The 56,986-nt window shown below is 70.6% G+C and carries 57 protein-coding genes, 2 tRNA genes and 1 riboswitch (2 of these 60 cut by a window edge); of the genes, 6 read left to right on the forward strand and 53 right to left on the reverse strand.

The window, feature by feature from the left end; all coding sequences use genetic code 11:
• The 3 genes in view from VNE60_07610 to pyrR are tightly spaced (each overlapping or abutting the next) and all read right to left on the reverse strand, a layout consistent with a single transcriptional unit that may run on beyond the window.
• A protein-coding gene (locus VNE60_07610) for a dihydroorotase (protein HVB31369.1) crosses the window boundary here: on the reverse strand, nt 1-506 show its start. 790 nt of this gene lie to the left of the window's left edge; the window shows 506 of its 1,296 coding nt (coding positions 1-506); its start codon is at nt 504-506; its stop codon lies beyond the left edge, outside the window.
• Nucleotides 503-1,465 (reverse strand): aspartate carbamoyltransferase catalytic subunit, encoded by a 963-nt coding sequence (locus VNE60_07615; protein HVB31370.1) that lies wholly within the window; start codon nt 1,463-1,465, stop codon nt 503-505. The genes VNE60_07610 and VNE60_07615 overlap by 4 nt, the downstream gene beginning before the upstream one ends.
• On the reverse strand, nt 1,462-2,034 hold the full coding sequence (gene pyrR / locus VNE60_07620; protein ID HVB31371.1) for a bifunctional pyr operon transcriptional regulator/uracil phosphoribosyltransferase PyrR: 573 nt from the start codon (nt 2,032-2,034) through the stop codon (nt 1,462-1,464). The genes VNE60_07615 and pyrR overlap by 4 nt, the downstream gene beginning before the upstream one ends.
• Before the next feature lie 69 nt (nt 2,035-2,103).
• Here pyrR and VNE60_07625 point away from each other — a divergent pair, with 69 nt between their 5' ends.
• Nucleotides 2,104-2,913: a DUF3108 domain-containing protein gene (locus tag VNE60_07625; GenBank protein HVB31372.1), complete on the forward strand. Its 810-nt coding sequence runs from the start codon at nt 2,104-2,106 to the stop codon at nt 2,911-2,913.
• Here VNE60_07625 and VNE60_07630 read toward each other — a convergent pair.
• The 3 genes from VNE60_07630 to VNE60_07640 form a co-directional block, all read right to left on the reverse strand.
• The gene (locus tag VNE60_07630; GenBank protein ID HVB31373.1) at nt 2,910-3,554 is read right to left on the reverse strand and encodes a hypothetical protein; all 645 of its coding nucleotides are present in this window, start codon (nt 3,552-3,554) and stop codon (nt 2,910-2,912) included. The genes VNE60_07625 and VNE60_07630 overlap by 4 nt on opposite strands.
• Nucleotides 3,555-3,661: 107 nt before the next feature.
• Nucleotides 3,662-3,749: transfer RNA gene (locus tag VNE60_07635), tRNA-Ser, on the reverse strand.
• Nucleotides 3,750-3,807: 58 nt separating this feature from the next.
• Nucleotides 3,808-3,894: transfer RNA gene (locus VNE60_07640), tRNA-Ser, on the reverse strand.
• Nucleotides 3,895-4,203: 309 nt separating this feature from the next.
• Here VNE60_07640 and VNE60_07645 point away from each other — a divergent pair.
• A complete protein-coding gene (locus VNE60_07645) occupies nt 4,204-5,136 on the forward strand; it encodes a hypothetical protein (GenBank protein HVB31374.1) in 933 nt (310 codons plus the stop codon).
• On the opposite strand, the gene VNE60_07650 is transcribed toward VNE60_07645, so the two are convergent.
• The 35 genes from VNE60_07650 to VNE60_07820 form a co-directional block, all read right to left on the reverse strand.
• Nucleotides 5,096-6,028: a methyltransferase domain-containing protein gene (locus tag VNE60_07650; GenBank protein HVB31375.1), complete on the reverse strand. Its 933-nt coding sequence runs from the start codon at nt 6,026-6,028 to the stop codon at nt 5,096-5,098. The genes VNE60_07645 and VNE60_07650 overlap by 41 nt on opposite strands.
• A gap of 46 nt (nt 6,029-6,074) precedes the next feature.
• Entirely contained in the window at nt 6,075-6,584 is a 510-nt protein-coding gene (gene tadA, locus VNE60_07655; GenBank protein HVB31376.1) for a tRNA adenosine(34) deaminase TadA, read from the reverse strand.
• Nucleotides 6,581-9,190 (reverse strand): ATP-dependent chaperone ClpB, encoded by a 2,610-nt coding sequence (gene clpB, locus VNE60_07660; protein ID HVB31377.1) that lies wholly within the window; start codon nt 9,188-9,190, stop codon nt 6,581-6,583. Before clpB ends, tadA begins: the two co-directional genes overlap by 4 nt.
• Before the next feature lie 219 nt (nt 9,191-9,409).
• Complete coding sequence (locus tag VNE60_07665) at nt 9,410-9,877, reverse strand: hypothetical protein (protein ID HVB31378.1); 468 nt, start codon at nt 9,875-9,877, stop codon at nt 9,410-9,412.
• 144 nt (nt 9,878-10,021) lie between these two features.
• A complete protein-coding gene (gene selB, locus VNE60_07670) occupies nt 10,022-11,878 on the reverse strand; it encodes a selenocysteine-specific translation elongation factor (GenBank protein HVB31379.1) in 1,857 nt (618 codons plus the stop codon).
• Nucleotides 11,875-12,636, reverse strand: coding sequence for a DNA repair protein RecO (gene recO, locus VNE60_07675; protein HVB31380.1), 762 nt, complete (start codon nt 12,634-12,636; stop codon nt 11,875-11,877). The genes selB and recO overlap by 4 nt, the downstream gene beginning before the upstream one ends.
• A gap of 39 nt (nt 12,637-12,675) precedes the next feature.
• Nucleotides 12,676-14,640, reverse strand: coding sequence for a TonB-dependent receptor (locus VNE60_07680; GenBank protein HVB31381.1), 1,965 nt, complete (start codon nt 14,638-14,640; stop codon nt 12,676-12,678).
• Nucleotides 14,637-15,458 carry an ABC transporter ATP-binding protein gene (locus tag VNE60_07685; protein HVB31382.1) on the reverse strand — a complete coding sequence of 274 codons (822 nt, stop codon included), beginning with the start codon at nt 15,456-15,458 and terminating at the stop codon, nt 14,637-14,639. Before VNE60_07685 ends, VNE60_07680 begins: the two co-directional genes overlap by 4 nt.
• Nucleotides 15,455-16,432: an iron ABC transporter permease gene (locus VNE60_07690; protein HVB31383.1), complete on the reverse strand. Its 978-nt coding sequence runs from the start codon at nt 16,430-16,432 to the stop codon at nt 15,455-15,457. The genes VNE60_07685 and VNE60_07690 overlap by 4 nt, the downstream gene beginning before the upstream one ends.
• Nucleotides 16,429-17,325, reverse strand: a complete 897-nt coding sequence (locus VNE60_07695) for a helical backbone metal receptor (GenBank protein HVB31384.1) — start codon at nt 17,323-17,325, stop codon at nt 16,429-16,431. Before VNE60_07695 ends, VNE60_07690 begins: the two co-directional genes overlap by 4 nt.
• 119 nt (nt 17,326-17,444) lie before the next feature.
• A riboswitch (cobalamin riboswitch) is annotated at nt 17,445-17,557 on the reverse strand.
• A 37-nt stretch (nt 17,558-17,594) separates the two neighbouring features.
• Nucleotides 17,595-18,821 (reverse strand): hypothetical protein, encoded by a 1,227-nt coding sequence (locus VNE60_07700; protein HVB31385.1) that lies wholly within the window; start codon nt 18,819-18,821, stop codon nt 17,595-17,597.
• A gap of 16 nt (nt 18,822-18,837) precedes the next feature.
• Nucleotides 18,838-19,350, reverse strand: a complete 513-nt coding sequence (locus VNE60_07705; protein ID HVB31386.1) for a bifunctional nuclease family protein — start codon at nt 19,348-19,350, stop codon at nt 18,838-18,840.
• Nucleotides 19,351-19,366: 16 nt separating this feature from the next.
• Nucleotides 19,367-20,539: a methionine adenosyltransferase gene (metK, locus tag VNE60_07710; GenBank protein HVB31387.1), complete on the reverse strand. Its 1,173-nt coding sequence runs from the start codon at nt 20,537-20,539 to the stop codon at nt 19,367-19,369.
• Between the two features lie 98 nt (nt 20,540-20,637).
• Nucleotides 20,638-22,386 carry a phosphoenolpyruvate--protein phosphotransferase gene (gene ptsP / locus VNE60_07715; protein HVB31388.1) on the reverse strand — a complete coding sequence of 583 codons (1,749 nt, stop codon included), beginning with the start codon at nt 22,384-22,386 and terminating at the stop codon, nt 20,638-20,640.
• Nucleotides 22,386-22,652 (reverse strand): HPr family phosphocarrier protein, encoded by a 267-nt coding sequence (locus VNE60_07720; protein ID HVB31389.1) that lies wholly within the window; start codon nt 22,650-22,652, stop codon nt 22,386-22,388. The genes ptsP and VNE60_07720 overlap by 1 nt, the downstream gene beginning before the upstream one ends.
• Complete coding sequence (locus tag VNE60_07725; GenBank protein HVB31390.1) at nt 22,652-23,425, reverse strand: PTS system mannose/fructose/sorbose family transporter subunit IID; 774 nt, start codon at nt 23,423-23,425, stop codon at nt 22,652-22,654. Before VNE60_07725 ends, VNE60_07720 begins: the two co-directional genes overlap by 1 nt.
• A complete protein-coding gene (locus tag VNE60_07730) occupies nt 23,422-24,111 on the reverse strand; it encodes a PTS sugar transporter subunit IIC (protein HVB31391.1) in 690 nt (229 codons plus the stop codon). Before VNE60_07730 ends, VNE60_07725 begins: the two co-directional genes overlap by 4 nt.
• Nucleotides 24,108-24,596, reverse strand: coding sequence for a PTS sugar transporter subunit IIB (locus tag VNE60_07735; protein HVB31392.1), 489 nt, complete (start codon nt 24,594-24,596; stop codon nt 24,108-24,110). The genes VNE60_07730 and VNE60_07735 overlap by 4 nt, the downstream gene beginning before the upstream one ends.
• Nucleotides 24,593-24,985, reverse strand: coding sequence for a hypothetical protein (locus tag VNE60_07740; protein ID HVB31393.1), 393 nt, complete (start codon nt 24,983-24,985; stop codon nt 24,593-24,595). Before VNE60_07740 ends, VNE60_07735 begins: the two co-directional genes overlap by 4 nt.
• On the reverse strand, nt 24,975-25,946 hold the full coding sequence (gene hprK / locus VNE60_07745; protein HVB31394.1) for an HPr(Ser) kinase/phosphatase: 972 nt from the start codon (nt 25,944-25,946) through the stop codon (nt 24,975-24,977). The genes VNE60_07740 and hprK overlap by 11 nt, the downstream gene beginning before the upstream one ends.
• On the reverse strand, nt 25,943-26,260 hold the full coding sequence (locus tag VNE60_07750; GenBank protein HVB31395.1) for an HPF/RaiA family ribosome-associated protein: 318 nt from the start codon (nt 26,258-26,260) through the stop codon (nt 25,943-25,945). The genes hprK and VNE60_07750 overlap by 4 nt, the downstream gene beginning before the upstream one ends.
• Nucleotides 26,260-27,369: a glycosyltransferase family 4 protein gene (locus VNE60_07755; GenBank protein HVB31396.1), complete on the reverse strand. Its 1,110-nt coding sequence runs from the start codon at nt 27,367-27,369 to the stop codon at nt 26,260-26,262. Before VNE60_07755 ends, VNE60_07750 begins: the two co-directional genes overlap by 1 nt.
• Nucleotides 27,369-27,779: a transcription antitermination factor NusB gene (nusB, locus tag VNE60_07760; protein ID HVB31397.1), complete on the reverse strand. Its 411-nt coding sequence runs from the start codon at nt 27,777-27,779 to the stop codon at nt 27,369-27,371. Before nusB ends, VNE60_07755 begins: the two co-directional genes overlap by 1 nt.
• Nucleotides 27,769-28,248, reverse strand: coding sequence for a 6,7-dimethyl-8-ribityllumazine synthase (gene ribH / locus VNE60_07765; GenBank protein HVB31398.1), 480 nt, complete (start codon nt 28,246-28,248; stop codon nt 27,769-27,771). The genes nusB and ribH overlap by 11 nt, the downstream gene beginning before the upstream one ends.
• Complete coding sequence (locus VNE60_07770; protein ID HVB31399.1) at nt 28,249-29,454, reverse strand: bifunctional 3,4-dihydroxy-2-butanone-4-phosphate synthase/GTP cyclohydrolase II; 1,206 nt, start codon at nt 29,452-29,454, stop codon at nt 28,249-28,251.
• On the reverse strand, nt 29,451-30,053 hold the full coding sequence (locus VNE60_07775) for a riboflavin synthase (GenBank protein ID HVB31400.1): 603 nt from the start codon (nt 30,051-30,053) through the stop codon (nt 29,451-29,453). Before VNE60_07775 ends, VNE60_07770 begins: the two co-directional genes overlap by 4 nt.
• The gene (gene ribD / locus VNE60_07780; protein ID HVB31401.1) at nt 30,053-31,141 is read right to left on the reverse strand and encodes a bifunctional diaminohydroxyphosphoribosylaminopyrimidine deaminase/5-amino-6-(5-phosphoribosylamino)uracil reductase RibD; all 1,089 of its coding nucleotides are present in this window, start codon (nt 31,139-31,141) and stop codon (nt 30,053-30,055) included. Before ribD ends, VNE60_07775 begins: the two co-directional genes overlap by 1 nt.
• A 3-nt stretch (nt 31,142-31,144) precedes the next feature.
• Nucleotides 31,145-32,131, reverse strand: coding sequence for a hypothetical protein (locus tag VNE60_07785; GenBank protein HVB31402.1), 987 nt, complete (start codon nt 32,129-32,131; stop codon nt 31,145-31,147).
• Nucleotides 32,128-33,171: a phosphoribosylformylglycinamidine cyclo-ligase gene (purM, locus tag VNE60_07790; protein HVB31403.1), complete on the reverse strand. Its 1,044-nt coding sequence runs from the start codon at nt 33,169-33,171 to the stop codon at nt 32,128-32,130. Before purM ends, VNE60_07785 begins: the two co-directional genes overlap by 4 nt.
• Entirely contained in the window at nt 33,168-34,091 is a 924-nt protein-coding gene (locus VNE60_07795) for a PfkB family carbohydrate kinase (GenBank protein ID HVB31404.1), read from the reverse strand. Before VNE60_07795 ends, purM begins: the two co-directional genes overlap by 4 nt.
• Complete coding sequence (gene argS, locus VNE60_07800; GenBank protein ID HVB31405.1) at nt 34,088-35,740, reverse strand: arginine--tRNA ligase; 1,653 nt, start codon at nt 35,738-35,740, stop codon at nt 34,088-34,090. Before argS ends, VNE60_07795 begins: the two co-directional genes overlap by 4 nt.
• Nucleotides 35,740-36,222, reverse strand: a complete 483-nt coding sequence (locus VNE60_07805) for a zinc ribbon domain-containing protein (GenBank protein HVB31406.1) — start codon at nt 36,220-36,222, stop codon at nt 35,740-35,742. The genes argS and VNE60_07805 overlap by 1 nt, the downstream gene beginning before the upstream one ends.
• Nucleotides 36,223-36,339: 117 nt before the next feature.
• The gene (locus VNE60_07810; protein HVB31407.1) at nt 36,340-37,935 is read right to left on the reverse strand and encodes a methylmalonyl-CoA mutase family protein; all 1,596 of its coding nucleotides are present in this window, start codon (nt 37,933-37,935) and stop codon (nt 36,340-36,342) included.
• An 82-nt stretch (nt 37,936-38,017) separates the two neighbouring features.
• Nucleotides 38,018-39,043: a class 1 fructose-bisphosphatase gene (gene fbp, locus VNE60_07815; protein ID HVB31408.1), complete on the reverse strand. Its 1,026-nt coding sequence runs from the start codon at nt 39,041-39,043 to the stop codon at nt 38,018-38,020.
• A gap of 100 nt (nt 39,044-39,143) precedes the next feature.
• Nucleotides 39,144-39,605, reverse strand: a complete 462-nt coding sequence (locus VNE60_07820) for an Lrp/AsnC family transcriptional regulator (protein HVB31409.1) — start codon at nt 39,603-39,605, stop codon at nt 39,144-39,146.
• Nucleotides 39,606-39,687: 82 nt separating this feature from the next.
• Here VNE60_07820 and VNE60_07825 point away from each other — a divergent pair, with 82 nt between their 5' ends.
• Entirely contained in the window at nt 39,688-40,896 is a 1,209-nt protein-coding gene (locus tag VNE60_07825) for a PLP-dependent aspartate aminotransferase family protein (protein HVB31410.1), read from the forward strand.
• Between the two features lie 5 nt (nt 40,897-40,901).
• On the opposite strand, the gene VNE60_07830 is transcribed toward VNE60_07825, so the two are convergent.
• From VNE60_07830 to alr, 10 genes are all read right to left on the reverse strand, one after another.
• The gene (locus tag VNE60_07830; GenBank protein HVB31411.1) at nt 40,902-43,115 is read right to left on the reverse strand and encodes a DNA internalization-related competence protein ComEC/Rec2; all 2,214 of its coding nucleotides are present in this window, start codon (nt 43,113-43,115) and stop codon (nt 40,902-40,904) included.
• Nucleotides 43,116-43,157: 42 nt separating this feature from the next.
• Entirely contained in the window at nt 43,158-43,451 is a 294-nt protein-coding gene (locus VNE60_07835) for a late competence development ComFB family protein (protein HVB31412.1), read from the reverse strand.
• Nucleotides 43,448-44,791: a tRNA (N6-isopentenyl adenosine(37)-C2)-methylthiotransferase MiaB gene (gene miaB, locus VNE60_07840; GenBank protein HVB31413.1), complete on the reverse strand. Its 1,344-nt coding sequence runs from the start codon at nt 44,789-44,791 to the stop codon at nt 43,448-43,450. Before miaB ends, VNE60_07835 begins: the two co-directional genes overlap by 4 nt.
• A 46-nt stretch (nt 44,792-44,837) precedes the next feature.
• A complete protein-coding gene (locus VNE60_07845; protein ID HVB31414.1) occupies nt 44,838-46,070 on the reverse strand; it encodes a MiaB/RimO family radical SAM methylthiotransferase in 1,233 nt (410 codons plus the stop codon).
• Nucleotides 46,067-47,269: an ATP-binding protein gene (locus VNE60_07850; protein ID HVB31415.1), complete on the reverse strand. Its 1,203-nt coding sequence runs from the start codon at nt 47,267-47,269 to the stop codon at nt 46,067-46,069. The genes VNE60_07845 and VNE60_07850 overlap by 4 nt, the downstream gene beginning before the upstream one ends.
• Before the next feature lie 9 nt (nt 47,270-47,278).
• Entirely contained in the window at nt 47,279-48,427 is a 1,149-nt protein-coding gene (locus VNE60_07855; GenBank protein ID HVB31416.1) for a hypothetical protein, read from the reverse strand.
• The gene (locus tag VNE60_07860) at nt 48,424-49,683 is read right to left on the reverse strand and encodes a hypothetical protein (protein HVB31417.1); all 1,260 of its coding nucleotides are present in this window, start codon (nt 49,681-49,683) and stop codon (nt 48,424-48,426) included. Before VNE60_07860 ends, VNE60_07855 begins: the two co-directional genes overlap by 4 nt.
• 64 nt (nt 49,684-49,747) lie before the next feature.
• Nucleotides 49,748-50,200, reverse strand: coding sequence for a cytidine deaminase (locus VNE60_07865; GenBank protein HVB31418.1), 453 nt, complete (start codon nt 50,198-50,200; stop codon nt 49,748-49,750).
• On the reverse strand, nt 50,197-51,369 hold the full coding sequence (locus VNE60_07870; GenBank protein HVB31419.1) for a phosphopentomutase: 1,173 nt from the start codon (nt 51,367-51,369) through the stop codon (nt 50,197-50,199). Before VNE60_07870 ends, VNE60_07865 begins: the two co-directional genes overlap by 4 nt.
• Nucleotides 51,366-52,445, reverse strand: a complete 1,080-nt coding sequence (gene alr / locus VNE60_07875; GenBank protein ID HVB31420.1) for an alanine racemase — start codon at nt 52,443-52,445, stop codon at nt 51,366-51,368. Before alr ends, VNE60_07870 begins: the two co-directional genes overlap by 4 nt.
• Before the next feature lie 65 nt (nt 52,446-52,510).
• On the opposite strand from alr, the gene mazG reads away from it, so the two are divergent.
• On the forward strand, nt 52,511-53,284 hold the full coding sequence (gene mazG, locus VNE60_07880; GenBank protein HVB31421.1) for a nucleoside triphosphate pyrophosphohydrolase: 774 nt from the start codon (nt 52,511-52,513) through the stop codon (nt 53,282-53,284).
• Between the two features lie 61 nt (nt 53,285-53,345).
• On the opposite strand, the gene asnS is transcribed toward mazG, so the two are convergent.
• Entirely contained in the window at nt 53,346-54,638 is a 1,293-nt protein-coding gene (asnS, locus tag VNE60_07885) for an asparagine--tRNA ligase (protein HVB31422.1), read from the reverse strand.
• Between the two features lie 123 nt (nt 54,639-54,761).
• On the opposite strand from asnS, the gene VNE60_07890 reads away from it, so the two are divergent.
• Both VNE60_07890 and VNE60_07895 read left to right on the forward strand, forming a co-directional pair.
• Complete coding sequence (locus VNE60_07890; protein ID HVB31423.1) at nt 54,762-54,923, forward strand: hypothetical protein; 162 nt, start codon at nt 54,762-54,764, stop codon at nt 54,921-54,923.
• Between the two features lie 12 nt (nt 54,924-54,935).
• Nucleotides 54,936-55,823, forward strand: a complete 888-nt coding sequence (locus VNE60_07895; GenBank protein HVB31424.1) for a protein phosphatase 2C domain-containing protein — start codon at nt 54,936-54,938, stop codon at nt 55,821-55,823.
• Between the two features lie 92 nt (nt 55,824-55,915).
• Here the strand turns inward: VNE60_07895 and VNE60_07900 are convergent, their stop codons facing one another.
• Nucleotides 55,916-56,986, reverse strand: the 3' portion of a protein-coding gene (locus VNE60_07900; GenBank protein ID HVB31425.1) for a hypothetical protein. Its footprint extends 246 nt past the window's final position; the window shows 1,071 of its 1,317 coding nt (coding positions 247-1,317); the start codon falls outside the window, past its right edge — the gene reads right to left on this strand; the stop codon is at nt 55,916-55,918.

Consider the following 56,986-nt stretch of genomic DNA (forward strand, 5'->3'; position numbering starts at 1 on the left):
GTGCGCATCATGTGCGCGCTGGCCACCGGTTTCCCGTCGTCGCTCACCGCCACCGCGCCGGCCCCGACCATCTCGCCGAACTCCGCCAGCGCGAGCCCCTTCTGGCCCAGCGACACGGCGCCGATGGGATAGACGCGAGCCGCCCGGGCCCGCTGCCCCTGACGCACGATGAACCCGACGGCGGCCTGGTTGTCGGTGACCGGGTCGGTGTTCGGCATCGCGCAGACCGCGGTGAACCCGCCGGCCGCGGCGGCACGCGCTCCGGTGGCGATGGTCTCCACGTCCTCGCGCCCCGGCTCGCGGAGGTGGCAGTGCACGTCGATGAATCCGGGGGCGACGACGAGCCCGGTGCAGTCGATGCGTTCGGCATCGGCGCCGACGCCGTCGCCCAGGCGCGGGCCCACCGCCACGATGCGCCCGTCCTCGACGAGCACGCCGGCCACCTCGTTGATCCCCTGCGAGGGGTCGACCACGCGGCCGCCGTGGAGGAACAGGGCGCGGCTCATCGCGCCCCCCCGCCCTTGGCGGCCTCGGCCAACTCGGGGCGGCCACCCGAGAGCAGATACAGCACGGCCATGCGCACGGCCACTCCGTTGGTTACCTGGTTGAGAATCACGCTGAATGGTCCGTCGGCGACGTCGGAATCGATCTCGACGCCCCGGTTCATGGGACCGGGGTGGAGGATCAGGATGTCCCGGCCCACGCGCTCCAGCCGCTCGCGCGACACGCCGAACACCCGGTTGTATTCGCGCAGCGACGGGATGTATCCCGCCGTCATGCGTTCCAGCTGCAGGCGCAGGATGTTTATGGCGTCGGCCCACTCCAGGGCGTCTTCGATATGGTCGAACACCGTGACGCCCATCTCGTCGATGGCGTTGGGGAGCAGCGAGCGGGGGCCGCACACCGCCACCTGGGCGCCCATCTTGGAGAGCCCCCAGATGTTCGAACGAGCGACGCGCGAATGGAGCACGTCACCGCAGATGCACACCTTGAGGCCGTCGAGCTTCTTGAAGTGGTCGCGCAGGGTGAGCAGGTCGAGCAGTCCCTGCGTGGGATGCTCGTGGGTGCCGTCCCCGGCGTTGATCACGGTGGACTCGATGCGGTCGGCCAGGAACTGGGCCGCGCCCGAGGCGCCGTGGCGGATCACGACCATGTCGATCCGCATGGCCTCGAGGTTGCGCGCCGTGTCGACGAGGGTCTCGCCTTTCGTGACGCTCGACCCCGACGCCCCGACGTTCACGGCGTCGGCGGACAGCCGCTTCTCCGCGAACTCGAACGACACGCGGGTGCGCGTGGACGCTTCGAAGAACAGGTTGACGATCGTCGCGCCGCGCAGGGTCGGGACCTTCTTGATCGCGCGCTCGCTGATCTCCTTGAACGGTTCGGCAGTATCCAGAATGAGCGAGATCTGATCGCCGGTGAGCGGCTCGAGCCCGAGAAGGTCCTTCCCGAGCGGGCCGGTCACGCGCCCTGCTCCGGCAGCACCTGCACCACGGCATCGCGTCCGTCCAATTCGGCGATCATCACGTCGATGCGGCCGCCCGGCGGCACGGTGAGCGTGCGGCCCACGATGTCGGCGCGAATCGGCAGCTCGCGTCCGCCGCGATCGATCAGCACGGCGAGCCCGATGCGTTGGGGCCGGCCGAAATCGGCCAGTTCGTCGAGCGCGGCGCGCACCGTGCGGCCGGTGTACAGGACGTCGTCCACGATCACGATCCGCTTGCCGTCGATGTCCCACGGGATGTTGGTGGGGCCGACCACGGGCCGCGGACCCACCGTCTGCAGGTCGTCGCGGTAGAGCGTGATGTCGAGCGCACCCTGCGGCACCGTGACTTTCTCGCGCTCACCGATCAATGATACAATTCGCGCCGCGAGTTGAACTCCGCGGCGCTGAATACCAACAATGAGCAGATCGTCCGTTCCGTTATTCAGCTCGACGATTTCGTCGGCCATTCGACGGAGGGTTCGCTGGAGCGATCGCGCGTCGAGAATCGTGATGGGATTGGCGGCCATTGGTACACAATATGGCGACATGGCGCGCCGAAATGAAGCGCGGCGCATCTCCGGGTTGCCCGAACGGCGGCCCCCCGTTTGCTTTCTGAAGTGTCCCGCATCGTCTCGCTCCTGTGCCTACTGCCCCTCCTGGCCGCCCCCCTGGCGGCGCAGGATTCGGCGCGTGCCGTCCACACCGACACCACCGGCCCCGGCGCGCCCGGGAAGTGGCCGTTCTCGGTGGGCGAACGGATGACGTTCGACGCGAAATTCGGCTTCCTCTCCGTGGGCCGGGCCGAGGTCTCGCTCGATGCCCGCGATACGGTGCGCGGCCACGAGACGTTCCGCGTGCAGTTCTCCGTGAACGGCGGCCCCGCGTGGTTCGGCGTGCACGACAACTACACGAGTTGGTTCGACGCCCGGACCCTGGTCTCGTACCGCTACTTCCAGGACATCCACGAAGGACGCTACCAGCGCACGAGCACGTACGACATCTTCCCCCGCCGGGGGTTCTACACGCGCAACGGCAAGGACACGAGCGCCACCGTGCCGGCGCCGCTCGACGATGAAGCGTTCATGTACTTCATCCGCACGCTGCCGCTGACCGTGGGCCAGCACTACGAATGGAACCGCTACTTCATGGCCGACCGCAATCCGGTGATCGTGGACGTGGTGCGGCGGGAGGAGGTGCAGGTGCCGGCCGGCAAGTTCATGTGCGTCGTGCTGCGCCCCACGATCAAGACCACCGGGATCTTCGGCGAAGGCGGGCACGCCGAGATCTGGATCAGCGACGACGACCGGCGCCTGATCGTGCAGATGAAGTCGGGGCTGCCCTTCGGGTCGCTCAACATGTATCTGCGCAGCTTCACGCTCGGCGAGGGACACGCGCCGCCGACCGTCCCCGCCGGCCCCCAGCCCTAGCCGGTCGGTCGGCCGTCGCCCGCCCGGCGCCGGCCGAACAGGTGCGCATTCTGCGCGTACCAGGGCGGCAGGGTGAGCGCCGCGAGTTCCGCGCCGAACGCCGCGTCGTCGGCGCGCAGGACGTAGCCCCGCTCGGCGAACCGCGCCACCCAGTAGGACAGTGGCCGCTCGTTCACGTGCAGCGTGCCGCCCTGCCCCGGATGCGCCGCCGAGAACACCACGGTGTCGCAGGCTGTGAGCAGACCGAGTAGCCGTCCCGCGTGCCAGGGGAGCAGGTGTTCGGCCACCTCGAGGCACACCGCCGTGTCATGCACCGCGCAGTCCGCGCGCACCGCGGCCAGCGCCTCGGGGCGGATGCTCGCCAGATCCAGCGGCCGCACGGCGACCCCGCGCGCCGCGGCACGGCGCCGCGCTTCGGGGGAGCCGTCGTAGCCTCGCAGAGCGAGCCCCGGATCGAGGGACGCGAGCGCCGCCAGGATCTTCGCGTCGCCACAGCCCACGTCCACCACGCCGCGCGGCTTCGTGTACCTGTAGATGAGCATCGCGAACCCCGCCCAATCCCACGAGGCGTCGACGTGCAGATCCCAGAACGGTTCGCCGTAGGCGTCGCCGGCCCGGGAACGGCCGGCCGCGCGGCGCATGGCGGCGTATTCGGCCAACGCGTAGGCACGGCGTAGCGGGTGGTACAGCCACGGCGCGCGGGCTCGGAGTAGAGCGCCCAGGCGCCGGTCCAGCGGGCCTGAACTCACGGATGGGGTGGGATTCGAACCCACGGTACGCTTTTGACGTACACACACTTTCCAGGCGTGCGCCTTAAACCACTCGGCCACCCATCCAAGAGACGGCGCGCCGGCAGGTCTGACCCTGCGACAGCGCGCCGAATATCCACAGCAGCGGACAGGGTGAGATTCGAACTCACGATACCGTTGCCGGTATGCCGGTTTTCGAGACCGGTGCCTTCAACCACTCGGCCACCTGTCCAAGAGCCTCGAAAAATAGACCGCAAGTAACGGGGTGTCAACGCGATGCGGCGTGAGCCATCGGTCATTGCGCCCCGGCCGGCGCGCCGGTATGCTCTGTTCGCTTTCCACCCCCCGCGCTGGAGCATTCGTGACGAGATCGCAGCGGAGCCTTCTCGGTGCTCCCGCGCCGTGGATGACGCAGAGTGTATGCGCACTGCTCGTCGCCGCCTGCGGCGGCGTCGCCGGCCCTACCGACGCATCCAATTCCGGGGGAGACGTAACCGCCAGCTACGCGGCCGCATTCGCCTCTGGCGCCCAGAGCGGCACGTTGACGCTCACCACCCATACATCGGGCCAGGCCGGCGGCACCATGGTCACGGTGGGCGGCGTGACGGCCGCGCTATCGGGAACGTACTCGGCGTCCACCGGCGCGTTCACCGTGAACGGCGGTGGGTATGCGTTCACGGGATCGACCTCGGCGTCGAGCGCATCGGGCTCGTTCACCGGACCCGGCGGCGGCACCGGCTCGTTCTCGGGACTGCCCCAGAGCACCGGCGTCCCGGCCACCTCCTACTGCGGATCGTGGCAGGACGGCATCGAATTCGGATGGCTGAACGTGGTGGTGGGCGGCGCCTCGGTGACCAGCGTGGCCGGCGGTCCCTTTGTCGGCACGGTGGGGCTCATGGGAACGGTCACGGGATCCACGCTCGACGCGTCATCGTCCGGCGGGGCGGGCACGGTGACCATTCACGGTACGCTCGTGACCGGCGATTCGATTTCCGGCGTGATCGTGGACCCCACCGGCAGCGGCGGCTTCGGCGCGTCGAAGGCCGCGTGTACCGCGGCCACTTCGTCGGGATCCGCCACGCCCGCCACGTTGTCGGGAGAATGGGCCACGGCACAGGGCGCGGGCACCACCATCACGGTGGCGCTGCTGCAGGTGGGAACCGGCCTATCGGGTGCAGGCGTGATCACCGTGCAACCGGGCATACCGGCGTCGGTCGGCGGGGGCCCGCCGTGGACGGGCGACGGCTACTCGCTCACCAGCGGCAGCCTGTCGGGTACGACGGTGACGTTCGCATCAACGCTCGTGGGCAAGAACGTGCGAGGCGCCGGCGGGTTCTATCACGGCACGTTGAGCTTTGCCGGCACGGTGTCCAACGGCACCACCATGACGGGCACGCTGACGTATACGCCAACGTTTACGGACTCGCAGGTATTCACACAGCAGACGGCGACGGTGACGCTGACGCGGCAATAGCGCCGGTTCGAACGGCCTCCGCGTACAGACGCACGCCGGAGTACCGCCAGGGCGCCCCGGTCAGCACCAGCCGGGCCATCCAGCCCAGCGTCTCCAGCCGCCGGCGACCCGGGCGACGGTACCAGCCGGCCGGTATTCCGCACGACGACGTCAGGGACGCTGCGGCGCCGACCAGACTGAACGGTTCCTCCGCCACGTGCGTCACGGCCCAGCCATGACGCGCCAGGAAGGCGCGCAGCGCCGCCGGGGTCCAGCGCATGGTGTGCTGCGGCGGATGGTCCCAGAATTCGCTGCGCCCCACGCGTTCGGGATGCGGGTACGCCCGCGCGAATCGCCGCGGCGCCGGGCACCCGATCAGGAGTCGCGTGCCCGGACGCGCCATGCGCGCCAAGTCGTCGAACGTCGTATCCGGTGTCTCCAGGTGCTCGATGATCTGGAACATCGCAATCACATCGAACGGCGCGTCCGCCCCCACGGCTTCGGTGAGCCGGTGCATGCCCGCATCGCGCACGTCACGCCCCGCCGCCCGGGCGGCCGCCACGCTCGCCGGCGCGAAATCCAGGCCGATGGCCCGGTAGCCGAGCGCGACCGCGGCGGCCAGAAAATCGCCTTCGGCGCATCCGATCTCGAGCAGCATGCCACTGCCTCCACGCAACCGCGCGAGCGCGATATCGTGATCGAAGCCGAATCCGTGCGACTGCACGGGGTAGTGGTCGGCGGCCCACGTACGCATGGGCACCATGTGCTCCATTCCGCACCGCGCACAGCGGAGCACCTCCACGACCTCGGCGCGCACGTCGGTGCGCACGTGATCCAGCACCTGCTCGGCGGAGAAGCGTTCGGCCACGTTCGGCTGGGCACTCCAGCCGCCGGCGAGCGCGGCGATGGGCACGCGCTCGACCGATGTGAGTTCCGCGCCCTGGCACGCAGGACAGCGGTCAGCCACGCTCGGCGGCCCCGTCGTCGCGCCGGGCCGCGAAGAACTCCGTGAGCAGCTCGCCGCACGCCTCCTCTTCCACCCCACCGCGCACCTCCACGCGATGGTTCAACTTGGGATGGCGCACGAGGTCGCCAACGGAACCCACCATGCCGGCCTTCTCGTCCCACGCCCCGAACACCAGCCGATCGACGCGCGCCAGCACGAGCGCGCCGGCGCACATGGCGCACGGCTCGAGCGTCACGTACAGCGTGCATCCGGTGAGTCGCCAATCGCCCAATACCCTGGCCGCCTGGCGGATGGCGAGCAGCTCCGCATGCGCCGTGGGATCGTGATCGCGAACCGTACGATTGCCGGCCCGCGAGACGATCACGCCGTGGCGCACCACCACGGCGCCCACGGGGACGTCGTCTTCGCCGGCCGCGAGCCGGGCCTCGGCCATCGCCGCGGCCATCCAGGCGTCGTCCGAGCCGGGCGGCGGCGCGATCGGCGACTCGGCGCCGCCCCTCACGCCGAGGCCACGGCCGCCGGCGTGCCGTGTTCGAAGGCCAGCCCGCCCTTGGCGCCGAGCGTCACCACCACCCGGTCCCCGTCCACGAACTTGCCTTCGAGCACCTCCATGGCGAGCGGATTCTGGACCAGCCGCTGGATGGCGCGCTTGAGCGGCCGCGCGCCGAACGCGGGATCGTATCCCTCCTCGGCCAGCATCTGCTTGGCCTCGGGCGTGACCTCGAGCGTGAGCTTGCGATCGGCGAGCAGCGCTTCGAGATGCGCGAGCTGCAGGTCCACGATGCGCACGATCTGCTCCATGCCCAGCGGCCGGAACACCACGATGTCGTCCACCCGATTGAGGAACTCGGGACGGAAGTGCTGCTGGAGCGCCTGCATCACCTGGCGCTCGGTCTCGGCCCAATCGCCGCCCGTGTGTTCCAGGATGTAGTGGCTGCCGATGTTGGACGTCATGATGATGACGCTGTTGCGGAAGTCCACCGTGCGCCCCTGCGAATCGGTGAGGCGTCCGTCGTCGAGAATCTGCAGCAGGATGTTGAACACGTCGGGATGCGCCTTCTCGATCTCGTCGAACAGCAGCACGGAGTACGGGCGCCGGCGCACGGCTTCGGTGAGCTGGCCACCCTCCTCGTAGCCCACGTAGCCCGGGGGCGCGCCGATGAGGCGCGCCACGGCGTGCTTCTCCATGTACTCCGACATGTCCATGCGCACCATGGCGCGCTCGTCGTCGAACAGGAAGTCGGCCAGGGCCCGCGCGGTCTCGGTCTTGCCCACGCCCGTGGGCCCGAGGAAGATGAACGACCCGATCGGGCGATTGGGATCCTGCAGTCCGGCGCGCGAGCGGCGCACGGCGTTGGCCACGGCCACCACGGCCTCGTCCTGCCCCACCACGCGCTCGGCCAGTTCCTGGTCGAGTTTGGTGAGACGCTCGCGCTCGCTCTCGAGCATGCGCGTCACCGGAATGCCCGTCCAGCGGGCCACCACCTCGGCGATGTCGTCGGCCGTGACCTCTTCCTTGAGGAACTGCGGGCGGCCGCCCTGGCTGGCGAGCTTGCCCTCGGCCTCCTTCATGTTGCGCTCGAGCTCCGGAATGCGGCCGTAGGTGAGCTCGGCGGCCTTGCTGAGATCGCCGGCGCGCGAGGCCTGCTCGGCGGCGGTGCGCGTCTGCTCGATCTCCTGCTTGATCTTGCCGACGTTGCCGAGCGTGGCCTTCTCCTGCTGCCACTGCGCCTTCATGCCCGAACTCTTCTCGGTGAGTTCGGCCAGTTCCCGCTCGATCGCTTCGCGCCGTTCCACGGACGCCTTGTCCTTCTCCTTCTTGAGGGCGGTGCGCTCGATCTCGAGTTGCATCACGCGACGCTCGACCTCGTCGATCTCCTGCGGCATGGAGTCGATCTCGATGCGCAGCCGCGACGCGGCCTCGTCCACGAGGTCGATGGCCTTGTCGGGCAGGAAGCGGTCGCCGATGTAGCGATTGGAGAGCGTGGCGGCGGCGATCACCGCGCCGTCGGTGATGCGCACCCCATGGTGCGCCTCGTAGCGCTCCTTGAGCCCGCGCAGAATGGCGATCGTGTTCTCGACCGTCGGCTCGCCCACGTACACGGGCTGGAAGCGGCGCTCGAGCGCGGCGTCCTTCTCCACGTGCTGGCGGTACTCGTCGAGGGTCGTGGCGCCCACCACGCGCAGCTCGCCGCGCGCCAGCATGGGCTTGAGCATGTTGCCGGCGTCCATCGACCCTTCGGCCTTGCCGGCGCCCACGAGCATGTGCATCTCGTCGATGAACACGACGAACTGGCCCTGCGACTCGGTGATCTCCTTGAGCACCGCCTTGAGCCGTTCCTCGAATTCGCCACGGAACTTGGCGCCGGCGATGAGCGCCCCGAGGTCGAGCGCCACGAGGCGCTTGTCCTTGAGCCCCTCGGGCACGTCGCCGTTGATGATGCGCTGGGCGAGCCCCTCGACGATCGCCGTCTTGCCCACGCCGGGCTCGCCGATGAGCACCGGGTTGTTCTTGGTGCGGCGGGACAGCACCTGGATGACGCGGCGGATCTCCTCGTCGCGGCCGATCACGGGGTCGAGCTTGCCGCGGCGGGCCGCGTCGGTGAGGTCGCGCGTGTACCGCTGCAGCGCCTGGTACTGGTTCTCGGGGTTCTGATCCGTCACGCGGTGCGTGCCGCGCACGGCCTGCAGCGCGTCGAGCAGCGCCGCGCGCGTGGCGCCGGCCTCGTTGAGGATGCGCCGGCTCTCCGCCCCCTTGGCATCGGACAGCCCGAGCAGGAGGTGCTCGGTGGAGACGTACTCGTCGCCGAGCTTCTTCGCCTCCTCCTCGGCGCGGTCGAACACGCCGTTGATCTCGCGCGACAGCGTGGGCTGCGCATCGCTCTGCTTGGCGTAACGCCCCATCTCGCGGGCGGCCGCTTCGCGCACCGACGTGACGTTGACCCCGAGCTTCTGGAGCACGGGCACGACGATCCCTTCGTCCTGGGCCAGCAGGGCGGCCAGCAGATGCAGATCGTACACCACGGGGTTGCCGGCCCGGCGCGCCTCGGCGACAGCGGCGTTCAGGGCTTCGGCAGCCTTCACGGTCAGGCGGTCAGGATTGATCATGGTCTCGTCTCGTGGCTCGCCGGAATGGCGCGCCCACCTACGGTCATGGCAACCTCGATGCCGGACCGGTGCGCCATTGCGGCGGGGTCCGGCTCCGACGCATGCGCCAGACTCGCCGGCACCTGCCGACCGGGCGCACCGGCCGCGCGGGACGGCCCCAAAACACATGCGCCCCGGCGATTGCCGGGGCGCATGCGATACGATCGGGCTCGGAATGGATCACTTCGCGACGAACATCTTCTTCACGATGCGGTCCCCGTCGATCACGAGCTCGTAGACGTAGACACCAGACGCGACTTCCGTGCTGGTGTTCAGATACCTGCCGTCCCAGTATGCCGTATACTGACCGCAGCTCAACGACAGATTGAGCAGCGGCTTGCCGGCCAGTCCATTGGACGCCGACGAGGACGAGCCTCCCTGCAGGATCGGCACAGCCACCGGCTGCGCCAGAATGTTGTAGATCCTGAGCGAGACCACATGCGATGCCCCACCGTCCGAACACGTCGGATCACCGATCGTGAATGGAATGGTGGTTTCAGGATTAAAGGGATTGGGATAGTTCTGCCCCAACCCCCCACCAGCCTTGTGCCCTCGGGGCGGATTGGAAGACTGCTGCCCCGCCGCATACTTTGGCGTGAACGCACAAAGGGCGAGCACGAGCACAAGTGCTGCCCAGCGGTTCAACATATGTACTCCGGGCTAACGAAACAGGACGGTCGTGACGACTCCTGAGAGGGTGAATGGCACTTCTGGCCTACGACCGAAATACTAGGCGCAGGTCGCTGATGTGTCAAGAATTCGCAATAGTGGAACGAATGAAACGACAGAAAGTTACGCGACGCCGTTAAGCCCGTTCCAGAACCTCCCGGCCGGCCGTCGCGCGGTCAGCCCGACGCGATCGCAATACTCCAGCAATGGGATGAGATACTTGCGCGTGAGCCCCAGCGACTCTCGCATCTCCGCGGGCACGACCTCTTTCCCGGGCGTCATCAAGGCACCGATCTTATCAAGAAGTTGCTTGAGATTAGACGCCGTATAATACCGTTCTACATCGACTTGCACGACTTCACCAGATCGCTCTGCCAGTCGAATGATGTCCGGCGCTCCAGCGCCGAACTCGGCCGTCAACTCCGCGACCGACGGTGGTTCCCAGCCCGCCTCGGCCAACCGCTGAAGCATCGCGTTCAGGGTCTTTCGCTGCGCTTCGGTGGGCGTGGGCGCCCACCCGGCCCGCCGAATCTCGGCACCCTCGATTTCGAGGCTGCCGTTGGCGACCCCGCGCGCCACGAGCGCTTCGGTGAACGCAGGCGGCACCTTGAGCCGGCTGCGCACTTCCTGCAGCGACGCGCCGAACGCCAGCGGATGCGCGCGATGGAACCGGTCCAGGAACTCCTGCACCCGACCACCCTCCGACGCGAATACGTCGGGCGACAGCGCCCGGTCGCTCCCCGGTGCCTCGACGGCCGACACCTCGCGCAGGAGCGACGGCACGCCGCGCGGGTTGACGCCCAGCCGAACCGGCAGCGACGCCAACGCGACGCCCTGCGCGCCCGCCTCGACGAGGAGTCGGGCAAGCCGCGGGCCCGGCGGCAGGTCCGGTGCGGCGAACGGCTTGCATCGGCGTTGCGCGTGCGGGTCGGTGACGACACCGCCGCCGATGGTCGCGACCGGCGACGCCAACCGGAGCACGAAGCGGTCTCCCGCCCTGGCCACGACCGGGGCATCGAGCATCAGACGCACGGGCTTGGTCTGGCCCGGCTCCAAGGGACCTCCCGCGGTGACCACCCGAGCGCCGACCTCGGTGGTTCCGAGGTGGAAGCGCACGGCGGTACGTGGCCCCAATGGCCGGGGCACGTCGGGGAGGAGCGACGCGTCGGCCCGCACCACCGCGGAGGCCTCCCACGCGCGATCGGCGACGATCACGTCGCCGCGGTGGACGTCGGCCACGTCGACGCCGGCCAGGGCGAGGGCAATGCGCTGGCCGGGGAGGGCGCGGTCGACGGCCGCACCGTGGGTCTGGATGGCGCGCGTGCGGGCGATGCGGCCGGAGGGCAGAATGCGGACTTCCGCGTCGCGCGAGACCGACCCACTCCAGGCGGTGCCGGTGACGACGGTGCCCGTGCCGCGCACCGTGAACACGCGGTCCACCGGGAGGCGGAACAGATCGTCGGCGTCGCGAGCGGGCGCAGCGAGCGCGGCGCGAGCGAGCGCGGCGCGGAGCGCGGCGAGCGCGGGCTCGTCGCCGGGCGACACACGGATGATCGGGGCCGCCGAGAACGGCGTTCCCCCGACGAGGGCGCGCAGGTCCTCTTCCACGAGGGCGATCCAGTCGTCTTCCACGAGATCGCACTTGGTGAGGGCGATCACGCCGCCCTGGATGCCGAGCACGTCGAGAATGGCCAGGTGCTCCCGGGTCTGCGGCCGCACGCCGTCGTCGGCCGCGACCACGAGCAGGCCCACGTCGATTCCGGCGGCGCCGGCGAGCATGGTGCGCACGAAGGCCTCGTGGCCGGGCACGTCCACGACGCCGACCGTGCCGACGCCGTCCAGCGCGAGCGGCGCGAATCCCAACTCGATGGTGATGCCGCGGCGCTTCTCTTCCGGAAGCCGATCGGTGTCCACGCCGGTGAGGGCGCGCACGAGGGTGGTCTTGCCGTGGTCGATGTGGCCGGCGGTGCCGATGATCATGCGGCGCCCCAGTGGCCCTGTTCCCACACGGCGAAGGCGCGGAGGGGCCGCCCGTCCACCACGTGATGGAGCAGGAACTCCCGCAGGAGCCGTTGGTGGGCGCGCGCATCGGCGGGCTCCAGCGGCGCGCCCTCTTCGCCGGCGGCCCACGCGGCGAGGGCGCGCCGGGCCGGCAGCGGCATGCGGCGACCGCCCGGCGAGAGGCGGGCGCAGCGGGCGCACAGCACGCCGCCGGCGGCGTGGCTGAAGGTGGCCGCGTCGTGGTCGTCGAGGGGCGCGTGGCAGTCGGCGCAGTCCATCAGCGAGGGCGTGAAGCCGAGCGCTCCGATCACCTGCCAGGCGCCGGCGAGGGTGGCCTGGAGCGCACGGGCGGGCTCGGCCCCGGTGATGGCGTCGAGGGCGCCGGCCACGGCGTCGAACAGCGCGGGATCGGCGTGATCGGAGGAGAAGTGCAGCACCAGCTCGGCGATGGCCGACGCCCCGGTAAACCGGCCGAGGTCGGTGGCGAGCGCCGGCCGCGACCAGGCGACGTCGAAGCTGGCCAGGGTGTCGAGGTCGCGGCCGGGTTTGGTGGACAGCTGCGCGCTGCCCTGCGCGAACAGATCGAGCGCGCTGCCGAACCGCCGCTGCGAGCGCCGGGCACCCTTGGCGATGGCCGACCGCACGCCGCCTTCGCGGGTGGCGAGCCGCAAGATGCGTGACGACTCGAGATAGTCGAACGCATGGAGGACGATGGCATCGCTCACCAGGAGGGGCATGGCGGAAAGATAATCCCGCCCTGCCCCGTCCGATTTCCATCACATGGTGAACCGAACGCCCGTGAGGATGGTGCGTCCGGGGGATCGGAAGTTGAAGACCGACTGGTACGTGACGCCGGTCAGGTTCTCGACGTGCAACGTGAGCGCGGCGTCGCCGGCGGCCGACCACGCGGCCAGGTTGAGCGTGCCGCCCAGGTCCACGCGCAGGTACGACGGCAGCGTGACGTCGAGGGCCGGGTAGGAGCGGAAGTCGCGGTCGGCACGCGGGCCCACATACGTGAATCGGGCATCGAGCGTTCCCTGCCCGCCGAGGCGCGACGCGAGGGCGGCGTTCCAGCTGGTGGCCGGCCGGCGGATGAGTGGTTGGCCCAGATGGTACAACCCGCCCGAGGTGGTGTCGAACCCGGCGGTGAGGACGCGCGTGTCGAGATGCGTGAACCCGAACGACGCCGACAGCGCCGGCGACACCGCGGCGGTGGCCTGGTATTCGACGCCCGACGCGCGGGCACGGGCCACATTGCAGTAGCTGAACCCGCACGCGGTGGTGCCGCCGGTGTAGTCGATCATGTCGCGGAACTGCTGGGAGAACAGGGTGATGCCCACGGTGAGCCGGCGATCGAGGAAGTCCTGCTCCACGGCCGCTTCCCACGACTGGGCGTGTTCGGGGCGGAGGGACGGATTCCCGGTCACGTATCCCGTGGAGAAGTTCTCGTAGAACGTCGGTTCGCTGAACGCGGTGCCGGCGCTGGCCCGGAGCCTGGTGCCGGTGGCGGCGCGGTAGTTGGCGCCGGCGCGGTAGGTGCCGAAGGCGCCGAACTGCTGGTTGTCGTCCACGCGGGCGCCGGCGACCATCGTCAGCCGCGGCACGCCGGTCCAGAGGAGCTGCGCGTAGCCGGCGCGACTGGCGCGGTACGCCGCGAAGGCGGAGGTGAACGGGTAGCCGCTGAACGAGCCCTGGCTCTGGGAATTCTCGTCCTCGCCTTCGAGCGCGGCGCCGACGGTGGCCACGGCGCGACCGCCGGGATCGCGGAGGTTCAGGCGCGCGTCCACGCTGTGGCGCCGCACATCGTCGAGCGAGAGATAGAGGTCGCCGCCCGTGGTGTCGGGCTGGTCGGTGGTGCCGCCGTTGGTCTCGTCCGACGACGCGGTGACGGTGAGCGCGGCGACGCGCGAGAAGGAATGCCCAAACCGCGCGCCGAGCACGATGCGATCGCCCGAGGCGAAGGCATTGTGATCGAGTTCCGTGCCGGCGCTGTTGGTGGGGTAGTGGTAACGCGAATCGGTATAGCGCAGCGACAGATGCACGGCGTCGGCGGCGTCGGGGGCGAACGACGCGAGTCCGCTGACCACGTTCTCGGTGAAGCGATTGTTGTAATCGTAGATGCCGTTGGTCTGGTGGCGCGAGGCGGCGATCGAATAGTCGGCCTGGGCGCCGCCGCCGGACGGCGTGCCGCCGCGCACGGCGACCGACGCATCGCCGGTGCCGTACGTGCCGCCGCGAGCGCTCACGGTGATGCGCGGCGCGGCGTGGCCGGCGCGGGTGAAGATCTGGATCACGCCGGCCACGGCGTCGGCGCCATACAGCACGCTGGCCGGTCCGCGCAGGATCTCGATGCGATCGATGTTGTCGGTGGTGAGGGTGCTGAAATCGAACGTGCCGCCGGGATCGTTCACCGGCACGCCATCGATGAGCACCTTCACGTACCGGCTCTCGCCGCCGCGGAGGAACAACGACGTGACGCCGCCGAACCCTCCGGTCTGGGCGATGGCCGCGCTGGGCGTGCCGAGGAGCGCGTCGGCCACGGAGGTGATGCCCATGGCGCGCAGTTGCGCGCCGGTGATGACGGTGACCGACGCGGGGACGTCGCGCGGGTCGAGGGGAATGCGCGTGGCGGTGGTGACGACGGGCGTGACGTGGACCGTGTCGCGCGTCTGTGCCTGGGCGAGCACAGGGGTGGCCAGCGCGACGAGCCACGGGCACAGGCTGGACCTGAACCGGTTCATGGATCGGAGGGGCGATGGGTGTATGGGGGAGCCGCGCGCGGACGTCCGCGCAACGGCACGAGCGCTGGTGCGCCCACGGCGGGATCGCGCGTGACCACGAGTGGCCACCCGTACACGCGCTCGAGCACTTCGCCCCGCATGACGTCGTCGGGCGTCCCCGACGCTGCCACGCGCCCGCCGTGCAACAACACCAGGTGCTGCGCAAACCGAGCCACGAGATTCAGCTGGTGGCTCACCAGCAAGACTGCCATGCCGTCGTGCGCCAGCTGCGCCAGCAACTCGAAGGCCTCCATCTCGTGCGCGATGTCCAGATACGTGGTGGGCTCGTCGAGCACGAGGGCATCGCCGCCCTGCACCAACGCGCGCGCGATGCGCACGCGCTGCCATTCGCCGCCGGAGAGCGTGTCCACGGTGCGATCGAGCAGCGGACGCACGGCGGCGAGGGCCACGGCGCGCTCCATGGCGTCGCGATCGGCGGCGGCGCCGGCGCGCCGGGCGCCGCGGTGCGGGAACCGCCCGAGCGCCAGGTACTCGCGCACCGGCGGCGGGAACGCCAACTCCTCGCGCTGCGTGACCACGGCCACGCGGCGCGCGACGTCGGTGCGCGACAGGGTCCGCAGGTCGCGGTCGTCCAACAACACGCGCCCCGACACCAGCGGCTGGCGGCCAAGGAGCACGCGCACGAGCGTGCTCTTGCCGCTGCCGTTGGGGCCGACGATGGCGGTCATGCGTCCGCGCCGCGCCTCGAGGCTCACGTCGTGCACGGCATCGCGATCGGCGCCGCGATAGCGCACGACCACGCGTTCGAAGGCGATCACCGCAACCTCCGGAGCTGGACGAGGAAGAACGGCACGCCGATGATCGCCGTGACCGCGCCGAGCGGCAGCTCGGCGGGCGGGAGCGCCACGCGGGCGATGAGATCGGCAGCCACCACGAGCGCGGCGCCGATCACGGCGCTGCCGAGGATCACGGCGCGGTGGCCGCCGGCGCCCATGCGGCGGGCGATGTGCGGCACGACCAGCCCCACGAAGCCCACGAGGCCGGCCGCGGCCACCGTAGCGGCCGCGACGAGCGACGCGACGAGGTACACGCGCCGCGCCGCGCGGTCGGCGTCCAGTCCGAGCCCGGCGGCGGCGTCTTCGCCGAGGGCGAGAATGTCGATCTCGCGCGCCCAGGCCACGAGCAGGCCGCCGCCCACGCTCACGTAGAGCGCGAGCCAGCCCACCTGCCCCCACGCGGCATCGCCCACCGAACCCATCATCCACCAGAGGGCTCCGCGCACGGTGTCGGCGTCGGCGTTGGCCAGGAGGAGCATGATCGCCGCGTTGGCGAACGCGCCGACGATGACGCCGGCCATGAGCAGCACGCGCGAATCGCCACGTCCCGGCGCCGCCTGCGCCACGAGGAACGCCACCGAGACGGCGGCGATTGCCCCGAGAAACGCGGCGATGGGCACGAGCCCCGCCGCCGCGCCCAACGACACGGCGATCACGGCGCCCACGGCGGCCCCGCCCGATACGCCGAGCAGGTACGGCTCGGCCAGCGGATTGCGCATCACGCCCTGCAGCGACGCGCCGCTGATGCCGAGGCCGGCCCCGAGCAGGACGGCGAGCGCCATGCGGGGCATGCGCAGCACGCGGACGATCGTGATGACGGTGGGATCTCCGCGGCCCAGGAGGGCGCGCACGGTGTCGGCGGGCGACAGGCGCACGGCGCCCAGCGCCACGGACAGGAGCATGAGCACGACCAGGACGCCCAGCGCCGCGGCCCATCGACCGGCGCGCCGCGTCACGGCAGGATGCCGGGATGGAGCAGCCGCGCGATCGAGACGGCGGCGGCTCCGAGCACCACCGACGGCCGGCCGACCACGGTGGTGTCGTACGCATACACGCGGCCGGCGCGCACGGCGCGGAGGCCGCGCCAGAGCGGATCGGCGAGGATCCGGGCACGGCCGTCGGGACTGGTGATCACGACGTCGGGGTCGCGGCGCACGACGTCTTCGAGCGCGACGGTGGGCGACGGCGCGGCGAGATCGGCATAGATGTTCCGCCCGCCGGCGATCGTGATCAGTTCGTCGAGAAAGCTCCCGCCGCCGATGGCGATGACGGGATTCTCCCAGGTGGGCATGAACACCGACACGCGCGGCAGCGACGCCGTGGCGGCGCGCACCCGGGCGAGGGTGCGATCCACCGAATCGACGACGGTCGCGGCGCGCGCGGAATCGCCGAGCAGCGCGCCCAGATCGCGAACGGCGCGCCGGAAGTCGTCGATGCGGTCGATGCGCCACGCGGCCACGGGAATGCCGGCCTGGCGCAGGCGCGCGGCGGCGGGCCGATCGTCGGCGCTGGCGTAGAGCAGCACGAGATCGGGGCGCGCGGCGAGCACGGCCTCGACGTTGGGGCGGACGGCGGCGCCGAGGCTGGGCACCCGGCGCGCCGAGTCGGGCCACGAGTCCCACTGCGAGCGACCGGCGAGGCGCGCGCCGGCGCCGATCGCGAACACGATCTCGGTGGTGGTGGGATTGAGCGATACGATGCGGGCGGGGGGCACGGCCGGCGCGCGGAGGGTATCGCCGAAATCATCGACGTCGATGACCGGCGCGTGGGCGCGCGCCGGCTGATGCGCCGGGCGGGAGCAGGCAGCGAAGACGAACGGAGCGACGGCGAGCGCGGCGCGGAGACGCAAAAAAAGACATCCTTGGTTGGGGCAGGATGTCCGCAGAGCCGGGACCACCGCGCGACGCGCGACCGGAGCCGCCACAGGTCCTCCCCCGAGAACCCTAGTACGTGGCGCGAATGCCGGTCGTCTCCTGGCTCCGGGCCGTCGCGCTCGCCTTCCCGACTGACGTCAGTGGCACTTCGAGCGGACGTGTTGCCCGTTACAGTGGCGGGGCCGCACCGGTATCACACCGGTTTCCGTATCCCGCACTCGCGTTTCAGTTGTCGTTGGCGAATCTATGGTGCCGAGGGCTCCGCAGCAAGCGCGTCGGCGATCCGCGCCTTGAGCGCGGCGCGGGCGGCGGCGTGGGCGGCCGCACGTTCGGCGCTCGGCGCGGGTTCGCGTTCGAACGCCGCATCGAGCTGCGCGAGTTCGTACAGGAGTTGGTCGGTGTCCGGACGCGGGCCGGCCGTGGCGGGCGCGACCGCCGGGGCAACGACCGGCGCGGGCGGCGGCGGGGCGGCGCCGCGGCGGCGGCGCAAGGCGATAGTAAGCGCGCCGAGCATCAGCAGCGCCATGGCCAGCGCCATGCCGGCCAGGAACCTGGTGCGCGACGACGACGACACGGCGCTCACGTCTACGCGCAGCACGGCGCCCGCGGGGACGTTCTGCGCGAGATAGCGTTTGAAGTTCCGGCCCTGCGTGTTGACCGACGCCTGCTGCTTGAGCCCATCGAGCACCGGCGTGGCCGACGGTTCCTCGAGGAGCACTTCGAGCACCGAGACGGGACGATCCATGCCGATGGACAGCGGAAAGGCCTTGGCCGGCAGGCCATAGGCGACAGCGAGTTGGCGGACGCCGGGACTGACCGGCGCGAACAGGTTCACCCGGCCGCCGGAGAACGACACGGCGCCGGCCGCCACGTCGCCGCCCTCCACCGCCGGCGACATGGCATCGGGCGGGAGCGCCGTGGTCCAGAGCGGCGACAGGGAGTCGCGCGCGATGAGCGTTCTCGTGCTGTCGTTGCCGAGGTCGAACACCTCGGCCACCTCGCGCACGCCATTGGCCTGCGGCGCGCCGATCACAAGGTGGCGCCCTTCGAGCGTGAGCGCGATGCCGGTGCTGGTGGTGTCGAACACCATGATATCGGCGTCGGCGCCCTGCACGTCGCCCGACTGGAACGGCGACGTGAAGTAGGCGATGCCGGCGTACATGGACGACGCGAAGTAGACCGCGTCGGGCGCCCCGGTGGTCTGGTATCTGAAGCGGTACGTGCCCGACGCATCGGTGCGCACCGAGTCCAGTGGCCCGGCGCGGTCCTGCCCCACGCGATGCAGCACGACGAGCTGGCGCGGGAGCGGCACGGGGGTGCCGTCGCGCCCGGGATGGCGCACCTGGCCCTGCACGTAACGCACCTCGCCGAGCGGGACCCGGCCGGGGGTCTGGGCGCCGAGCGGAACGGCGACCAGCGCGAGCCAGGCGGCATGGCGGAGGAGCCGCCCGGAGCATTGCAGAACACGCATGTGGAGTGGCGGCGGCTCAGGGATTGAACTTGCCGAAATCCTCGGGGCGGAGGCGCTCGAGGTAGGCCTTGAGCTTCTCGGCGGTGAGCTCCGACGACGTATCGGGCGGACCCGGGGGCTCTTCCCCGAATTCGCCGTTCTCGTCGGGTTCGGCGAGCAGCGCGTCGTCGGCGAACAGTGGGGCGCCCAACCGCAGGGCGATCGCGATGCTGTCGGAGGGCCGCGCGTCCACGCGGTGGAGCTGCCCGTCGCGCACGAGGTGCATCTCGGCGAAGTAGGTGCGGGCTTCAATCCGCGTGATCTCGACCCGGCGCAGTTCGGCGCCGAGGGCGAGGATCAGGGTGCGACACAGGTCGTGCGTGAGCGGGCGGGAGCGTTCGATGTGATGCATCTCGATGATGATCGACTCCGCCTCCGCCTGCCCGATCCAGATCGGGAGCAGGCGGTCGCCGTCCTTCTCCTGCAGGATCACGACGTACGTGCGCGAGGACGCATCCACGGCGAGTTTGGCGACGACCACTTCGACCATGCAGCCCCCGACGGCGTCAACGCGCGGCGCGCTTGAGCGCCGCCGCGCGGTCGGTGCGCTCCCACGTGAACGTCGTGCGGGCCGTCCTGCCGCGCCCGGTGTGCTCGGGAACGCGGCCGAAGTGGCCGTAGGCCGAGGTGGCCGAGTAGATGGGCTTGCGGAGATCGAGCGCCTGGATGATGCCGCGCGGCGTGAGGTCGAACACCTCCTGCACGGCGTGGCGCACCACGCGATCGGGGACGACGCCGGTGCCGAAGGTATCCACCATCACCGACACGGGCTCCGCCACACCGATGGCGTACGCCAACTGCACCTCGCAGCGCGAGGCGAGCTTGGCGGCGACGATGTTCTTGGCCACCCACCGCGCGGCGTACGACCCCGAGCGATCGACCTTGGACGGGTCCTTGCCGCTGAACGCCCCGCCGCCGTGGCGGCCCATGCCGCCGTAGCTGTCGACGATGATCTTGCGGCCCGTGAGGCCGGCATCGCCCTGCGGGCCACCCACGACGAACCGGCCCGTGGGGTTGATGTGGTACTTGGGCCGCTTGGTGACGAGTTCGGGGGGCAGCGCGGGCTCGATGATCGCCTCGATGATCTCGCTGCGGATGCGCCGGTTGGACACGCCGGGCGCGTGCTGCGTGGAGACGACGACGGTATCGACGGCCACGGGCCGGTGGTCCTCGTAGATCACCGTCACCTGCGACTTGCCGTCGGGGCGGAGCCACGGCAGCTCGCCGCTCTTGCGGTGCTCGGCCAGGGAGCGCGTGAGCCGGTGGGCGAGCATGATCGGCATCGGCATCAGCTCGTCGGTCTCGTCGGACGCGAAGCCGAACATCATGCCCTGATCGCCCGCCCCGCCCGTATCCACGCCCATCGCGATGTCGGGCGACTGGCGGTCGATCGTGCTCAGCACCGAGCAGGTATGGTAGTCGAAGCCGTAGCCGGCGTCGGTGTAGCCGATGTCCCGGATCGTGCGGCGGACGATATCAGGAATATGGACGTAGGTGGTGGTGGTTATCTCCCCCGCGACGCAGGCCATGCCGGTAGTGACCAGCGTCTCACACGCCACGCGCGCGGTGGAATCGTCGGTCAGGATGGCATCGAGCACAGCGTCGGAGATCGCGTCGGCCACCTTGTCCGGGTGGCCTTCGGTGACGGATTCAGACGTGAACGGATGACGGTCGCGCACAGGCGGGCTCGTTCAGAGGTGGGAAGATGAAGTCGGAGCGCCGCAGCGCGGGCACCGCATGGAGAATAAGGGGGGCGACGAGCCTCCGGCAACCCGTGCTACCGGCCGGCGAGGTCGCCGATGGCGTCGCGGAGGCGGCGTCCCAGCTCCTCCTCGGCGGCGGCAGCGGTGGGAGCGTGGAGCGCGGCGGTGGCCGCGATCTCGGCATCGCGCACGCTCACGCTGCGCACGATGCGCTTGACGAGCGGCAGCGAGCGCGCCGCGACGCTGAGCTGTCGCACGCCGAGCCCGAGCAGCGCGTAGGCCATGAGGGGCTGCGAAGCCATCTCGCCGCACACGCACACCTCGAGGCCCGCCTGGTCGCCCATGTCGACGATGCGGCGGATGAGGCGGAGCACGGCCGGATGCAGTGGGGTGAACCGGTTGGCGAGGTTCGCGTTGCCGCGGTCGACGGCCAGCGTGTATTGCACCAGGTCGTTGGTGCCGATGCTGAGGAACGCGACCTCGGCGGTGAAGGTATCGGCGGCCACGGCCGCGGCCGGCGTCTCGACCATGATCCCGAGCGGCACATCGCGGCGGTACGGCACGCCGCGGGCCTCCAGCTCGTCCGCGGCCTCGTCGAGCAGGGCACGGCTCTGGCGCACCTCGGCCACCGAGACGACCAGCGGGAGCATGATGCGCAGGTCGCCGTGCACCGCGGCGCGCAACAGGGCGCGGAGTTGGGTCCGGAAGATGGCCGGCTGGTCGAGGCACATGCGGATGGCGCGCCAGCCGAGGAAGGGATTGGGCTCGATGGGAAACCCGCCCACCGGCAGCTTGTCGCCCCCGATGTCGAACGTGCGGATGATCACCGGCTTGCCGGCGAACGCTTCGACCACGCGCCGGTAGCTGCGATACTGCTCGTCCTCGTCGGGCATCGTGGCGCGCCCGACGACGAGGAATTCGGTGCGCATGAGCCCCACGCCCTCAGCGCCGCTGTCGCGGGCCGCGTCCGCCTCTTCCGGGAGATCGACGTTGGCCCGCAGCACCACCGTCACCCCATCCAGACTGACGCTCTCCAGGTTGGCGAGCCGGCGCAACTCGGCGTCGACGATCTCCTCCTGGAGGGCGCGCTCGCGATAGGCCTCGACCTCGGCGTCGCTGGGGTTGATGGCGAGCACGCCGTTGGTGCCGTCGAGGATCGCCCGCTCGCCTCCGGCGAGCGTGCCGGCGGCGGTGCGCAGGCCGACCACGGCCGGCAGCCCCAGCGACCGGGCCAGGATCGCCACGTGCGAGGTGCGTGTGCCGGCGTCGGTGGCGATGCCGATGATCGCCTCGCGGTCGAGCTGGACCGTGAGGCCCGGGGTGAGGTCGTGCGTGACGAGGATGGCCCGCGCGCCCTTGGGCAGATCCACCGGGTCGTGATCGGGCAGGTCGAGCAGCAGCGACAGGACGCGGATGTGCACGTCGGTGAGATCGCTCACCCGTTCGCGCAGCATCGCCACCGAGTGGCGGGCAAAGCGCTGCCGCCACTCGAGCATGACGAGATCGAACGCCTTCTCGGCGCCGAGGTTCTGGCGAATGAACTCCTCGACCCCCGACAGGAGCTCGGTGTCTTCGAGAATCGAGTGCTGGACGTCGAAGATCGCGGCCTCCTCGCGCCCCGCCGCCGCCTCGACACGCGACCGCACCTGATTGAGGCGATCCTTGGCGCGATCGACGGCGGCGTGGAACCGGCGCACCTCGGCGGCCACGTGGTCGGCGGGGATCAGGCGATGCGGGACGTCGGGCACCTCCCACCGGAGGAGGTGGATGGTGCCGACGGCGATGCCGGGCGACGCGGGGACTCCGGAGAGCGTCTGCTCCATCAGGGTTCTCCGAACCCGTCGGCGATGAGCGCGGCCAGCGCGTCGAGCGCCTGTTCGGCGTCCGGTCCCTCGGCGCGCAGCGTGAGCTGCGCCCCGCGCTCGGCGGCCAGCATCATCACGCCCATGATGCTCTTGCCGTTCACCTCGAGGTCGTCGCGAATGAGCATGATGTCGCTGCGATACTTAGACGCGAGCTTCACGATCTGCGCCGCCGGGCGCGCGTGGAGCCCGACCTTGTTGACGATCGTCACGGTGCGTTCAGCCATCAGCGAGCCACCGAGAAGAGGACGAATGCCGAGACCACGAGGAGCGCGAACCGCCAGCCTTCGAGCCGTGCCTGTGCCTTCACCACGATCACCGCGCCGACGAGGGTGGCCACCAGAATTTCGTCGATCAACGTGCGGCCGGGCCCGACGATCCTGGCGAACGCGAGCGGCAGCCCGATCCCGGTGGCGAGCGCGGCGGCGCGACCGATGGTCGTGGGCCCACGCCGCAGGATGGGGTGGCCGAGACCGGCCGCCACCCCCAACCCCTGCGTCCATCCGGTGCGGAGCCCCCACAGCAGGAGCGCCACGTGCCCCGCATTGTACATCACGAGAAAGACGGTGACCACAGTGAGGGCCGAAGCCCCCAGTCCGAACAGGGCCAGGGCGATGACCGACGACAGCGGCAGCCAGCCCGCCCAGACCAGCCGGTCGCCGACGCTGCCCAGGGGGCCGCAGAGGGCGGTGCGGAAGCGCTCGATGCGCTCGGCCGGCTCGCGGTCGAGCTCGGCGCGGGCCAGCGCGCCCACGGCGAACGCGGCCAGGTACGGATGGGCATTGAAGTAGCGTCCCTCGCGCGCGATCGCCGCCTTGAATTCCGGCGCGTGTACGCCGCCGGGCAGGCGACGGAGGGCCGGTTCGAGGCAGAAGGCGATCCCGTTACCCATCAGGGTCTCGTAATTCCACGAGCCCTGGATGGTGAGCAGACGGAGCAGGATCGCGGCGCGTGTGCGGAGCGGCAGCCGGGGAACCGGCGTGGCGGCGCGGGCGATCATCGCATCCCCAGGACGAGGAGGCCGATGCCGAGTCCGCCCAGGAACAACCAGCGCGCGCCGGCCGTGGAGTGAAACAGCTTCCACCCCGCCCCGACGGCGACGCTGGCGGCGGTGGCCACGAGGAGCGCCCGCGAGTACTGGTCGGGCACGGTCCAGCGCTGCAGGACCCGCGTCTCCGCGGGCGCCAACGCGGCGTACGCGAGCGCCGAGAGCGCGACGCCGCGCGCGAGGTCGGCGGTGAGCCCCGAGAGCTGGAGGCCGACGACGGCGCCGCGCGAACCGGCGTCGAGGTCGGCGCGCCGGCGGGTGGCCCACACGGCATTGCGCTGCCGCAGCTTGACCATGGTCCAGCCGCCGATCCAGGCCACGAACAATCCGCCGAGGACGGCGACGACGAGGGAGCCCACGACCTCTCCGCCCTTGGCCCCGGTGGCGTAGATCGCCCCCGCGACGACGGACGCCGAACCCCACTCGGGGTATCGGGAGGCGCCCACGGGGAGCGTCTCGAGCGCGATCAGTTCGAGCACGGCACCCACGAGCAGCCCGTGCATGGGCGCGCCGGCCAGCATGCCGCCGAGCGTGGCGGCCACGAGGGGGCGCGAGATCATGGCCTGCGGAAAGCTGACCGTGTCGAGGCCGGCCACGCCGCCGAGCAGCGCGATGGGCAGGAGGTCGGCCAGCGTCACGACGGCCCCCCGCCGCCGAGGATCTCGTCCAGCGGCACGGCGCGCGACGACGGCACGTCCTGCGCCGTGACGGCGATGCCGCGGGCCGCGATGTCGCGCAGGGCGCGCTCCTCGTCCGGCGCGAGGAACACGTAGCGCAGCCGTTGGGTGCGGTCCGACCGATGATGGATGCCGCCGAGGTTCACGGCGGGGACGCCGCCCGACGCGGCGACGGCGCGCATCGTGTTCACGTCGCCGGTGAGCAGGATGCCGGGCCGTGGGTCGCGGCGGAATTCGTCGAGCCGGGAGCAGCAGCCCGCCGCCGTCTCGAAGTACACGTCCATGCCGGGTGGCACGGCCATGCGATAGAGATCGCGCTCCCACTCGCTGGCGGCGATGTCGTCGTCCACGAGCACGATGAACCGGATGTCGAGCGGCTGGCCCCAACCGAGCACGACCTGGCCGTGGATGAGGCGGTCGTCGATGCGGTAGAGCGCGAGGCTCACGGGGTGCCCTCCACGGCGTCGATCGCGGCGCGCCCGCGTTCGGCGGCGTGGCGGGCCGCCGTCGCCGCGGGCAGGGCGTCGGCGAACGCGAAGTCCAGCAGCGCGGGCAGATTGGCGCCCGACACGAGCACGGCGTCGGGCATGCCGTGGAGGATGCGCCGCGCCGCCATGGTGCAGCTGCCGGCGTGCAGGTCGGTGAACAGCACGCGGGCGCCGGTGCGTTCCATGGTCTCGCGCAGCAGGGCCTCGATGTCGGCGGTGCTCAGCGTGGGCACGGCCACCGGGAAGAATATGTGCCCGCGTCCGGTGATGGCCTCGACGGCCGACACGAGGCCGGTGGCGAAGTCGGCATGGCCGGCGACGATGGCGCGGGGCTGGCTATTCGTCATCTTGCTGGAGGTACTGCTTCACGTCGGCGGCGGCGCGCATGCGCCCGATCAACCGTTCATTGAATCGTTCGGCAGGATCGAAGCCGCTGTACTTGAGCAGGTGGTTGAGGGCGATGACTTCGGCCACCACCGTGATGTTCTTTCCGGGATTGAGCGGAACCGTGATCTTGGGCAGGTCGACGTCGAGGATCGTCGTCGTCTCGCCGTCGAGCCCGGTGCGCTCGACGAACGTGTCCTGGTGCCACTCCTCGAGCTGGACCACCACCTCGATGCGTTTCTGCTGGCGCACGGCCCGCACGCCGAAGATGGCCGGCACGTCGACGAGCCCGATGCCGCGGATCTCCATGTAGTGGCGCTGCAGCTCGTGGCCGCTGCCGATCACGACGTCGGTGCCGCGCCGCTTGGCGAACACGAGGTCGTCGGCCACCAGACGGTGCCCCCGCTCCACCAGGTCGAGCACGCACTCCGACTTGCCGATGCCGCTGCGCCCCATGAACAGGAGGCCCACGCCGAACACGTCGGCCAGCGAGCCGTGGAGTGTGGTGGTGGGCGCGAACGCGTCTTCGAGCCAGGGCTTGACGCGGGTATAGAACTCGTTGGTCTTGAGCAGCGACGTGAACACGGGAACGCCGGCCACTCCGGCCGCGGCGATCATGCCCGGCGGCGGCTCCAGCCCCTTGGTCACGAACACGCACGGAATTGCGTGCGAGAAGAACAGCTCGAGCACGCGCGTGCGTTCGTCGGCGTCACGCGTGGAGAGGTACGTCACCTCGGTTTCCCCGAAGACCTGGATCCGGTGCCCCGGAAAGCGCTCGGTGTAGCCGGCCAGCACCAGTCCGGGGCTGGAGATGTTGGGGCTCCGGATCTCGCGGTCGAGCGCGCCGGTGCCCTGGACGTGCTCCAGCTGCAGCACGTCGCGCATCCGCTCGAGCAGACGGCCCGCGGTGAGCGGCTCCTTCACGCGCGGCCTCCGCGCGGCGCACGGGGACGGGCGCGCCGCTTGCGACGCGACGTCTCGATCTGGGTCTCGAGCCGGGCGAGCGCCTCGGTGAGCGCCGACCCGGCGTACCGCTGGCAGCCCTCGGCGATCAGCGGCTTGCGGCGGGGCGCGGTAAGCACGATCTCGACGCGATGGCCGGGCCCGTCCTGCTCGAATCGCACCAGCGCGTCGACGGGAAGGGCGAGGCGGTCGGCCAGCCGGGCCAGCGCCTGCTCGGCGCGGCGCCGCAGACGGGGGGACATGACGGCGTGGTGGGCATGAAAGATGACGTCCATCAGACGGAACCCTCCGCGGACAGCACGCGGGTGAGGTGTTGTTCGGTCTGCTCCGCGGCGCGTTCCCACGTGAAGCTCTCGGCGAACCGGCGCGCCTGAACGCCGAGCTGCTCGACGAGCGCCGGAGCCGCGGCGAGCCGGTCCATGGCGGCCGCCATCGCGGCGGTGTCGCCGTGCGCGACCAGGAACCCGGTCTCGCCATCGCGCACCGATTCGCGAATTCCCGGCGAATTCGACGCGACGACCGGCGTCCCGCACGCCGCTGCCTCCAGATTCGTGATGCCCCACCCCTCCTTGGGCGATGCGAACGCCAGGGCCCAGGCGCGACGCAACAGCGCCAGCTTTTCCGGCTCGCTGATACGCCCAAGAAACCGCACGCGCTGGGCGAGGTCAAGCGAGGCCGCCAGGCGCTCCAGCGCCGGGCGGTAGTCGCCCGCGCCGGCGATCTCGAGCACGCTGTGGCGATCCGCCATGGCGGCGAACGCGCGGATCACGAGGTGCACGCCCTTGTAGTGCTTGAGGCGGCCCAGGTAGGCGAAGGTCGGCGTGGCGGCGCGCGTCCCGGCGGCCGGCGTGTAGGCCACGGTATCGATGCCGGGATAGATGACCACGACATGGGACCGGGCAATGCCCCGATGCGCGAGGTCATCGGCAGTGCTCTCGCTGATCGCCTCGAACGGCGTGCGCCGGTACACCCGGCCGAGCGGGCGCTCGGCCATCCAGACCGCGGCCGCGAGGGGCGCGGGGAATTCCTGGAATGCCGTGCTGCCGAACAGGTGCGGCACCAGCGCCAGGACCCGCGGGGCGCCCCACCGCGGCGTGTAGAGCGGGATCTTGTTGATGTCCTCGACCAGCACGTCGCACGCGCCGGCCAGTCGGCGCGCGTAGTACCGGCGGGCGAGAAACGGGAACGTGTGCCGCGTGCCTACGCGATGGACCTCGATCCCGTCGAGCACGGCGCGCGGCGGCGCGCCGGACCATCCGCCGCACAACAACGCCACCTGATGGCCGCCCGCGGCCAGCCGGCCGAAGATCTCGTGCAGGTGGATCTCGGCGCCGCCGGCCAGCGGGTTGTCGCGATCCTGCCAGTTGACGAGCAGGATGCGCACTACAGGCGCCCCATGCGGCGCGCGAGCGCATCGACCACCCCGTTCACGAAGCGGGCGCTCTGCTCGCTGCCGTAGCGCTCGGCCAGGCGGATCGCTTCCTGGATGACGACGCGGGCCGGCGTCTCCCCAATCCGCAATTCGGCGGCAGCCACGCGGAGCACGCTGCGCTCGATCGCCCCGAGCCGTTCGAGGCGCCAGTTGGTGGTGACCTCCACCAGATCGCGGTCGATGTCGGCGCCGTGTTGCTGCACCTGGCGCACGAGAAGGCCGGCAAGCCGCCGCTCCTCCGGCGCGATGCCGAGGTCGTCCCAGATCGTGGTGGCCACGCGTTCGAGATCGTTCGAGCCGCGGACGTCCCACGCGTAGAGCGCTTGCAGCGCCCGCGCGCGGGCGCGCGTTTCAACTCTCATTCGCGGCGTCCAGGCGATCGAAGAGTTCGGCCATCTCGAGCGCGGCGAGCGCCGCGTCCCATCCCTTGTTGCCGTGGTCGCCGCCGGCGCGGGCCTCGGCCTGCTCGATCGTGTCGCAGGTGAGCACGCCGAACCCCACCGGCACGTCGAATTCGGCCGAGGCCTGGGCCAGGCCACGCGCCGCTTCGCCCGCCACGTAGTCGAAATGCGGCGTGTCGCCGCGGATCACGGCGCCCAGCGCCACAACGGCGTCGTAGCGCTCGCTGGCCATGAGCCGACGGGCGACCACCGGCAACTCCCACGCGCCGGGCACCCAGACCATGTCCACGTCTTCGGCGGCCACGCCGTGGCGCACGAGGGCGTCGAGCGCCCCGTCGGCGAGTCTGCTGGTGATCGCGTCGTTGAAGCGACTTGCCAGGACCGCGACGCGGCGGCCGTGGCCAGAAGGCGTTCCGGAAAATTCAGCCATTTAGGAGGCGAGGAGGTGTCCGAGCTTGTCGCGCTTGGTCTTCATGTAGCCGGCGTTCTCGTCCTGCGCCGGCTGGACGATCGGCACCCGCTCGTCGACGCGCAGGCCGTAGCCTTCGAGCCCGACCATCTTGCGCGGATTGTTGGTGATCGGGCGGATGGACTGGAGGCCGATGTCGAGCAGGATCTGCGCGCCGATGCCGTAGTTGCGCAGATCTGGCTTGAAGCCGAGCCGTTCGTTGGCTTCGACGGTATCGATGCCCGTGTCCTGCAGCTCGTACGCCTTGAGCTTGTTGAGGAGCCCGATGCCGCGCCCTTCCTGATCGAGGTACACGATGACGCCGCGCCCCTCCTCGGAGATCATGCGCATGGCGGTGTCGAGCTGCCACCCGCAGTCGCAGCGCAGCGAGTGGAACACGTCGCCGGTGAGGCATTTGGAATGCATGCGGACGAGCACGCTCTCCGCGCCCAGGACGTCGCCGTACACCAGGGCCACGTGCTCGTGGCGATCGACGTCATTCCGGTAGCCGATGATGCGCCAGGTGCCGAACGCGGTGGGCAGCCGCGCTTCGGCCACGCGGTGCACCAGGCGTTCGTTCTTGAGGCGGTGGGCGACGACCTGCGCCACGGTGATGAACGTGAGCTGATGCTCCTCGGCGAACTTCTCGAGCCGGGGGCGCCGTGCCGCGCTGCCGTCCTCGCTCAGGATCTCGCAGATGACGCCGGCGGGGTACAGGCCGGCGAGCCGGGCGAGATCGGTGGCCGCCTCGGTGTGGCCCACGCGCTGGAGCACGCCGCCCTCGCGCGACCGCAGCGGGAACACGTGGCCGCCGTGCCGCAGGTCGGTGGGGACGGTGGCGGGATCGACGGCCACGCGAATGGTCGTCGCCCGGTCGTGGGCGCTGATGCCGGTGGTCACGCCGAACCGCGGGCTGGCATCGATGCTCACCGTGTACGCCGTGCGGTACTCGTCGGGATTGGTCTCGCTCATCGGCGCGAGGTCGAGCTGGTCGACGCGTTCCGGAGGGAGCGCCACGCAGATGAGGCCGCCCGCCTTGCGGATCATGAAGTTGACCATGTCCGCGGTGACGAGCTCGGCCGCGCAGATGAGATCGCCCTCGTTCTCGCGATCCTCGTCATCGGCCACGATCACGAACTTGCCGGCGCGCAGGTCGGCGATCGCCTGGTCTACGGTGCCAAAGGTCATATGGAGTGCGCCCGGTAGGGCGCGGTCAGTCGCTGCACGTATTTGCCGATCACGTCCGCCTCCACATGTACGTCGTCTCCCTCGCGCAGCGCGCCGAGGGTCGTGTGGCGGATGGTATAGTCGATCAGGGAGATCTGAACCACGTCGGGCGCCGGCAGTTCGTTCACCGTGAGGCTCACGCCGTCCACCGTGAGCGAGCCGTGCGCCACCATAAGTTCCGCGAGCGCCGACGGGAGGGCAAGGTCGACGAGCCGCGCGTCGGCGCGCTGCTCCACCGCCTGGACGCGGGCCACGCCGTCCACATGACCGAGCACGAGATGTCCGCCCAGCCGGTCGCCCAGGCGCATGGCGCGCTCCAGGTTGACGCGGCGCCCCGGGGTCCACGCGCCCACCGTGGTGCGGTCGACGGTGGTGACGACGGCGGCGGCGATGAACCAGCCACCGCCGTGTTCACGCACGGTGAGACAGGCCCCGTTGACGGCGATGCTCTCGCCGTCGGCGAGGTCGTGGTAGCCGCACGCGATGCGGAACTCGCGTCCCGCTCCGGTCTCGGCCACGTGCTCGATGGTGCCGACGCTGTCAACCAGCCCGCTGAACACTAGAGCGCTCCCAGCGCATAGGTCGTCATGACGTCGGCGCCCAACACGCGCCGGTCCAGCACGGGCAGGCGTTCGAGGCGCGCGACATCGGCCGGCGGCGCGAACGCGAAGGCATTCAGCGCCCCCTCGCCCAGCAGCACGGGCGCCTGAAAGATAATCAGGCGGTCGACGACGGAGTTCGCGAGGAAGCTGCCCGCCAATCGCGCCCCGCCCTCCACCAGCAGCGACCCGATCCCCCGCTGGGCGAGCCGGAGCAGCGCTTCGGAGACGGCCGACGCCTCGATGATCTCCACCCCGGCCGCCGTGAGGGCTCGGGCCCGCGACGGCTCGCCGGCCCGCGCCACGATCACCACGGGCGCCGTGCGCGCCGTGCGCACGAGCCCCGAATCGAGCGGCGTGCGAAGCGTCGAGTCGAAGATCACGCGGACCAGCGGCGTGCGGGGCGGCGCCCAATCGCGCACCGTGAGCTGGGGGTCGTCGGCGAGCACGGTGCCCACGCCGACGGCGATCGCGTCGTGGCCGGCGCGCACGCGGTGCACCTCGCGCCGCGCCTCGGGCCCGGTGAGATGCGTGGTCGTGGAGCGGTCGGCCGCGGCGATGGCGGCGTCGATGGAAACCGCCAGCTTGAGCGAGACGAACGGCCGCTCGGGATGCGCGAACCGATGGAAGTACGCGGCGTTCAGCTCACGGGCCTCGCTCGCGCCGTCGCCGATGTCGACGGCCACGCCTGCGGCGCGCAGGCGGTCGGCGCCGCCGGCCGCCTGCGGATGGGGATCGCGCGTGGCGATCACCACGCGGGCGATGCCGGCGGCCACGATCGCATCCGCGCAGGGCGGCGTCTTGCCGTGGTGCGCGCACGGTTCGAGCGTGACGTAGAGCGTGGCGCCCCGGGCGACGCTGCCGGCCGCGGCCAGCGCCGCGACTTCGGCGTGGGCCTCGCCGTAGCGGGCGTGGAACCCCTCGCCGACCACGACGCCGTCACGGACGACGACGGCGCCGACCATCGGGTTCGGCGCCGTCTGCCCCCAGCCCTGGCGGGCGAGCTCGAGAGCACGGCGCATGACCGCCGAGCCGTCGCGATCGGTCATGCGCTACCAGGCCAGTCGGAGGCCCACGGAGCCGTACATGCGAGACGCCGCGGCGTCCTTGCCGGCGAACGAGTTGTACGTGTTCACCGTGCCGCCCGACACCTGGCCCACTTCGCCCACGAGCTTGAGGATCGGGAGGTCGATGGACAGATCGGCGAACATGTTGGTGCGCGTGAGGTCCTGGGAGAGCTGGACCTGCGGCGATGACACGCCCATGACCGTGGCCTGCATGGTGGCCGACTGGCTGTACTTGTCCTGTCCGAAGCCGGCGGCGAGGCCGAACACCAGGAAATGCTTGCCCGCCACCACCCGCCAGGCCGTCGTCCCGATGTTCATATCGGACGCCGACAGCGTGTTGGCCCCGGAAGTGCCGGTCAGCGAGACCGTGGGCAGATCACGTTTGAGGTAGGTCACGGACACGCCGGGCATGACGATCGACTCCTGCACGATGCCGAGCCGGACGCCATAGCCGAACTTGTAGGAGCCGTTCGGCGTGGCCACGGAGAAGTTGTTCTGGCTGACGTCGGGGATGTAAGCGGCGTTCACCAGCAGGTCCACGCCCCCCACGTTGGTGAGCCCGAGCGGGATGCCCTTGAACAGCCCCAGCGCGGCGTCTACCACCGGCATCGGCAGCGGCTGGTTGTCCTTGGTGGGCAGCACGCTCTGCCGTGCCCCGGTGATGCTCTGCGTGAACTGATCCACCTGCGGCAACGTGCCGGCCACGACGTTGGCCCGCACCCCGATCGAGAAGTGGCCCAGCCCGCCCAGCGTTCCACCCTGGCCCAACGTCGCGTTGCCGCCGGTGATGGCGGCCCCGAGTTGCGGCGCCATGTACTGGAAGAGATCCACCGCCTGCTGACAGCCGTCCTGGCTGATCTGTTGCGTGCTCAGGGGCGCGCCCGACGGACAGGACGGGGACTGCGCCCCCGCCGTACCGGCCATGCCCACCCCGATCGCCACACCCGCCACTGCTACCCATGCACCCTTCATACCGCCTCCGTATGCTGAATGTCCACACGGCCCGTGCCGCGCACCACGCGACCCAGCGGCCAGCCGTCGATGTCCGCCGCTGCCGCGCTCGCGATGACCGCGCCGGCGTCCGCGGGCGCGGCGATCACCACCATACCGACGCCCATGTTGAACGCACGGAACATCTCGTCGGTGGCCACGGCCCCGCCGCGCTGGAGCTGCGCGAACAGATTGGGCACTTTCCACGACCGGGCGTCCACCTCGGCGTCGAGCGTAGGCGGCAGGGCGCGATTCAAATTGCCGGGGAGCCCGCCCCCCGTGATGTGAGCCATGGCACGGACCCGCCCGAGCACCGGACGCAGCGCCGCGAGGTACGACCGGTGGATGCGCAGCAGCACGTCGGCCACCGAGCCGTCCTCGCCGGGAAAACGGTCGTGGACCGCGAGTTGCATGCGCGTGGCGACGATGCGCCGGGCCAGCGAATAGCCGTTGGTATGGAGCCCGTTGCTGGCCAGGCCGATCAGCACGTCGCCTTCCCGCACGCGGTCGGCGCCGAGGATGGCGTCCTCCTCCACGTAGCCGACGATGAATCCGGCCAGGTCGTAGTCGGGGGGCGTGTACAGCCCGGGCATCTCGGCGGTCTCGCCGCCCACGAGCGCGCACCCGTTCTCGCGGCACCCCGCGGCCACGCCCGCCACCACGCCTTCGACGACACTCGGGACGAGGGCGCCGAAGGCCACGTAGTCGAGGAAGAACAGCGGCGTCGCGCCCTGCACGAGGATGTCGTTCACGCAGTGGTTGACGAGATCGTGCCCCACCGTGTCGTGGCGCGCGGCATCGACGGCCACCTTGATCTTGGTGCCCACGCCGTCGGCGCTCGAGACGAGCACCGGATGCCTGGCGTCGGCCGGCATGCGGAACATGCCGCCGAACCCACCGAATCCGCCGCGCGTGCCCGCCGTGAACGTGGACTCCACGAGCCGCTTGATGCGGTGCTTGGCGTCCTCGGCGGCGTCGATGTCGACGCCGGCGGCGCGGTAATCGAGCGGCCCGCCGCTCACGCCGTGAACTCCGATTCGAAGGCCACCAGGCGATGAAATTCGCGCACCCGCCGCGTGACGTCGGCGTGCCGGATCTCGAGCAGGCGGTCGACCGAGAACTTCTCCACGGCGAACGAGCCCATGGCGCTGCCGTAGATCACGGCGCGGCGCAGGCTCTCCTCGGAGATGTCGCCGGTGTGGGCGAGGTAGCCCATGAAACCGCCGGCGAACGAATCGCCGGCGCCGGTGGGATCGAACACCTCCTCGAGGGGATACGCCGGCGCGAAGAACACCGACGTCGGCGTGAACATGAACGCGCCGTGCTCGCCCTTCTTGATGATCACCAGCTTGGGACCGCGATCCATGATCCAGCGCGCCGCCTTCACGAGATTGAACTGCTCGGTGAGCTGGCGCGCCTCGCCGTCGTTGAGGGTGATCGCGTCCACGCGCTCGAGCAGGGCGAGCAGCTCGGGCCGCCGGCTCTCGATCCAGAAGTTCATCGTGTCGCAGGCCACGAGCTTGGGCGCGCTCACCTGATCGAGCACGTCGAGCTGGAGGCGGGGGTCGATGTTGCCGAGGAACACGAACGGCGCGTTCCGGAACTGCTCGGGAATCCGGGGATGGAAATTGGAGAACACCCCGAGATGCGTCTCGAGCGTCTCGGCCACGTTGAGATCGTGGCGGTAGCGGCCGCGCCAGCGGAACGAGGCGCCGTCCGCCTGCTCCACGCCGGCAAAGTCCACGCCGCGCGCGATGAGCGGCTCGAGCTTGGCCATCGGGTAGTCGTTCCCGACCACGCCCACCACCTGCACGGGCGCGAGGTGGCTGGCCGAGGCGGCGAAGAAGTTGGCCGATCCGCCGATCACGTTGTCCGCCTTGCCGAACGGCGTTTCGACGGAGTCGAGGGCGACCGATCCGACCACCAGCACTGCGTGCGTCACATGCGCTCCGGGGCGGTGATGCCGAGAAGGGTGAGTCCGTTGTGGAGGACGATCTGCGAGGCGCGGGCGAGCGCGAGCCGGGCCTTCATGATCGGTTCGGGCTCGTTGAGCACGTGCGCCGTGTGATACCACAGGTGCACCTTGCCGGCGGTGTCGTGCAGGTACATGGCCAGCCGGTGCGGCTCGAGCGCCTGGGCGGCGCCGGCGACGAGGGCCGGGTAATCGAGCAGCGCCTTGATCAGCTCCAGCTCCTCGGGCCGCGTGAGCTGCGCGTAGTCCACGTCGTCGCCGGTGACGGAGGCGACCGCGATCTCGCCCACGCGAAAGATGCCGCTCAGCCGCGCGTGCGCCATCTGGATGTAGTACACCGGATTCTCTTCGGACTGCGACCGCGCGAGGTCGACGTCGAACTGCAGTTGCGAGTCGCCCTTGCGCATGAGGAAGAAGTAGCGCACCGCGTCGCGGCCCACCTCGTCGATGAGATCGCGCACCGTGACGTAGCTGCCGGCGCGCTTGGAGATCTTCACCTCCTCGCCGCCCTTCATGACGGTGACCATCTGGTGCAGCACGTACTCCGGGTAGCCCTCGGGAATGCCGAGCGCCAGCGCCTGCAGGCCGATGCGCACCCGCGTGACCGTGCTGTGGTGGTCGGAACCCTGCACGTTGATGGCGCGCTTGAAGCCGCGCTCCCACTTGGTGACGTGGTACGCCACGTCGGGCACGAAGTACGTGGGCTCGCCGCCCTTCTCGGCGCTGCGGCGCATGACGCGATCCTTGTCGTCGCCGAAGTCGGTGGTCTTGAGCCAGAGCGCGCCGTCCTTCTCGTACGTGTGGCCGGCGGCGACGAGGCGGCGGATGGTCTCCTCCACCTTACCCTCGCTGTACAGCGAGGATTCCAGAAAGTAGACGTCGAACTTGACGCCGAAGGCCTGGAGGTCGCGGTCCTGCTCCTTGCGCAACTCCTGCACGGCGAACCGGCGCACGGCGTCGAGATCGGCGCCGTCGGGATCGGCCGGGGTCGTGTCGGCGTACCGCTGCGCGATCTCGCGAATGTACTCGCCATGGTAGCCGCCTTCGGGGATCGCCGCCTCACGGCCGCGCAACTGCGCGATGCGCGCCTGCACGCTCACCGCCAGATTCATGATCTGGGCGCCGGCGTCGTTGTAGTAGAACTCGCGCGTCACGGCCCACCCGGTGCACTCGAGCAGCGCCGAGATGGCGTCGCCGAGGGCGGCCTGCCGACCGTGCCCCACGTGCAACGGGCCCGTGGGATTGGCCGAGACGAACTCGACGTTCACCACCGCGCCCTGCCCCGCGTCGGTGCACCCGTAACCGGCGCCCGCGCGCAGGAGGGCGAGGAGGCCCTGGGCCAGCGTACCGGTGGCCACGCGGAAGTTGATGAAGCCGGGCCCGGCGATCTCGGCGGCGCTGAGACCGGCGCGCGCGAGATCCATGGTGTCGATGATCTGCTGGGCAAAGTCCCGCGGCTTCTTGCCGAGCCCCTTGGCCAGCACCATCGCGAGGTTGGTGGCCCAGTCACCGAACGCGGGATCGCGGGGCCGCTCGAGGACGGGGGAGACGTCGTCGGGCGCACCGAGCGCTCGTGCCGCGCGCGAGAGTTCGGCGCGCAGCAGGTCGTCGCCGCTCATCAGGAGCCGCTCTTGGCGTCGCCTTTAGCGCCGCTGCTCGAGCCGGATGACGGCGCGGCCGGCGCGGGCGCCGACGAGTCCTTGCCCTTGGACTCCCCGCCCTTGGACGCTCCGCTCTTCGACTCACCGCCCTTGGACTCGCTGCCCCTGGACTCGCCGCCCTTGGACTCGTTGCTCTTGGACTCGCCGCTCTTGGACTCGCCGCCCTTGGCGCCCTCCGCCGACGCCGTCTTCTCGCTCGGCGACCCGCCCTCGCTGCTCCTGGGCGGCGGCTCGTTGCCGCGTCGAGTGTGCGCGTTCTTACCGTAATCCGTGAGGTAGAAGCCGGAGCCTTTGAACACCAGGCCGGCCCCGCCCGAAATAAGGCGCACCGCGGTGGCGCCGCATTCCGGGCATGGAAGTTCGGCCTGGGATGCGCTCATCATCCGGTAGAACTTGTCGAACTCGTGCCCGTTGGGGCAGCGGAACGCGTAAGTTGGCATGACTCGGGAACTTAGACGTGCAACGGGAGCCTGTCTAAGCTAGCGGGCTGGCGCCGCGGCATCAAGCCGCGCGCCGCTGCCGCCGGCCCAACGGCATGGCGCCGGCCGAGGGACCCGTCAGGCCGGCCGGTATTCTCCCCACTGCACGCGGAGCACGTCCGAGATCTCGCCCACCGATGCGCGCGCGCGCACGGCGTCGATGATGTGCGGCATCAGGGGCGGGCGGGCGCCCCCCGGCGTGGCGTAGCTGGACGCGGCGGCGCCGAGCGCGGCGAGGGCACGCTGGACGGCCGCGCCGTCGCGCTTGCGCTTGGCGGCTACCAGGCGCGCCACCTGGCCGCGCTCCAGCTCGGAATAATCCGGCGTCGGGATCACCGGCGGGGCCTCGCCGTCGGAGAACCGGTTGACGCCGACCACGGTCGTGTCGCCGCGTTCCACGCTGAGCTGATAGTCGTACGCACTGCGGGCGATCTCTTCCTGGAAGAACGACGCCTCTATGGCGCGGGCGGCGCCGCCGAGCGCGTCGACGCGCGCCATGAGTTCAGTGGCGGCGCGTTCGAGTTCGTTGGTGAGGCGCTCCACGTGATAGCTGCCGGCCAGCGGATCGGCGGTGAGGGCGGCGCCCGATTCGTAGCCGATGATCTGCTGCGTGCGCAGGGCGAGGGTGGCGGCCTGCTCGGTGGGGAGCGCGATCGCCTCGTCGTACCCGTTGGTGTGCAGCGACTGCGTGCCGCCGAGCACGGCCGAGAGGGCCTGGATGGCCACGCGGACCACGTTGTTCAACGGCTGCTGGGCCTGGAGGGTGACGCCGCCCGTCTGCGTGTGGAAACGCAGCCGGCAGCTCTTGTCGTCGGCGTGGAACCGCTCGCGCATGAGGCGGGCGTACAGCCGGCGGGCGGCGCGGAACTTGGCCACTTCCTCGAACAGATCGTTGTGCGCGGCGAAGAAGTACGACAGCCGCGGCGCGAACGCGTTCACGTCGAGGCCGGCCGCGACGGCGCGGTTCACGTACTCCACGGCGTTGGCGAACGTGAACGCCAGCTCCTGCACCGCGGTGGCGCCGGCCTCCCGCATGTGGTAGCCGGAGATGGAGATGGGATTCCAGCTCGGGACGTCGGCGGCGCAGAACCGGAACACGTCGGCGATGAGCGCGAGCGAAGGTTCGGGCGGGAAGATGTAGGTGCCGCGGGCGATGTATTCCTTGAGGATGTCGTTCTGGATGGTGCCGCTCAGCCGGTCGCGCGCGATGCCCCGCTCCTCGCCGACGACGATGTACATGGCGAGCAGCGTCGACGCGGTGGCGTTGATGGTCATCGACGTCGACACGCGGTCGAGCGGGATCTCGGCGAACAGCGCGTGCATGTCGTCCACGGTGTCGATGGCGACGCCGACGCGGCCCACCTCGCCGAGGGCGCGCGGCGAATCGGAATCGATGCCCATCTGCGTGGGGAGGTCGAACGCCACGGAGAGCCCGGTCTGGCCGGCGTCGAGCAGCATCCGGAACCGCGTGTTGGTCTCGCTCGCCGTGCCGAAGCCGGCGTACTGGCGCATGGTCCACAGGCGGCCGCGATACATGTCGGGCTGGATGCCGCGGGTGAACGGAAACGCGCCCGGGTCGCCGAGGTCGCGCGCGTAGTCGCACGCGACGTCGGCGGGGCGGACGACCGGAGGGACGGGGAGGCCGCTGGGGGTGGAGTCGGGAGAGGAAGGCATCGGGAATGAGAACTGGGGGACCACGCGGGGCCGGGACACGCGCAACAGGATCACGCCAGGCCCAATCTACGCGGTTCCGCGGTCACGCCTCCACCGAGATCTCTCCCCCGACCATCCGCTCCGCCAACTCGACGTCGGCGCGGCTCCCGATATAGAGCGGCGTCCGCTGGTGCAGTTCGGTGGGCTGCACATCGAGCACGCGCTGCGTGCCGTCGCTGGCCATGCCGCCCGCCTGCTCGACGATGAACGCCAGCGGATTGGCCTCGTACAACAGCCGCAGCTTGCCGGCCGGGGATTTGCTGTTGCGCGGATAGGCGAAGATGCCGCCACCCAGGAGGTTGCGGTGGAAGTCGGCGACCAGCGATCCGACGTACCGGATGTTGAGCGGCGTGCGATCGCCCTCGAGGCCGCGATAGCGCCGCATGAGCGCGCGCACCTGGTCGTTCCAGAGCCGCTGGTACGAATCGTTCACCGACAGATAGCGGCCGTTCTCGGGGATCCGGATGTTGGGGTGCGACAGCAGGAACTCGCCGATCGAAGGGTCGAGGGTGAACCCGTGGGCGCCCGACCCGGTGGTGTACACGAGCATGGTGCTCGAGCCGTAGATCACGTATCCCGCGGCCACCTGGCGCCGTCCGGGCTGGAGCAGGTCCTCCAGGACGCCATCGCGGCCGCGCGTGATCTTGGGGACCACGGAGAAGATCGTGCCCACCGGCACGTTGACGTCGATGTTCGAGGAGCCGTCGAGCGGATCGAACAGCAGCGCGTACTTGCCGGTGCGGAATTCGTTGGGGATCGGGATGATCCCCTCTTCCTCCTCCGACGCCATGGCGCACAGCCGGCCCGTATGGTCCATGGCCTTGATGATCGTCTCGTTGGCAAAGATGTCGAGCTTCTGCTGGATCTCGCCCTGCACGTTCTCCATGTGCGCGGAGCCGAGGATGTCCACGAGGCCGGCGCTGCGCACCTTGTTGGTGATCATCTTGGCGGCGAGCGCCAGATCGTACAGGATGTTGGACAGATCCCCGCTGGCGTCGGGGTGCTGCCGCTCCTGCTCGATGATGAACCGCTCGATCGTGACGACCGACGTCGGGGTGTGATTGACCACGAGTTCGTCCTCGAAAGGGGGGGAGGATTCGTCCCGGAAAGTGTGCGCGTGGTCATGGGAGGGGCAAGCCCGCCCCCTCCGCCGGCCGGCGCGCGACGCGTCAGGCGTGCGCGGGCGGCCGCACGTGGTCGAAGATCAGTTCGGTCTCGATGTGGCCCACTTCGGGACGCGAGAGGAAGCGATCCAGCGCCAGATCGCGCAGGTGCTGCGCGTCGCGGGCCACGACGTGAACGAGGAAATCGATCTCGCCGCTCACGTGGTACACGTCCACCACCTCGGGAATCGTCACGACGTAGGCCCGGAACTGCTCGAAGTTCTCGCGCGAGTGCTGCGGAATGCGCACGGCGATCATGGCCTCGATCCCGTAGCCGAGGACGGCGGGATTGACGTCGGCGTGGAAGCCGAGCACGGCGCCGGTCTGGACCAGGCGCCGGAGGCGCTCGTGGCAGCTGGACGGGGCGAGGCCGACGCGCGCGGCGAGCTCTTTATTGGAGAGCCGCGCATTGTTCGTCAGGGCGGCGAGAATCTCGCGATCCGTTTGGTCTAAAGGGCGGTTTTCCATGAATTTACCGAAAACTGTTCGTTAGCTGTGGCACGTACACGAAGAGTATTCTACATGCATGCCATCCACGGAAGCAAATTCCATGACCGCCAAGAGCATCGACACCGCCGGCGTCCACGCCGGACGCGAAGAATTCCGCCAACTCGGGGTGCACGCCGCCCCTCTCGACCTCTCCACCACCTACCCGATCGGCGAACTCTCCGAGGCCATCAGCGACCTCGATGCGATGATCGCCGGCCACCGGCCGGAGCACAACGCGATCTACGCGCGGCTGGCCAACCCCACCGTGGACCGCTTCGAGCACGCCCTGGCCGAACTCGAGGGCGCCGACGACGCCGTGGCCTTCGGCTCGGGCATGGCGGCGATCGCCGCCGCGCTCCTCGTGGCCCGACAGCGCGGCTCGCACGTGGTGGCCGTGCGCCCGCTCTACGGCGGCACGGACCATCTGCTCGAGTCTCGCCTGCTGTCGCTGGACGTCACCTGGGCCACGCCCGACGGCGTGGCCCGCGCGATCCGTCCCGAGACCTCGCTGGTGGTGATCGAGACGCCGGGCAACCCCACGCTCGTCCTGGTGGACATCGCCGACGTGGTGCGACAGGCGGGACGCGTGCCCGTGCTCGTGGACTCCACGTTCGCCACGCCGGTGCTGCAGCAGCCGTTGGCGCTGGGCGCGACGCTCTCGCTGCACAGCGGCACGAAGTACCTGGGCGGGCACGGCGACGTGATGGCGGGAGTGGTCGCCACCAACGACGACTGGGCGGGCGCCCTCCGGCAGGTACGCATTCTCACGGGCGGCGTGCTGCACCCGATGGGCGCGTACATGCTGCACCGGGGGCTGCAGACGCTGGGGGTGCGCGTGCGCGCGGCGCAGGCCGGGGCGATCGAGATCGCGCAGCGGCTCACGGACAGTCCGGCCGTGGAGCGCGTGTACTTCCCGGGGTTGCCGGGCGCGGATCCCACGGGATTGATCGGCCGGCAGATGCGCGGCCCCGGCGCGATGATCAGCTTCGAAGTGGCCGGGGGATTCGACGCCGCGGCCGCGGTGCTCCGCGCCGTGCGGATGATCACGCCGGCCGTGAGCCTCGGCTCCACCGACTCGCTCATCCAGCACCCCGCCGGACTCACGCACCGCGTGATCGGCGAGGCGGCGCGCGAAGACGAAGGCCTGAGCCCTGGCATGCTGCGTCTGAGCGTTGGCCTGGAGGCGCCGGCAGACATCTGGGCCGACCTGGAGCGCGCCCTGGCCGCGGCGCAGGCGGTGCACGCCGAGCCCGCCTACGCGATGGCGTAGGCCCCTCAGCGCGGCATCGACGGCGTCACGGGCCATGCGTCGCCGCCGGCCTCGACGCGCAGCGAATGCCCGTCGGTGCCGATGACCACGGTGGACAGCCGGTCGGTGCGCAGCACCAGCGCGCCGGCCGCCGCCAGACGGCGCATCACGTCGGCGCTGGGATGGCCGTAGCTGTTGCCGGCGCCCACCGACACGAGCGCGATGCGGGGCGACACGGCCGCCAGGAAATCCGGGGTCGAGCTGGTGGAGCTGCCATGGTGCCCCACCTTGAGCACATCCGCCTGGAGGAGGTTGCGCGCGTGCGCCAGCAGCCACGCTTCCTCGCCGCGCTCGGCATCGCCCACGAGCAGCATCCGGATCCGCCCCACCCGCACCAGCGCGATGGCGCTGGCGGCGTTGGCGTCGTGCGATCCGGCGACCCACGCCGAGTCGGGTCCGAGAAAGGTGATCGTCACCTCGTCCACGACCAGCGAATCGCCCGGGTGCACCCGACGCCAGGCCACGCCGCCGCGGCGGGCCTCGAACAGCGACGCGCGGTAGGCGACGCCGGCGTCGGTGTAGGCCGCGTCGTAGTACCGGGACGGGCGCAGCGCGCGGATCACACTCGCCGCGCCGCCCACGTGATCGTCGTGCGGGTGCGACAGGATGAACGCGGCGAGCGTTCCGCCGCGATGCGCGATGTAGGGGACGACAGTCGCGCGGCCGGCATCGCCCCCGCGCCAGATGCGGCCCGCATCCATCAGCACCCAGTGCCCGCGGGTGGTGCGCAGGGCGATCGCGTCGCCCTGCCCCACGTCGATCAGGTGCAGTTCGGTGCGCGCGCTCGCCGCGGGCATCAGGGGCGACCAGGCGACGAGCGCGAGCGATGCCAGGGCCACGCCCGCCGCGCGGGCGGGAAACCGGCTGACGCAGGCCACGAGCAGCGCCACGGCGAACAGCGCGCCGCACGCGGCGGCCTGTGCGGTGGGGGCCACGGCGATCGACCCGCCTGGCACGGCGGCGCCGGCCGCCGCCACGGCGTCGAACGCCCAGAGCAGCGGATGGGCCGCGTCGGCCAGCCACCGCGCGAGCGGTCCGGCCGGCGACAGCACGAGCGCCAGGAACATCATCGGCTGCGCCAGCGCGATCACCGGCCCCGCGAACACGTTGGTGAGTGGGCCGATCAGGCTGAGCCGGCCGAAGTACCACGCCACGAGCGGCGCCGTGACCACGGTGGCCATGAGCGACGCCGCCACGGTGCCGGCCACGGTGCGCCGCACGCCGGCTAGATCGCGCATCCACGTCACGCGTTGCGCGAGCGCCGACGCGGCGACGAGGGCCGCGACGCCGGCCACGCTGAGCTGGTAGCCCACGTCCCGCGCCACGCGGGGATCGACCAGCGGCATCGCGGCGCCGATGGCGAGGATGGCCCACGGCGACGTGGGCCGCTGCCACAAGCGCGCGCAGACCACGGCGGCGAGCATGACGGCGGCCCGGAGCGCCGGGGCCGGCGCGCCCAGCATGGCCACGTAGGCGGCGATCACGACGAGCGTGGCGACGCTGGCCCGGCGCCGGGAGAGCCGGAGCAGTTGGAACACGAGGTCGGTGGCGACGGCGATGAGCGCCACGTGCAGCCCCGAGATGGAGAGCATGTGCGTGAGCCCGGCCGCCGCGTAGCGGTCGCGCATCTCCACCGGGATACCGCGCTGGTCGGCCACGAGCAGGGCGCGCGCCAGCGGCGCGTCGGCGCCGAAGACGGCGTCCACGCGCCGCCCCGCGCGGTCGCGCCACCGCGTGAGCGCCGAGCCCGGCCGCACAACGCGAATGGTGGCGCGCATCACGAGCAGTCCGCGGGCGGATCGCGTGACGTCGCCGCTGGCGAGCACGATGAATCCGGCGCGCGAGGAGCCACGGGCCACCGCCAGCGAGACGTCGGCGCGGCATCCGACGGCGTGGGCCCGCGAGAACGAGCCCGGATCGGCGGCGTCGTCCAGTTCCACGCGGATGGCCGTGCGCCCGCCCAGCGCGGCGAGACAGCGGGCGTCGTCGCGCGCCGTGGCGTACGCCACCATCGCCCCGGCGGCAACGAGGAGCGCGGCGGCGGCGATGGTGGCGCGGCGCGCGATCGCGGCCAGGGCGGCCACCGCCATCGACAGCCAGGCCGCGACCGCCGACGCGCCGGCGAATCCGAGCAGCAGCCCGGCCGCGTACGAAGCAACTCCAACGGCGAAGATCGGCATGGCGCGGGCGGGCTGGACGCCTCGCCGCGCGGCGATCGGCGCCTAGGCGGTGGGGCTCGGGGGTGTGGGACGACCTGCTTCGTGGCGCGGCGCGGCGGCCACACGACGCATGGCATCGAGCACGCGCACCGACAGATCGGCTCTGCCCTGGTCGCTACGCAGTTCGAGATTGGCCAGCGCCCAGCCCCGCGCGGTGTTGGTGTAGCGGGGACGAAGTTGGTTGAGCACGTACGTCACCACGTCATCCGTGCATTGCTGACAGGCGCAGAACGCCGTACTCGTGGGCAGCAGTTGGGCGTGCGCCTCGCGCACGACCTCTTCCACGATGTTCTTCATCCGGCCATCGGGAGCGCGCGCCGATCGGCGACGGCGGTGCCGGTGAACGTGAAGCCGGTGGTGCCGGTGAGCTCCACCGTGAGATAGCGGCCGAGCATCGAGGCATCGCCCGGCACGAGGACGGTCTTGAAGTCGCGGGTGCGGGCCTGCAACAGGTCGCCGCCGCGGCGCGCTTCGCGCTCGACCATCACCTCCACGCGCTGGCCGAGCAACGCCAGATTACGCGACCGCGACGCGCCGCGCACCGCCTCGACCAGCCGCTCCAGCCGCTCGCCGGCCACGGCATCGGGCACGGTGTCGGCGGCGGGCAGGCGCGTGGCGGCCGTGCCCTCGCGCGGCGAGAACTTGAAGGTGAAGGCGTCGGCGAATCCAACGGCGCGGACGGCGCTCAGCGTCTCCTCGAAGTCGGCCTCGGTCTCTCCGGGAAATCCCACGATGACGTCGGTGGTGAGGCTCAGCCCGGGGATCGCGGCGCGCAGGCGGTCCACGCATTCGAGGTATTCCTCGCGCGTGTAGCGGCGCAGCATCCGCTTGAGAATCCGCGTGCTCCCCGACTGCATGGGCAGGTGCACGTGCTCGCACACGGCAGGCACCTCGGCCATGGCCGCGATCACGCGATCGCTGAAGTCGTTGGGGTGCGGGCTGGTGAACCGCAGGCGCCGGATGCCGGGCACGGCGCCCACGGCGCGCAGGAGGTCGGCGAAGTCATGGGCGCCGTCGTGATACGAGTTCACCGTCTGGCCGAGCAGCACGGCCTCGCTCATGCCGTCGGCGATGACGTCGCGCGTCTCGCGCACGACGTCCGCCAACTGGCGGCTGCGCTCGGCGCCGCGCGTGGTGGGCACGATGCAGTACGTACAGCGATAGTCGCAGCCGCGCTGCACGGGGATCCATGCCTTGACCTTGTCGAACCGCCGCGGCGTGAAGTCCTCGTAGTGCTCCTCGAGGTCGAAGTCGGTGGCCGTGGTGCGCTCGCCGCGCCGCGCGCCGTCCACCAGCATCGGGAGCGCGCGATAGCCGTCGGGACCGATCACGAAACTCACATGCCGCGCCTGGTCGAGCAGCCGCGCGCCCAACCGCTGGGCCATGCACCCCGTGACCCCGAGCACCGACCCCGGCTTCATGTCGCGCTTGAGCTCGCCCACGCGGCCCACCACGCGCTGCTCGGCGTGCTCCCGGATGGCGCAGGTGTTGACGAGGATCACGTCGGCGCTCCGCGCGTCCGACGCTTCGTCGTAGCCGTGCGCCGCGAGCGACCCGAGCATCAGCTCGGAGTCGCTCACGTTCATCTGACACCCGTAGGTCTCGATGTAGACGGTGGGACGTGCGGCCGTGGTCATCTGGCGCGGGGATCGGGATTGGCGTGAGCGGAGAAAGATAGCCGCCTCAGGCGGCCACCAGCGAACCGTCCGTCGCGGTGCGTAATCGAGCGACGAACCGGTGGCCCCGGGGCAACGCCGGATCGTCCAGCCGCACGGTCAGATAGTCCTCGGTGAGCCCGCTGCGGTGCCCGGCGGCCCCGAGGACCACGACGTCGGCCGTGGTGCCGGCGCGCGAGGCGGCGTAGGCAGCCTGCTTGCGGTGGGCCAGGGCCCGCATCTCGGCGGCGCGCGCGCGGGCCACGGTGTCGGCCACCCGGCCCGGCAGCCGCTCGGCCGCGGTCCCGGGACGCAGCGAGAACGGGAACACGTGGAGGTAGGTGAAGGGCAGCCGTTCGCAGAGGGCCACCGTGGCGGAGTGGTCGCGATCGGTCTCGCCGGGAAACCCGGTGATCACGTCGGCGCCGAGCCCGAACACGGCGCGGTGGGCCACCACCCGCTCGACGGCCTCGGCGTATCGCTCGGGCGTGTACCAGTGGCGGCCCATGCGGCGCAGCATCGCCGCCGAGCCCGACTGCAGCGGCGCGTGCAGAAAGGGCACGACGCGGCCGCCGGCGCGCAGCAGTCGGCAGAGCGGCGCGTCGACTTCGGTGGCCTCGACCGACGAGAGGCGAAAGCGAACGTCCGGCACCTCGCGCAGCAGGCGATCGAGCAGCGCCGAGAGCGACGAGCCGAGGTCCACGCCGTACGTCCCGATGTGCACGCCGGTAAGGACGATCTCCGGGTGGTGGCCGGCCAGCGCCGCCGCTTCGCGCACCAGGTCGGCGGCCGGCCGGCTGCGGTTGGCGCCGCGGGCGAGCGTGGTGGCGCAGAAGGTGCAGTGCTCGTCGCAGCCGTCCTGGATGCGCAGCAGGGCGCGCGTGGACTGCTGCGGCCCGCCGATGGCGGCGGCGCGATCGGGCGCGATGCCGAGGGCGTCGGCCACGCGGGCCACGTCGCCGCCGGGCACGACGTGCGACACCGACGGCAGGGCGAGGAGCGCGGGCTCGCGGTCGGCGAGTCCGGCCACGCACCCCATGACCACGCTGCGGATGGCGGGCGCGCGCCGCGCGGCGCGGCGGACGGCCTGCCGGAGATCGGCTTCGGCGTCGGCCGTGACGGCGCACGAATTGAACACCGCGACGTCGGCGTCCTCGGGCGCGTCCACGAGCTGGTGGCCGGCGCCGGCGACGACGGCGCGGACCGCCTCGCTATCCGCATGGTTGGCGCGGCAGCCGAACGTGCGGAGATACACCTTCACGCGCGCGTCGTTCTGGCCGCGGCCGGCGTCTCGGGCGGCGGGGGCGGATGCAGCGGCAGCGTGAAGTGGAACGCGCTCCCCTGGCCGGCCCCGGCGCTCTGCACCCAGATGCGGCCGCCGTGCGCGCCGACGACCAACTTGCAGAAAGCGAGCCCCAGCCCCGAGCCGCGCAGCTGGGGCGCGTTGGGCGTGTGCACCTGTTCGAACTTGCGGAAGATGATGTCCTGGTACTCCGGGGGAATGCCGGCCCCGTTGTCGGCCACGGTGAACAGGATGCCGTCGCCCTCGCGGCGCGCGCTGAGCTGGATGGCCACGGCGTGGGCGGAGTGCGTGAGCGCGTTCTGGACGAGATTGCCGAGCACGCGGCGCAGCAGGGGCTTGTCGGCCTCGAACACGGGCGCGTCGTCGGTGACGTCGACGGTGGCCGTGGCGCCGTCCTGCTGGAAGCGCGAACTCCACTCGTGGACGATCTCGTTGAGCATCGCGGCGGGGGCGATCGGCTCCAGCTTGAGCACGATGTTCGTCTCCTCGATGCGGCGGATCTCGAGCAGGTCCTCGATGAGCGACAGCAGATCCTCGGCGCGACCCTCGGTTTCGAGGAGGGCGCGCCGCTGATTGGGCGTGAGGGGGCCGAAGTCCTCGTCGAGCAGCATCTCGAGCGTGGCGAGCACGGCGGCGAGCGGCGACTTGAGATCGTGGACGATCATCTTCATGAGGTCGTCGCGCAGCTTCTCGAGTTCGCGCATCTTGCGCGAACTCTCTTCGAGGGCGTCCATCGCGCCCTTGAGCCGGAGCAGACTGCGCACGCGCGCGCCGAGGACGAGGCGGTTGTGCGGCTTGGTGAGGAAGTCGTCGCCCCCCGCCTCGATGCCCTTGAGGCGGTCGGTGGTGTCGTTGAGCGCGGTGACGAAGATGACGGGCACGCGGGCGGTGCGCGGATCGCGCTTGATGCGGCGGCAGACCTCGAAGCCGGTGTCGCGCTCGTCGCAGTCCAACGCGCCGGGCGGCATCGCGACGTCGAGGATGCAGAGGTCGGGGTGGTGCTCGAACGCGGCGGTGAGGGCCGACGGGCCATCGGTGGCGGCGATGGCGCGGAATCCCAGCACGTGGAGCTGGTCGAACAGCAGCTCCACGTTGGCCTCGACGTCGTCGGCGACGAGGATCAGCGGGGCGTCAGCGGGACGGGTGCTTGTCTCCACGGCCGCGGCTCAGGGGCGTACGGTGAGCCCCATGCTCAACGTCCACGCCGATTCGGTGACGCCGATGCCGGCACTGCGCGACGCGCGCACCAAGCCTGCATCGAACAGCACCCGGCCCTGGGCGAGGGTGAGCCCCACGCCGCCGGCCAGGGATCCTTCGTGCACCTGATGGCCCGCCGCCGGGAACGGCAGGTTGCGCCACCGCGAGCCGACGCGGAACGCGAGCGGGATATCGCCCAGTCGCGGTCCGGTGAATTCGGCGCCGACCGACGAATCCCACGAGTTCATCGCCGCCCCATTGGCCGCGTCCAGCGATCCCAGCGCGGCCCACTTGTCGTACGCCGTCCGGAACGCGAGCGTGGTGCCGGAAAAGCCGCTGAACACGACGCCGACGCCGAAGTGGTCGGGCACGTGCGCCGTGGCGAGCGTGGTGTCGCCGATCTTCTGCTCCAGCGGTCCGCCGCGGCGGTACGAGATCGCGATGCCGCCCAGCGACGGCTCGACGAATTCCACGCCGGCCGACAGCGCATTGCCGGCGTACGTGGTGGCGATGGGCGTGCTGGTGTTGCCATACCGCACCGTATCTTCGAAGAAGCGGCTGGTGGTCACCACATCGCGCCCGTTGACGGCGTGCAGGGCCACGCCCAGGCGCAGCCACGACCTCGGGACATAGGCGAACGTCAGGGCGAGGTCGTTCAACGATCCGTCGCTCTTGGTGGTGGAGTTGAATCGCACGGTGTCGCCGGCGATCAGCTGCTGCTGCGGCGAGGTGGTCTGCCAGCTGCGATCGAGCAGCGTGGACGACGACGCGCCCACCATGAAGTGTTCCCCGAACGGCATGGCGGCGACGAACACCGGGAACCGCTGCGTGCTGGACGACTGCGAGGAGCCGTTGGCCGTGACGCTGCGGAATTCGGGCTCCATCTGCATGGACAGCGCCGGAGCGCCGAATTCGATGATCGCCGCCGGGTTCACCGGCGAGGTGGGGTCCATCTCGCCGATTGCGCCGCCGGTGCCCAGCGAGCGGGCGCTGAACTGTCCGGGCGGGTAGCCCAACCCCTGCACGCTGAGATTGCCCTGCGCCGCAGCGAGCGCCGGCACGAGGCACGCGGCGGCGACGAGCAGCAGGCCGCGAACGCACGGGATCCGGGTTGTCATGGCGACCCTCCGACCGACCGATTCGGAGCATAGGTGAGGCGAATGCGGGGGCGCAACGCCAGCGGTCCCTTGGACGAGTAGAACCAGTATTCGGCCCCGCTCTCCCCTTCGAGGGCCGTCCGGAGCGCGAGGGCCCGCGGATCGGTGGCCGTGAGCCCAGTGTGCCAGGCCCGCACGAGCTGCACCATCTCAAACTGGCGGAGTCCGCTGTCGGCCGGCGCGAACCGCTCGAGCGTATCGAGTCCGATCGCGCCCGCCGCGGCGAGCAGCCGCAACGCGCGGCCCAGATCGGTGATCGCCGACGACGCGAGCAGCGCCTGCGGCCACACCGTGGTGCTGTCGCGGGCATCGGGCGAGAGGGGGTTGGGCACCTGCATGAGCAGCAGCGTGGCCCGCACCACGGTGGACGAATCGACGATCGACGACGGCAAGTTGAACCGCAGATACACGCGGTGTCCCGGCAGGCCGCCCACGGTGAGGAGCGGCGCCGTGGTGTTGGGCGTGCCCTTGAGCACGATCAGGTAATCCTGCAGATCGTTGATGAGCGGACTCCCCACCGGCGTCCGGGTCATCGGCGACAGCGAGAGGAAGGTCACCCCCGTGGTGTCGCCGTGGGGCGCCGGTTTGAACATCAGTTGTGGCGGCACGAAATTGACCGACGTGCCGATGCGGATCTGCGCGCGATCGGTGCCGGTGACCTGGATGCCGATGCGCAGGGGCCGGCCATGCGAGAGCTTGTAGTACACGGAATCGTTGGACAGCGGCACCTTCAAGCTGTCGACCAGCGACTCGGGCGCGAAGGTCTTGGAACCCAGCAGGCGGTCGGGCGAGAACAGGGGCGCGAGCACGGCAACGGCGGTGTCGGTGGCCGAGCTGTCGGTGCCGCCCGTATCGACGTCGTACAGACTGATCGTCACCGGCGCGCCGGGCTTGGTCTCGGAGGTGTCCACCCGCAGCATGAGCGACGCGCTGTCCACGCCGACGATCGCCGAATCCGTCGGCGAGTTGGTGGGCACGTAGAAGGTGGGCAGCGAGTCGTAGCGGATGATGGCGCGGGTATCGAGCGTGTCGCCCCGCGTCCCGATGAGCAGGAACGGCTCCTGCCCGATGGCCGGGAAGCCGGAGACGGACGAGTCGATCATCACCGCATCCACCACCGTATCGCGCAGCGAATCCGCCAACCCCGGACAGAGCGAGGGGCAGGCGGCGTTCGATTCGAGATTATCGCTGCAGGCGCCGATACCGGCGGCGACCACTGCCGCGACCGCAAATACAACCCATCGGCTACGGGGCAAGTGCACTACGACCGTCCACGGGTGACTAGTGACGACTGTGATCCAGAGAGTGGGGCGTGAAGGCGTGGGGCAGCAATTCGTTCAACGTCCAACGCGCCTCGCGCCCGCCCCGCGTGACGCTGAGCACCACCAGTTCCGGCGCGAATTCCACGAGCGCCTGGCGGCAGACGCCGCACGGCGGCGTCGGCTCCTCGGCCTCGGTCGCGATCGCCACGGCAAGGAACTCGCGCCGCCCCTCGGCCACCGCCGCGCCCAGCGCCACGCGCTCGGCGCACACGCCGGCGGGATAGGCGGCGTTCTCCACGTTGCAGCCCGCGGTGATCGTGCCGTCCAATGCCAGAAGTGCCGCGCCCACGCGGAATTGCGAGTACGGCGCGTAGGCCCGCTCCATGGCCTCGGCCGCGCGGTTGCGCAACTCGGCCAGCGTGCGCGCCACGAGGGCACTCGACGCGTCACCGGTGGCCGCGCGAACCGTCATGCGGCGACCAACTCGGCCAGGAACGACGTGCCGCGCCCCCGGTACGTGAGGCCGAACCATTCGGACACCGTGGCGCCCAGGTCCGCGAACGTGCTGCGCCGCCCCAGGTCCCGCGGCTGGACGCGGCCGCCGAGCACCAGCAACGGCACGCACTCGCGCGCGTGGTCGGTGGATGCCGTGGTCGGGTCGTTGCCGTGGTCAGCCGTGATGAACAGGAGATCGTCCTCGTGGAGCGCGGACAGGAGGCCGGGAAGCGCCGCGTCGAATTCCCGCAGCGCACCATAAAACCCCGGAATGTCGTTCCGGTGCCCGAATTGTTGGTCGAAATCTAGTAGGTTGGCGAACAGGAACCCACCGGCGTCGCCTCCGATCCAGTCGGCGATGGCCACCAGCCCACCGGCATTGTTGGCGAAGTGGCGCGAGGTGATCCCACGCCCCGCGAACAGGTCGTCCACCTTGCCCACCCCGTGGCGCGGAATCCCGGCCGTCTGGAGCGCGTCGAGCAGCGTTTCCCCGGGCGGCTGGATGGAGAAATCGCGGCGATTGGCCGTGCGGCGGTAGGCGCCCGGCACCCCTTCGAACGGACGCGCGATGACGCGCGACACGTCGTGCGGCGGCTGCAGCATGCGGCGCGCGATCCGGCACCCCTCGTACAGCTCGGCGAGCGGAATCACCGCCTCGTGGGCGGCGATCTGGAAGACCGAATCGGCCGAGGTGTAGAGAATCCATTGGCCCGTGCGCTGATGCTCCGGCCCGAAGCGGTCGATGACGACGGTTCCGCTGCTGACCATGTTGCCGATCACGCCCCGTCCGGTGAGCCGCGCGAATTCGTCCACCACATCAGCCGGGAATCCACGGGGATAGGTGGGAAAGGGCCGCGCCAGGTGGAGGCCGGCGATCTCCCAATGTCCCGTGGTGCTGTCCTTGCCGGCCGAGTTGGGCTCCATGAGCCCCCACGCCGCCGTGGCGTGGCGCTCGGGCGCGACGCCGGCCAGCGGCGCGATGTTGCCCAGGCCGGCGCGCTGCAGGTTGGGAAGATCGAATCCGCCGGGAATGGCCCGCGACAGGTTGCCCAGCGTGTCGCTGCCCACGTCGCCGTAGGCGGCGGCGTCGGGGGCCGCGCCCATGCCGACCCCGTCGAGCACGACGATGGCGGCGCGTTTGGTCATGGCTGGTCTCCGTAGATGCGCGGCAGGCGCGAATGCAGTTCGGTGAGCAGTTCGTACGGCGACAGGTGTCCGAACCGCGCGATGTCCTGCACGGTGAGCAGATCGTCGCCGTCGCGGCCGATGAGCGTGACGACGTCGCCCACCGCGCAGGGCACGTCGGTCACGTCGACCATGGTCATGTCCATGGTCACGGCGCCGGCCACGGGCACGCGGCGCCCATGGACCAGGGCCCATCCGCGATTTCCCAGGGCGCGACGATAGCCGTCGGCGTAGCCGAGGGGCAGCGTGGCGATGCGGCGCGGCCAGTCTTCGGGGTGCGAACCGGGCGGCGGATAGGTGGCGCCATAGCTCACGGTGTCGCCGTCGCGGATGGCGCGCAGCTCGACGATGCGCGCCCGCACGGCCACGACGGGCTGGGGATCGAGCCCGGCCGCGGTGCCCACGCCATACAGGAAGATGCCGGGCCGCACGAGGTCCCATCGCGACGGGCCCGCGGCGTGTTCGATGGCCGCCGACGACTCGGCGTGCAGCAGTTGCGGGCGCACGGCGAGCGTGGACAGCGCGTCGGTGAATCGCTGCGTCTGCGCCGCCACCGATGCCCGGTCCTTGAGCACGGAGTGGAAGTGCGTGAACGCGCCCTCGGGCGGATACCGGGCCAGGAGTTCGCGGACCTCGCCGATCTCGCGCCAGGGCACGCCGGCGCGATTCATCCCGGTGTCGATGGACAGGTGCCAGGGCGCGCCGCTCGGGCCCCAGGCGGCGATGGCATCGCGGTCGCCGAGGGCGGGCCGGAGGCCGGCGGCGCGCGCGGCGTCGAAGGTCTCGGGCAGGATGGGCGTGACCACGAGGATGGGGCGCGTGATGCCGGCGGCGCGGAGTTCCTCGCCCTCTTCGATGGTGCCGACGCCGTAGCCCCAGGGGTCCACCGCTTCGAGCGCGCGCGCCACGCCCACCGCGCCCAGACCATAGGCGTCGGCTTTGATCATCGGCAGCAGCGGCACGCGCGCCGCGGCGGCGACCCGGGCTGCATTGCGCGTCAGCGCTCCGAGGTCGATCTCGACCCAGGCGCGCGTCATGTCCCGTATCATTGAGCTATCATTTGCAGGGCGGGTAGTATATCGGACGCACGGAGGCGAGGCAAGTGAAACAGCCACTTGAAGATACGCTTGCATTGATGAGAGATCTGCGCAAGCGCTGCGAATGGGACGCGGCGCAGACGCACGAATCGCTGCGCCCCTATCTGATCGAGGAGGCGCACGAGGTGGACGACGCGATCCGCCTGGGGGACGATGGGCAGCTGAAGGAGGAGTTGGGCGACCTGCTGTTCCAGGTGCTGTTCCACTCCGTGGTGGCCGAGGAGCGGGGCGCGTTCACCATCGACGACGTGGCGGGGACGTTCATCGCGAAGATGAAGGCGCGGCATCCGCATCTGTACGGCGACGGGGTGCGGGAGCCGTGGGAAGCGCAGAAGGCAAAGAAGCGGGAGCGCATCGCCGACGGCTTGCCGTCGGGGCTGCCCAGCCTGCACCGCGCGTTCCGGCTGCAGGAGCGCGCCGCGGGGGTGGGGTTCGACTGGCCCGACGTGGCGGGCCCGCTGGAGAAGGTGGAGGAGGAACTGGGCGAGGTGCGGGCCGAGCTGGCGGCGATGCCCGAGCGGCCGGAGCACGGGCCGCTATATGATAACGCTCATGGACTACTGGAAGCCGAGATGGGCGATCTGCTGTTCGCGGTGGTGAACGTGTGCCGCAAGGCGGGGGTGCATCCGGCGCTGGCGCTGGACAGGGCCAACGCGAAGTTCACGCGACGATTCGAGAAGATCGAGGAGAAGGCGAAGGCGCGGGGGGTGGACGTGCGGACCGCCGGCCTGGAGACGTTGGATGGGTTATGGGATGAAGCGAAGGCGGAAGGGCTGTAGAGGGGACGGTAGGGCGGTAGGACGGTAGAGGGGTAGGACCGACCTCTCCCGTCTCCCGCCGTCACGGCCGCAGCCGGTACATCATCCTCGGAAAGGCGATCACTTCCCGGATGTGCTGCAGCCCGCAGATCCACGCCACCGTCCGCTCGAGCCCGAGCCCGAACCCGGCGTGCGTGAAGGTCCCGTACTTGCGCAGTTCCAGATACCACCCGTACGCGTCCATCGGCAGCCCTTCGTCGGTGATCCGCTGCACCAGACGATCGTAGTCGTCCTCGCGCTGCGACCCGCCGATGATCTCCCCGTACCCCTCGGGCGCCAGACAGTCGTCGCACAACACGGTGCGCGGATCGTCCGGGTTCTCCTTCATATAGAAGGCCTTGGCCTCCTTGGGATAGTTGATCACGAACACGGGCGTCGCGTAGTCCTCCACCAGCAGCGCCTCGTCCTCGGCGCCCAGATCGTCGCCCCACTTCACGGTGCTGCCCTTCTTCTGCAGCGTGGCCACGGCGTCGGTGTAGTTGATGCGCGGAAAGGGCGCCTTCACGGCTTCCAGCTTGCTCACGTCGCGCTCCAGCTCCTTCAACTCCGCCTGCCGCCGCTCCAGCACCCGCTGCACCAGGTACGACACGAAGTCCTCCTGCAACTTCATGTTGTCCTCCGAATCGTTCCACGCCACCTCGGGCTCGATCATCCAGAACTCGGTCAGGTGCCGCCGCGTCTTGGACTTCTCGGCGCGGAAGGTGGGGCCGAACGTATATATCTTTCCATATGCCGCGGCCGCCGCCTCGCCGTACAGCTGGCCGGTCTGCGCCAGATACGCCGTGCCCTCCTCGAAGTACTCGGTGGAAAACAGCCCGCTGCGCTCGCCGATGGCCGCCGTGAGGATGGGCGTGTCCACGCGCAGGAACCCGCGCGCGTAGAAGAAGTCGTGGATGGCCTGCTCGAGCTCGTTGCGCACGCTGGCGATGGCCCGCTGGCGCGGACTGCGCAGCCAGAGATGCCGGTTGTCGAGCAGGAAGTCGATCCCGTGCTCCTTGGGCTGGATGGGATAGTCGGTGGGACTGGTGCCGATGATCTCCAGACCGGTCACGCCCAGCTCGTAGCCGCCCGGCGAGCGCGGCTCGGCGCGCACCTCGCCGGTCACGGCCACCGAGGTCTCCAGCGTCAGCTCGGCAAACCGCTCCCATACCTCGGGGGCCACCTGGCTCTTCACGAACACCGCCTGCGCCGTTCCGGTGCCATCCCGGATCACGGCGAACGCGATCTTGCCCGAGGAACGAACGTGGGTCACCCAACCGCGGACGGTGACGGATTGGCCAACATGGCCGGCGAGTTCAGCGATGCGTGGGGTCATGGGGGAGAACGCTATCGCGCCCCCGAAAAGAAATGAACCCCCGCGGCGCGGGTCCGCCCACTGGTCCCGCCAATGGAAATGCGCGAGCTTGCAGGCAGTGTGGACCCCCACGCCGGAGACTCCGTGAAGAAGCATCGCACCCAGATCCCCGATTTCTCGCGCAAACAGCCGTCGCACCCTGAAGCCGACACGCTGAAGGCGCCGCCGTCGGCGCCCGTGCACCGGCCCGCTCCGATCGTCAAGCCCAAGACGACGTCGGCCAAGTCCGGGCGACGCGGCCAGTAGCCGCCGACACCCGTGACCCACGCCGACCCGCTGGCGGGCGCGATCTCGGCGTCTACCGGATCTCGCCCACGCGACAACGAACTCGATCTGTTCGGCCTCACGCATCCGGGGCACGTGCGGACCGAGAATCAGGATCACTTCCTGCTGGGCACCATCCACGCGCAGGTCGTGATCCACGCCACGAGCTTGCCGTCGCCCGAGCGACTGCCCGTGCACGGCGAGCGGCTGGCGACGATCATGCTCGTGGCCGACGGGGTGGGCGGCGGGAGCGAGGGGGGCGAGGCCAGCCAGCTCGCCGTGGAATCGATCACCCGGTACGTGTCGTCCACCATGCGGTGCTGCCACCAGGCGGGCACCACCGCCGACGAGGAGTTCCTGGGGTCGCTGCGCGCGGCGGCGCTCGAAGCCCACGCGGCCGTGCTCGCCCAGGCGGCGGCGCGGGATCTGCCGCGGGTCATGGCCACCACGCTCACGCTCGTGATCGCGGTGTGGCCGTGGGCGTACGTGGTCCAGGTGGGCGACAGTCGCTGCTACTTCTACGCCAACGGCGAGCTGCGGCAGGTCACCCGCGACCAGACCGTGGCCCAGGACCTGGTGGACATGGGCGTCCTGCCGCCCGAGCGGGCGGCGGCATCGCCATACAGCCACGTGCTCGCCCGCGCCATCGGCGCCGAGGAGGCCACGCCCGAAGTGGCGCACCTCAACATCCGGCAGCGCGGCAGCGTCCTGCTGCTCTGCAGCGACGGACTCACCAAGCACGTTTCGGATGACGAGATCGCGGAGCACCTGCGCACGATGACGTCTTCGGAGCAGGTCTGCCGGGCCCTCGTGGAACTCGCGCTCGCGCGCGGGGGCACCGACAACATCACGGTGCTCACGGGGCGGGCCACCGGCAACTGAACCGCCGTCCGTGCACGGCGGACGGGCCGGATGCACGACGGCGCCGGAAGCGAATGCCCCCGGCGCCGTCGTGCATCCAGCGTTCGCGACGACTAATGGCCGCCGCCGGTGCGGTGCGCGGTGCGGCCGCCCGAACTGCCGGACGACGATCCCGCGCTTCCCGCCGAGCCGGACGACGAGCCACCGCCGCCCGAAGGCGCCCACGAACCGCGGGCTCCCGAGGAACCCGTGCTCTGCCCCTGCCCCTGCACGTAGCCGCGGCCCTTCACCACGCGGCCGTGCGCGCCCTGGTTGGGATTCACGACCACGACCACGGGCTGCGCCCCCGGATACCAGCCACCGTATCCGTAGCCACCGTAGCCATAGCCGCCGTATCCGTAGCCGTACCCGAAGTTCGAATAGGGGGAGTAGTAGCCGTACGGGGAGTAATAGCCGTAGGGGTTACCCCACATCGAGTAGGCATACGGGGAGTAGGCGCAGTTGTTGTAGTAGTCCCAGCCGAACGCCGAATACGGACACGCCGCGCGTGTCGAGTCGCCGGCGGTGCTGCCCACCACGCCGTTCAAGCGGCCCGGAGCCACGGCGTCGCCGTACGCGCCGGGCTGCCCCTGTCCCGCCGGCCGGATGGCGAACTTGTTGGGATACGACATCGCCACCAGCACGTCGAGCACGCGGCCGGGCACGCCAGCGTTGGCGAGCTGCACGAGCTGGTCGCCGTCCACGGCGGGGACATCTCCGCGATTGGCCAGCCAGGCTTCCACCACCGGCGCATCCAGGTGGTGCGATGCTTCGGCGATGTCGTCCAGGTTCAGCGGCGACGCGGCGGAGATGCGCGCCGCGCTCATGGCGAGTGAGCGATTGCCCAGCGCCGCCGTGATCTCCGGCGGCAGGTTGGCGGGGTTGCTGGCCTCGCGATAGACATTCACGCGCACGCCGGAATTCTTGCCCGAGGTGAGACCCTGCACGTCGAGCCACTCGCCGTTGGCCGACATGGCGATGAGCGAGGTCGTCTCGCGCCGCACGCCGTTCCCGCACGAGTAGTCGGAGTGCAGGTACACGCGCTCGGCGTCGCCGGACCAGGAAGCGCTCTCCCATCCCGTGCACCCTTCACGCGCGGTGACGATGCGCTGCCCGGTGGCGTCGACGCGTTCGCGCGCCGTGAT

Source organism: Gemmatimonadaceae bacterium, from assembly GCA_035533755.1.
In the GTDB taxonomy this organism is placed as follows: Bacteria; Gemmatimonadota; Gemmatimonadetes; order Gemmatimonadales; family Gemmatimonadaceae; genus JAGWRI01.

What these genes read in the sequence shown, in the direction of transcription:
- pyrR (HVB31371.1), bottom strand. Translation starts at nt 2,034, where the DNA reads ATGTCGCCATATTGTGTACCAATGGCCGCCAATCCCATCACGATTCTC.
- VNE60_07630 (HVB31373.1), bottom strand. Translation starts at nt 3,554, where the DNA reads ATGCGCCGCGCGGCCGGCCGTTCCCGGGCCGGCGACGCCTACGGCGAA.
- clpB (HVB31377.1), bottom strand. Translation starts at nt 9,190, where the DNA reads ATGATCAATCCTGACCGCCTGACCGTGAAGGCTGCCGAAGCCCTGAAC.
- VNE60_07665 (HVB31378.1), bottom strand. Translation starts at nt 9,877, where the DNA reads ATGTTGAACCGCTGGGCAGCACTTGTGCTCGTGCTCGCCCTTTGTGCG.
- selB (HVB31379.1), bottom strand. Translation starts at nt 11,878, where the DNA reads ATGATCATCGGCACCGCCGGCCACATCGACCACGGCAAGACCACCCTC.
- recO (HVB31380.1), bottom strand. Translation starts at nt 12,636, where the DNA reads ATGCCCCTCCTGGTGAGCGATGCCATCGTCCTCCATGCGTTCGACTAT.
- VNE60_07680 (HVB31381.1), bottom strand. Translation starts at nt 14,640, where the DNA reads ATGAACCGGTTCAGGTCCAGCCTGTGCCCGTGGCTCGTCGCGCTGGCC.
- VNE60_07700 (HVB31385.1), bottom strand. Translation starts at nt 18,821, where the DNA reads ATGCGTGTTCTGCAATGCTCCGGGCGGCTCCTCCGCCATGCCGCCTGG.
- VNE60_07705 (HVB31386.1), bottom strand. Translation starts at nt 19,350, where the DNA reads ATGGTCGAAGTGGTCGTCGCCAAACTCGCCGTGGATGCGTCCTCGCGC.
- ptsP (HVB31388.1), bottom strand. Translation starts at nt 22,386, where the DNA reads ATGGAGCAGACGCTCTCCGGAGTCCCCGCGTCGCCCGGCATCGCCGTC.
- VNE60_07720 (HVB31389.1), bottom strand. Translation starts at nt 22,652, where the DNA reads ATGGCTGAACGCACCGTGACGATCGTCAACAAGGTCGGGCTCCACGCG.
- VNE60_07725 (HVB31390.1), bottom strand. Translation starts at nt 23,425, where the DNA reads ATGATCGCCCGCGCCGCCACGCCGGTTCCCCGGCTGCCGCTCCGCACA.
- VNE60_07740 (HVB31393.1), bottom strand. Translation starts at nt 24,985, where the DNA reads ATGACGAATAGCCAGCCCCGCGCCATCGTCGCCGGCCATGCCGACTTC.
- VNE60_07750 (HVB31395.1), bottom strand. Translation starts at nt 26,260, where the DNA reads ATGGACGTCATCTTTCATGCCCACCACGCCGTCATGTCCCCCCGTCTG.
- nusB (HVB31397.1), bottom strand. Translation starts at nt 27,779, where the DNA reads ATGAGAGTTGAAACGCGCGCCCGCGCGCGGGCGCTGCAAGCGCTCTAC.
- ribH (HVB31398.1), bottom strand. Translation starts at nt 28,248, where the DNA reads ATGGCTGAATTTTCCGGAACGCCTTCTGGCCACGGCCGCCGCGTCGCG.
- VNE60_07770 (HVB31399.1), bottom strand. Translation starts at nt 29,454, where the DNA reads ATGACCTTTGGCACCGTAGACCAGGCGATCGCCGACCTGCGCGCCGGC.
- ribD (HVB31401.1), bottom strand. Translation starts at nt 31,141, where the DNA reads ATGACCGATCGCGACGGCTCGGCGGTCATGCGCCGTGCTCTCGAGCTC.
- VNE60_07785 (HVB31402.1), bottom strand. Translation starts at nt 32,131, where the DNA reads ATGAAGGGTGCATGGGTAGCAGTGGCGGGTGTGGCGATCGGGGTGGGC.
- argS (HVB31405.1), bottom strand. Translation starts at nt 35,740, where the DNA reads ATGAGCGGCGACGACCTGCTGCGCGCCGAACTCTCGCGCGCGGCACGA.
- VNE60_07805 (HVB31406.1), bottom strand. Translation starts at nt 36,222, where the DNA reads ATGCCAACTTACGCGTTCCGCTGCCCCAACGGGCACGAGTTCGACAAG.
- VNE60_07810 (HVB31407.1), bottom strand. Translation starts at nt 37,935, where the DNA reads ATGCCTTCCTCTCCCGACTCCACCCCCAGCGGCCTCCCCGTCCCTCCG.
- VNE60_07820 (HVB31409.1), bottom strand. Translation starts at nt 39,605, where the DNA reads ATGGAAAACCGCCCTTTAGACCAAACGGATCGCGAGATTCTCGCCGCC.
- VNE60_07825 (HVB31410.1), top strand. Translation starts at nt 39,688, where the DNA reads ATGACCGCCAAGAGCATCGACACCGCCGGCGTCCACGCCGGACGCGAA.
- VNE60_07830 (HVB31411.1), bottom strand. Translation starts at nt 43,115, where the DNA reads ATGCCGATCTTCGCCGTTGGAGTTGCTTCGTACGCGGCCGGGCTGCTG.
- VNE60_07835 (HVB31412.1), bottom strand. Translation starts at nt 43,451, where the DNA reads ATGAAGAACATCGTGGAAGAGGTCGTGCGCGAGGCGCACGCCCAACTG.
- miaB (HVB31413.1), bottom strand. Translation starts at nt 44,791, where the DNA reads ATGACCACGGCCGCACGTCCCACCGTCTACATCGAGACCTACGGGTGT.
- VNE60_07855 (HVB31416.1), bottom strand. Translation starts at nt 48,427, where the DNA reads ATGACAACCCGGATCCCGTGCGTTCGCGGCCTGCTGCTCGTCGCCGCC.
- VNE60_07865 (HVB31418.1), bottom strand. Translation starts at nt 50,200, where the DNA reads ATGACGGTTCGCGCGGCCACCGGTGACGCGTCGAGTGCCCTCGTGGCG.
- VNE60_07870 (HVB31419.1), bottom strand. Translation starts at nt 51,369, where the DNA reads ATGACCAAACGCGCCGCCATCGTCGTGCTCGACGGGGTCGGCATGGGC.
- alr (HVB31420.1), bottom strand. Translation starts at nt 52,445, where the DNA reads ATGACGCGCGCCTGGGTCGAGATCGACCTCGGAGCGCTGACGCGCAAT.
- asnS (HVB31422.1), bottom strand. Translation starts at nt 54,638, where the DNA reads ATGACCCCACGCATCGCTGAACTCGCCGGCCATGTTGGCCAATCCGTC.